Source organism: Nocardia barduliensis (assembly GCF_013315795.1).
GTDB classification, from domain to species: Bacteria; Actinomycetota; Actinomycetes; order Mycobacteriales; family Mycobacteriaceae; genus Nocardia; species Nocardia barduliensis.
Window position 1 is genome coordinate 1 of the sequence record NZ_JABLTE010000005.1, and the last position, 56,613, is coordinate 56,613.

The window sequence follows — 56,613 nt, forward strand, 5'->3', positions numbered from 1 at the left end:
GTTGGTGCTCAGGTCGTTGCGGCCGGCCGAAACCGGGGGCGCGGGCGGAACGGCCTCCGGCGGAAGGGCTCCGGGGTCGGCGGGATCGGCCACCGGGGTGACGCCGACGGCGGGCGTCGGGGCGAACGGAAGCTGAATCGAGATCTCCGGCACCAGCGGGTCGGCGCCGGCGGTCGCGGTGCCGATCACCGACAGCGGTATGGCGCCCGCGACAATCAGAGTGGCGGCGCGGCGTAAGAAGGGATGTTGTGCAGGAGTTTCGGGTACCGCTATGTCCATGGACTTACCCACCTCATTCTGAAGAGGACATATACCTACCTTTCTAGTTCGGTTCAGAAAGCCTTGCGGATGCGCGGAAGTTCGATTTCTTTTCGCAAGGAACGCGCAGGTGGCCAATCGAATCCGCGCGACAATGACGAATCGCCGTGCCGCCGTGCACAACCGAAACTGCGGTGGCGGCACGATTCATCGACGGAAATCACGAAAACCAGCTCGAAACGGGTTTTCGCCCTGCTGCACGGCTGCCGATCCACATCGCGGACAGGCAAATTGCCCCGGGGCCGATCACCCCGGGGCACTGTGCGTCAGGAAGCCGCCGCGAATCCGGCGCGCAGATCGGCGAGGATGTCGTCGATACCTTCGATGCCGACCGCGAGCCGGACCAAGCCGGGCGTGACGCCCGCGGCCAGCTGCTCTTCCGGCGTGAGCTGCGAGTGGGTGGTGGACGCCGGATGGATCACCAGCGAGCGCACGTCACCGATGTTGGCGACGTGACTGTGCAGCCGCAGTGCCTCGACGAACCGCTTGCCCGCGTCCACGCCGCCGGCCAGTTCGAAGCCGATCACCGCGCCGGCGCCCTTCGGGGCGAGGCTGCGGCCCCGCTCGTACCACGGCGAGGACGGCAGGCCCGCGTAGGACACCGAGGTGACCTCGGAACGGGTGGTGAGGAATTCGGCTACCGCCTGCGCGTTCTGCACATGCCGCTCGACCCGCAGGCTCAGCGTCTCCAGGCCCTGGCTGATCAGGAACGCGTTGAACGGCGAGACCGCCGAGCCGAGGTCGCGCAGCAGTTGCACGCGCGCCTTGAGCGCGTAGGCGGGTGCGCCGAGGTCGGCGAACACGGCGCCGTGGTAGCTCGGGTCGGGTTCGGTGAAGCCAGGGAACCGGCCGCCGGTCCAGTCGAACTTGCCGCCGTCGACGATGACGCCGGCGATGGCCGCGCCGTGGCCGCCGAGGTACTTGGTGGCCGAGTGCACGACGATGTCGGCGCCGTGGGCCAGCGGCTGGATCAGGTACGGCGTGGCTACGGTGTTGTCCACGATCAGCGGAACGCCGTTGTCGTGGGCGACGCCCGCGATGCCCGGGATGTCGAGGATGTGGTTCTGCGGGTTGGAGATCGTTTCGCCGTAGAGCGCCTTGGTGTTCGGGCGGATGGCGGCCTTCCACTGCTCGAGGTCGTCGGGATCGTCCACGAAGGAGACCTCGATGCCCAGCTTGGGCAGCGAGTAGTGGAAGAGGTTGTAGGTGCCGCCGTAGAGCCGGGGGCTGGAGACGATGTGGTCGCCCGCTCCGGCGATGTTCAGGATCGCGAAGGTCTCCGCGGCTTGCCCGGAGGCCACCAGCAGCGCGGCGACGCCGCCTTCGAGGGCGGCGATGCGCTGCTCCACCGCGTCCTGGGTGGGGTTCATGATCCGGGTGTAGATGTTGCCGGGCTCGGCCAGACCGAACAGCGCCGCCGCGTGCGCGGTGTCGCGGAAGGTGTAGGAGGTGGTCTGGTAGATCGGCAGCGCGCGGGCGTTGGTCGTGCCGTCCGGAATCTGTCCGACGTGGATCTGCTTCGTCTCGAAGCTCCAGTCCTGGGACAGGTCGGGTTCGGTCATCGGGGTGGTCCTCCTCGGGATGGTCGATCGGGGTGGGGCAGCGGCTAATCGGTGATCAGGGTGGTATCGACCGGAGTGCGTCCGGTGGTGAGATCCAGCACCGGGCAGTGCGCGTCGACGGCCTGCTGGAGTTCGGCGTAGCGCTGCTCGGTATCGGGTCCGCTGATCCGCACGGTCACCCGCACCGCTCGGAAACCGGCGCGGACGTTGTCATCCAAGCCGAAGAATCCGCGCACGTCGAGGTCGCCTTCGGCGCTCACCGCGAGGTCGTCGATCGTGATGCCGAGGCGCTGGGCCCAGAACCGGTAGGTCACCACCTGGCAAGCGATGAGCGACGCCAGATACACCTCGACCGGATTGGGCGCGGTGTCCGCGCCGCCGAGCGCGGGCGGCTCGTCCACCCGCACGGTGTGCTCGCGGAGACTGATCGCACTGCCCACCGTCCCCTCCGGAGTTCCGGCGGCACGGAACACCACCAGCGCGTTCGCCGGGTCGTCCGCCACGGCACGGGCCGTGGCGGAGGCGATGTCGTTGAGCGGGGCGCGCACCTCGGTTGTCATGTCCACTGACGCTAGGAACCGCAGCGGAGGACGGCGATAGTTACATTCGGGCTGAGTGCAACGATGGTCCGGCTTTCGATGCGGTGGGTCAGTCGGCGGTCTCGGTCTCGGTCTCGGTCTCGGTCTCCGGTTCCGGTGGCGCGGTGGTGGCCGCGTCGATCTGCTCGCCGATATAGCGCAGGACGACCGCGACGATCGCGACGACGGGAACGGCCAGGAACGCGCCGACGATCCCGTACAGCGAGCCGCCCGCGGTGACCGCCAGCAGCACGATGACCGCGTGCAGCTGCATGGTGCGGCTCTGCAGCACCGGTTGCAGCACATTGCCCTCCAGCTGCTGCACGGCGACCACGATGCCGAGCACGATCAGGGCGGTGACGAATCCGTTGCCCACCAATGCCACCAGCACCGCGAGCGCACCCGCGACGAACGCGCCGACCATCGGGACGAATCCGCCCAGGAAGGTGACCACCGCCAGGACCAGTGCCAGCGGCACCCCGAGGATGACCAGGCCCGCGCCGATGAGCACCGCGTCGATCAGGCTGACCAGCGCCTGGGTGCGGATGAACCCGCCGAGCACGACCCAGACCCGGCTGAGCACCTCCTCCAGGTGCTTGCCGCTGCGGCTACCGGTGATGCTGTGCACCCAGGGCAGGAAACGCGGTCCGTCCTTGACGAAGAAGAACACCAGCACGAGCACCAGGAACAGGGTGATCAGCACCGAGGTCGCGGTGGTCACGCCAGTGAACACGCCGCTGGCGATCTGCTCCGAACTCGACTGCAGCCGGGAGACGATCGCGTCCACGGCCGAATCCAGTTGCTCGTCACGTATTTTCAGCGGCGGACCTTGTAACCAGTCGCGCACCTGCTCGACGCCCGCGCTCGACTTGTCGGCCAGTTCCGGCGCTTGGTCCACGACCGACGGCACGATCAGCGCGATGACCCCGGCCAGCACCCCGATCAAACCGATCACCCCGATCGAGGCGGCCGCGGCGGGCGGCAGGCCGCGCGCGGTCAGCCAGCGCACCGGCGGCCACAGCACCGTGGCGATCACGATCGCCAGCGCCACCGGCAGGATCACCACCCACAGCCGGGCGACCAGGAAGCCGAGCACCCATGCTCCCGCCGCGATGGCGACGATGCACAGCGCCCACTTGGCCAGCCACAGCACACCCCCACCGATGACGTCACCGCGATCCCGCAGCGTGGGCTTGTCCGGTCCGTGGCTTTTGCTACGTTCGCTCACCGGCCCAGTCTGGCACGAGGTCGCCGGATCGATCAGGGCTCACGGCCGGTCGCGAGCGGCACGCTGTTTGACCCGGCGGCGCCGGGTCATCACCGGAGCAGGTCATCGGAAGGGTGGTTGTCGTGCGATGTGTGGTGTTCGGCGCGACCGGCTACATCGGCGGACGACTGGTACCGGAGTTGCTGGCAGCTGGTCACCGGGTCCGGGTGCTGGCGCGCACGCCGGGCAAGCTCGCCGAGGCGCCCTGGCGCGATCGCGTCGAGGTGCTCGCCGGTGATGTGACCTCCGTCGCAGATGTGCGCGCCGCCCTGTCCGGACAGGACGTGCTGTACTACCTGATCCATTCGCTGACCCGCGCCGACTTCGACACCGTCGACCGGGAGGCGGCCACGCTGGTCGCCGCCGAAGCGGCGCACGCGGGCCTGACCCGGATCGTCTACCTGGGCGGCATCACCCCGGACGCGCAGCGGCTGTCGCGCCACCTGGCCTCCCGCGCCGAGGTCGGCGAAATCCTGCGGGCGGGCGCGGTGCCCGCGCTGGTGCTGCGGGCCGCGGTGATCATCGGTTCCGGCTCGGCCAGTTTCGAGATGTTGCGCTACCTGACCGAGCGGTTGCCGATGATGGTCACCCCGCGCTGGGTGCGCAACCGGATCCAGCCGATCGCGGTGCGTGACGTGCTCTACTACCTGACCGAGGCCGCGACACTGCCCGACGGCGCAGGCGGCGCCTTCGACATCGGCGGTCCGGACGTGCTGACCTATCTGGAGATGATGCGCGGCTACGCCGAAGTGGCGCAGCTGCCGCGCAGGCTGATCGTGCCGGTGCCGGTGCTGACGCCGTGGTTGTCGGCGCAGTGGGTGAACCTGGTGACCCCGGTACCGCGCGCGATCGCCGTGCCGCTGATGGAGTCGCTGATCAACGACGTGGTCTGCCGCGATCACGCGATCGCCGATCTCATCCCGGACCCACCGGAGGGCCTGACCGGTTACCGGCGGGCGTTGACGCTGGCCCTGCGGAAGATTCGCGATCTGGACGTGCCGACCCGGTGGTCGGACGCCCGCTCGCCGGGCGCGCCGTCGGATCCGCTGCCCACCGACCCGGAGTGGTCGGGCGGTTCGCTGTACCGGGATGTGCGCGAGCGCCACACCGACGCCGACCCGGCGACGCTGTGGCGGGTGATCGAGGCGATCGGGGGCGAACACGGCTGGTATTCGTTCCCGCTGGCCTGGTCGCTGCGCGGGTGGATCGACCGGCTCGCGGGCGGCGCCGGTCTCCGCCGCGGTCGCCGCGATCCGCACCGGCTGCACGAAGGCGAGGCACTGGATTGGTGGCGGGTGGAGCGGCTGGAGCGTCCGCGGCTGCTGCGCCTGCGCGCCGAGATGCGGGTTCCGGGCCGGGCCTGGCTGGAACTCGCCGTCGAGCCGGACGGACCTGGCGCCACCTACCGTCAGCGCGCGCTGTTCGAGCCGCACGGGCTGGCCGGGCATCTGTACTGGAAGTCGATCGCGCCCTTCCACGCCGTCATCTTCGGTGGGATGGCGCGGAATATCACGGGCGCCGCGGAATCCTCCCGCGCCCGATGACGTCGTGGCGGGACTCGTCGCTCGTCTGCGGATGCGGTCACGGTGCGCTACGGCGACCGCGAGTTCGTCGGCGCCCGAGCCGGTCCGGCGCGGAGCGAAGACCCGGCATCCTTCCGCTGGTGGACTTACGCTGATCCCGGTGGCGATTTCGCCAGTGACGACGGCTAGGAGTCCCGGTGGGTGCGGCATTGGTCAAAGGACAGAACGGGGCGTTGGACGTGCCCCGCGTGCTGGTGTCGGTGCGCACCGAAGCCGCCGTCGACGTGTCGGCGCTGCTGGTGACCGAAACCGGGCGGGTGCGATCGGACGCCGATTTCGTCTTCTTCAACCAGCCCAGCGCGCCGGGCGTGTCGCTGGAGCGGGGAACGCCTGGAGCGCTGGCGGTTTCGCTCGGCGACCTGCCCCAGGACATCGCGCAGCTGCGCGCGGTGCTCACCCTCGACGATCCGGCGCAGACCTTCGGCCGGTTCGCGCCACCGGTCGCCACGGTCGCCGACGCGGCGGGAAACGTGCTGTACGAGTACCGCATCGAGGGCCTGGGCAGCGAATCCGTGGTGATCGCGCTCGAGCTGTATCGCCGCCACGGCGCGTGGAAGGTGCGCGCGGTGGGGCAGGGCTATGCGGGCGGCTTCGCCGCGTTGGTCACCGATCACGGCGTGAGCGTCGAGGACGAGCCGTCCCAGGGCGAGGTCCCGTCCGCGCAGCCGCAGCCGCAGCCGCAGGCGCAGGCGCAGGCGCAGGCGCAGACCATGGCCGGTCCGGCGGCGGACGTCTTCACCGTTCCCGGCGAGGCGAAGCTCTCGTTCGAGAAGCGCGCGACGCTGGATCTGCGCAAGCGCGCGGTCGCGAAAGTCCTGATCGACAAGGAGGCTTTCGGGATCCGCGCCCGCGTCGTGCTGGTCATCGACAAGACCGGCAGCATGAAACGGCAGTACCACGACCAGGTGGTGCATCGGGTCGTGCAGCGGATGATTCCGGTGGCCACCCAACTCGACGACGACGGCACCCTGGAGGCGTATCTCTACGCCCTCTCCTTCGCCAAGCTGCCCGACATCACGGTCGAGCACGGTGACGAGTGGGCCCGGACCTTCCTGCATCTCACCGGGACCCACGAGGGCATCGACTACGACCGGCTCGGCGGCCGCAACGACGAGTTGCCGATCATGCGCGACATCATCGAGTCGTTGCGCCCCGGCGGCCGCCCCACCCTCGTGTTGTTCTTCACCGACGGCGGTTTCGCCAAGAAGCGCGAGATCGCGGCGCTCATGCGCGATGCCTCGCTGCTGCCTGCCTTCTGGCAGTTCGTCGGTCTCGGCCGCGCCAATTACGGTCTGTTGCGCACTCTGGACGAATTGTCCGACCGGGCGGTGGACAACGCGGGATTCTTCGCCCTGGACGACATCGATCAGGTGGACGACGCGCAGCTCTACGCGCGTCTGCTCGGCGAGTTCCCGGACTGGCTTCGCGCCGCGCGAATCGCGGGCATCCTGCGTTGAACCGCGGAAGTGCGCGTCGGCGCCAGTGCGGCGAACAGCGCGGAGCTGCCCTGCCCACTTGACATTCCCCGCTGGTCATAGCGAAAAGCTATGGCGGGGTGGTTTCGGCGCGGCCCGAATCAGCCGATGACGGCGTTCATGATGGTGCCCGCACTGGTGGCGATCACCCCGCCGATCATGGCTCCCGCCACCATCTTCGGCGACTCGAGCCCGCCGCCGGTCCACTTCTCCCAGGCGAAGCGGCCACCGGCGTAGATGATGCCGCAGATGCCCGACAGAAGCACGAACCACGTCAGGTAGCGGACCAGTTGGAGGAACTTGTCGGAGATCGGCGGTGCTTCTGGTGTGGGGTTGCCGATCTGCGCCAGGGTGTCGTAAGCGGCGGCCAGGATCATCGTCGTTCGCTCATTCTGGATTCGGGACAGGGGCAAGTGATTCGCTGAGAAGATCGTATCCGTTCGCTCGCCGCGATGCAGTCAGGTCCGTGTAGCGCAGGGAAGTTCGCGTTTCCCGCTTCCTTGCCGGGGTAGGCGAAGGTCGGGATCATGGATGACGCGCGGCGGTCGAGACCTTGCCGCCGTGTTTCGCCGGATCCGCCGACGACTGTTCGCGGGCGATCCGGCGTGATCCCCCTGCCGGTTCCGCGGCTGGTCGCGGGCGTTCCGGGCAGAGCACACCGCGGCGCGGTCCGTGCCCGTATCCTGGTGCGTGGCCGAATTCATCGGTGGTCGAACAGCTTTCGCAAAGCGGCTGGTCGGCGGCAGGGTTGTCTTCGAGCGTAGAGGGAGTAGACGGTGAGCATCATTCTGGCGTCGGTCGGCGATTCGTTCACGACGTTGGCGCAGATCGGCAATCCGACCCCGGAGGCGCCGCCTCTGGCGGACAAGCTCTTACAGTTCGTGCGGTATCTCACCTGGTTCGCACTGGCGTCCGGCATCGTCAGCATCATCTACGCGGGCGGCCGATTCGCCTGGGAGAAGTGGAGCGGCGGCGGGCTGCAGTCGCCGAAGATGATCGCGGGGGCGATGCTCGGCGGGGTGGTCGCCACCAGCGCGGGCACCATCATGAACACCGTTCTGGAGTTCTGACCGCGGCCATCGGGCAGGCCCGTCGGCGTCGACGATCATGGCGCGAACGGATCGCCGCGGGCCGCCGGGAGGCTCGGTCACCGGGCCAGGCGAGCCGTCCTCCAGGCCGGGGCGCTGCTCGTCAAGTGGCCGTCCCGGTCCGCCGATTACGGTGCTGACCTGCTATTTCCGCTGCGTAGGGCGGGTAAGATCCGGTGCGGATCTCCCGGTGCCCGATCGGATCGGAGGCGGAGCAGGATCATGGACAGAACCGGCGGGAAGGCCACCGTGTCGCGGCGCGCGGCGTTCGGTATCGCGGCGACCGCGCTCGGGGTGGCGGCATGCGGCGGATCCGACGAGCGGGACGCCGGCCCGGTTCCCGGCGACGCGGTCACGATCGCCAAGGACGCGTACGTGTTCGGCTATCCGCTGGTGCTGATGGACGTCACGCGTGTGACGGCGGAGGCGACCACACCGGTCAACCGATTCCAGCACGCGACGTCGCTGCCCACGCCCGCGCAGCGGGAAGTGGTGCGACTGGACCGGGATACGCTGCGCTCGACCGCTTGGCTGGATCTGACCTCGGAACCGATGGTGCTGCAGGTTCCCGCGATCGGTCGCGGCCGGTTCTGGCTGGCGCAGGTGCTGGACGCGTGGACGAACAATGTGCACAATCCGAGCAGTCGACGGCCGCAGGCGGTGTCGGCCACGCCGCCCTACACCTATGTGGTGACCGGTCCCGGTTGGTCGGGGGTGTTACCGGAAGGGCTCACGCCGTTGCCGGTGCCGACGCCGACGGTGTGGCTGATCGTGCGGATCCAGGTCGACGGCGGGAACGATCTCGAGGCGGCTCGCTCGGTGCAGCAGCAATTGCGGCTGGTTCCGCTGAGCGCGTGGAGGGCGGGCGCCCAGCCGCCCATGCCCGACGCGCCGCCCACGCGGGAGAGCGCGCAATCGCCGCCGGAACGGGTCGCGGAGATGGACCCGCGCGTGTTCTTCGATCGCATGTGCGCGTTGCTGTCGGTCAATCCGGCCGCTCCCGAGGACACGCCCGCCATGCGGCGCTTCGCGACTATCGGCATCCGGCCCGGTGGTGCGGTGGAAGGCATCCCCGATACCGATCTCGTCACCGCGGTGGAGACTGCCCAGCAGCAGATGCCGGTGTATCTGGGTGCGCGGACGGTCAACGAGAACGGCTGGCTGATCGATCCGGACGTCGGCAGGTACGGCGTCAACTACATGCTGCGCGCCGTCATCGCCCGGGTGGCCCTCGGCGCGAGCCTGGCCGAGAACGCCTTCTATCCGACGCTGTTCGCGTCCACGGACGCGGGCAGCGAGTCGGGCCGATTCCGGCTGCACTTCCCGCCCGGTCAACTGCCGCCGGTCGACGCGTTCTGGTCGCTGACCGCCTACGGCGCGGACAGCTATCTGGTGCCCAATCCGGCGGGGATCTACGCGGTGGGCCACCCGGCCCCCGTAGCGCTCAATCCGGACGGGTCCGCCGATATCGCGGTGCAGTACGCCGACCCGGGAGCAGCCGTTCCCGCCGGGAACTGGCTGCCCATCCCGGAAGCCGGTCAATTCTCGCTGACCCTGCGGATGTACGCGCCGAAAGCGGAGGCCGTGCAGGGGCGATGGCGTCCGTCGCCGCTGGTCCCGGTGCGCTGATCGGCGCGTGACCGACCGCGATTCGCGGCGCTGACCAGCGTTTTCTCCGCCGTAGGGCGGGTATGATCCGGTGACCGGGCGGATCGGAGGCGGAGCAGGATCATGGCGGATTGGACCCGCGGTTCCGGGCTGTCGCGGCGCGCCGTGCTCGGCATGGCGGCGACCTCGATGGCCGCCCTCGGCGTGGCGGCGTGCGGCGGATCGGACCAGGACGATGCCGAACGCCCGGCCGTGACCAGCGAGGGCGGCATGATCGCCAAGGACGCCTACGTCTTCGGCTTTCCGTTGGTGCTGATGGACATCACGCGCGCGACGGCCGAGGCGACCACACCCGCCAACCGGTTCCGGCACGCGACATCGCTGCCCACAGCCGCCGTACGCGACAGGGTTCGGCCGGACCCCGACACCCTGCACTCGACCGCTTGGCTGGATCTGACGTCGGAGCCGATGGTGCTGCAGGTTCCCGCGATGGGTGGTGGCCGGTTCTGGCTGGCGCAGGTGCTGGACGCGTGGACGAACAATGTGCACAATCCGAGCAGTCGACGGCCGCAGGCGGCCTCGGCCACGCCGCCCTACACCTATGTGGTGACCGGTCCCGGTTGGTCGGGCGCGTTGCCGGAAGGGCTCACCCCGTTGCCGGTGCCGACGCCGACGGTGTGGCTGATCGTGCGCATCCAGGTCGACGGCGAGGACGATCTCCCGGCGGTGCGCTCGGTGCAGCGGGAGTTGACGCTGACGCCGTTGAGCGCCTGGAAAGCGCGCACCCGTCCGCCCGCGAGCGAGCCGCCAGGCGAGCAATCGAACGCGCAACGCCCGGTCGAGCAGGTCCTGGCGATGGACGCGCACGAGTTCTTCGACCGGATGTGCGCCTTGATGGCGATCAATCCGCCCGCCCCTGGCGACACACCGGCCATGCGGCGCTTCGCGACGATCGGAATCCGGCCGGGCGGCGCGGTCGAAGGCGTCTCCGACGCCGAACTGACCGCCGCGGCCGACACCGTGGAACAACAGCTCCCGGTGACACTCGGAGCGAACACGATCAACGACAACGGCTGGGTCACCGATTTCTCGGCCGGGCGCTACGGCACCGACTATCTCCTTCGCGCCGTCACCGCCTACGGCGCTCTCGGCATTCCCCTGCCCGAGGACGCGCACTACCTCTTCACGGCGGTTCCCGGGGGCTCCGGCCCGTTCCGGCTGCACTTCGCCGCCGACGAGCTGCCGCCGGTGGACGCCTTCTGGTCGTTGTCCGTCTACGATGCCGCGAACTATCTGGCGGCGAATCCGGCCGAGATCTACTCGATAGGTCACCATGTTCCCGTCGTGCTGAATCCGGACGGCTCCCTCGACCTCACGCTCCAGCACGACGATCCAGGTCCCGGCGTCCCGAAGGGGAACTGGATGCCCATCCCGGCATCGGAGATGTTCTCGGCAACCTTGGCCTTGTTCGCCCCGAAAGAGGCCGTTCTGCAGCGCCGCTGGCAGCCGCCGCCGCTGATTCCGCTGCGATGAGCTGGTCGTCGCGGTTCCGGCTACAGCGGGGAACGGCTCGGATCGGACGCGGCTGCGCATCGCTGTTCGCGCGCCGGATCGGGGGAGGGCCGATACGCCTGCGCGGACCACCGAGGAGCGAGAGTGGCGGAGAAAAGTAAACATGTTTTACTAAACGGTGTTCACGAAGCCCGGTTCTGTGGTTGCATCTCCCTTGACCGCGTTCCCGCATCGCCGTGGGTCCGCGCCTGCACCGGAGGAGATTAGCCGTGACCGTGACCACGCCCTCGATCCCGACGGGATTCGATTTCACCGACCCCGACCTGCTCGCCGCCCGCCTGCCCATCGCGGAGTTCGCCGAACTGCGCCGCACCGCCCCGGTGTGGTGGTGCGCGCAGACCGATCGGGCCAGCGGCTTCGACGACGGCGGGTACTGGGTCGTGTCCAAGCTCGCGCACATCAAGGAGATCTCGAAGAATCCCGAGGTGTTCTCCTCCCACCAGAACACCGCGATCATCCGGTTCAACGAAGAGACCACCCGTGAGCAGATCGACATGCTCGGCGACATGCTGCTGCTCAACCTCGACCCGCCCAAGCACACCAAGACCCGCCGCATCATCTCCAAGGGCTTCACCCCGCGAGCGGTGGAGAGCCTGCGCGCCGCGCTCACCGAACGCGCGGCGCGGATCGTGCACGAGGCCAAGAAGTCCGGTAGCGGCGACTTCGTCGAACAGGTGGCGTGTGAGCTGCCGTTGCAGGCCATCGCCGAGCTGCTGGGCATCCCGCAGGAGGACCGCAAGAAGATCTTCGACTGGTCCAACCAGATGATCTCCTACGACGACCCGGAGTTCGACGGCGACCATCACGCCGCGACCGCCGAGGTGATGGGCTACGCCTGGAACATGGCCGAGCAGCGGCGCGCCTGCCCCGCCGAGGACATCGTCACCCAGCTGGTCAACGCCGACATCGACGGCGAGCACCTCGGTTCGGACGAGTTCGCGTTCTTCGTCATCCTGCTGTCGGTGGCGGGCAACGAGACCACCCGCAACTCGATCACCCACGGCATGAAGGCGTTCGTGGACCACCCCGAGCAGTGGGAGATCTACCGGCAGCAGCGCCCGCGCACCGCGCCCGACGAGATCGTCCGGTGGGCCACCCCGGTGACCGCGTTCCAGCGCACCGCGACCCAGGACACCGTGCTGGGCGGCCAGGAGATCAGGCAGGGCCAGCGGCTCGGATTGTTCTACAGCTCGGCCAATTTCGACGAGGAGGCCTTCGCGGATCCGTTCACCTTCGACGTGCTGCGCGACCCGAACCCGCACGTGGGTTTCGGCGGCACCGGCACGCACTACTGCGTCGGCGCGAACCTGGCCCGGTTGCAGATCGATCTGATGTTCAACGCCATCGCCGACGTGATGCCCGGCCTGCGGCAGGTGTCCGATCCGGTGCGGCTGCGGTCGGGCTGGCTGAACGGGATCAAGCGCTGGGAAGTCGAATACGCTTGAATCGAACGGTGCAACAGTCCAAACCGCGAGGCCGTGCGCCGGTGGTGAGTGACACCGATATCCGGCGGGTCGCCAGCGCGCTGCTGGTCGAACGCGGGCCCGACGCGGTCACCCTGCGCGCCATCGCCCGGGAACTCGGTGTCACCGCGCCCGCGCTGTACCGGTATTACAACTCGCTGGAAGACCTGCTGGAACGGCTGCGGCTGGACTTCTGCGCCGACCTGGCGGCCGAACTGACCGCCGAGATCGCCACGCTGCCCGACGACGGCGCCGTGCAGTTCTTCGCCATCTGCCGTGGCTTCCGGCGCTGGGCGCTGACGCACACCAGGGAGTTCACCCTGGTGTTCGCCTCGCCCGGCGTCGGAAAGGCCCGCGCGCTGCGCCGCTTCGACGAGCCCTTCGGCCGGGTCTTCCTGGCCGCCGCGGGCAGGCTGCTGGCGAACTACGACATCGTCACGCCGTCCACCGATGTCATCCCGCCGGAACTGCGTGAGGATCTGGTGCACTTCCAGACCGAACTGCTGGGCGCGCTGTCGGAGTCGAGCCAGAAATTCCCCGCCGAGAAGCTGGATCTCGGGGTGACGTACCTGATGATCCAGATCTGGGCGCGGCTCTACGGGCATGTCACCCTCGAGGTGTTCGGGAACTACCCGATCCCGCTGGACAAGCCGGAGATCCTCTTCGACGCGATGCTGGCCGACCTGGGTCGTACCGCGGGCCTGCTCGCCGACTGAATCCGGCGCGCGCTAGATGCGCGCGCCCTTCGCGCGGTTGCACGCGCGGCACAGGATCTGGAGGTTTGCGGCGCTGGTCGCACCGCCGCGGCTGAGCGGGATGATGTGGTCGAACTCCAGGTAGTGCCCGTCGCCGCATTCGACGCACCGGCCGCCGTCGCGCTGCCACACCTGCGCCTTCACCTCCTGCGGGATGCTGCGGGTGTCGCGCTGGCCGGGCGTGAGGACGAGACGCTTGGCCACGCGCAGCGCGCCTTCCAGCGCGGCCGAGACGTAGTCGGGATCGTCGACGGCGAACGTGGCGCCCCCGCGCGCGGAGGTGGCCGCGACCACCACCGCCCCTCGTTCGGTGTGCACGGACACGACGCGCGACCACGGCATCTCGATGCCGGTGTCGGCGCCGACGAAACGCAGCTTCTTGTTGCTGCCGATCAACCTGCCCTCGGTGAGCCGCGGGCCGCGGGCGAGTTGTCGCACGTGCGTGGCGGGCAGGTCGAGGTGCACCGTTTCCTCGGGGTCCAGGTGCAGGCCGGGCGTGCGGACGACCGGCAGATCCCCGGTGCGCAGCCGGTAGAGGGTGTGCCCGCGATGCATCCGCCTGCGCAGGTCATCGATCAGTGGTCCGCCGAGCGCGAGTTCGGCGACCGCCTGCTCGAACAGTTCCAGTTCCGCGTGCCGGACTTCGGCGTCGGCGAAGGCGAAGGTGACCAGCCGCTCCACATAGCTCTGGCCGACCTCGCGCAAGGCCGTGCGCCCCGCTTCGGCGACGATGCGCTGGTAGCGCAACGAGGCCCACAACGCGGCCCACTCGGGGCCACGCGGGCCGTGGGCGGTGAGCACCCGCCACGCCCGGGTATGCCAATGAGTGAGGTACTCCTCGATCTCCTGCGCACACCGCTGGCAGGGAGCGAGCCCACCGAAGAGCTTGCGGCGCAATTGGTTTCCGCAGCGATCGCAGTGGCGACCCCCAGTGGGGTGGCGCAGGTACCTGTCCTCGGTCCATTCGGCGCCGTCCCACCATCGCATGCGCCCGGGGTCGTCCGGATCCGGGTGCCAGTCCGCGTGCTCGGGGTTCGGGGGTGGCGGCGTGAACGGTGCGGTGTCCGGGGTGTACCGGTGGAGGTCGACCGGACGGCGAGTGCGCGGCAAGGGAGCGGTGTCCACGCGGTCGAGCACTTCGGTGCGTGGCCGTGCGGGTGTGTCCGGGAGCGGGGCGTCTGGCCACGCGGGTGAGTTCTCGGCCTGGTGGTGATGCTCGCCGATGCGCTGCACCGGAACGGGTTCGGCGGCGCTGTTCAGTGCGTCCGTTCGCTCGGCCGGCGGGAATTCCCCGTTCCTGCGCGACTGGCCGGAGGAGAACGACCCGTGCGGGAGGCGCCGGATCTGGGCCGGGTCGTGCCGGTCCACCCGTTCGCCCGCGTCGAGGGCGGGCTCGGCCCCGCCCGTGGATCGGGGCGGAAGTCGTTGCGCAGGCGTGCTCGCGGCCGATCGGTGCACGCGGAACGGGTTGGTGGGATGCGTGGTGCGGGCCGGCGCCGACGGATCGTCGACCTGGACGCCGAACTCGCTGACCAACCCGGCCAGTCCGCCGGCCCAACCCTGGCCGATGGCGCGGAACCGCCACTGCCCGTCGCGGCGGTAGAACTCGCCGAACATCAGCGCGGGCACCGCCTCCACGTCGGCGATCTCGAATGTCACGACCGGCCCGTCGACGGAGTGCACGGCGATCGTCAGGTCGTGGATGTCGCCGAAGCTGCCCGCGTCCACCGAGCCGGAGACGACGATGCGATCGACGTCCGCTTCGGTGCGGGGCAGCGAGACGCTCAGCCGCGCGGTGCCCGGCGCGGGTTCCTGATCGAGGGTGACCGCCTGGGAGACGTGCCGCGGCGCGTTGTAGAACACCAGGTCCCGGTCGGAGCGAACCGTGCCCGCCGCGTCCAGCAGCAAGGCGTGCGCGTCCACCGTGTGCTCCGATCGCCATGAAACAACCACGGCTAGAAGAGATGTCGGTACCGCTGCGTTCGCGCCCTTGCTGAGTTTCATTGTGCTCGAACTATGCCACGACCCTCCGACACGCCGAACTCGCGAGGGGAGGTCCTTCGGCGGGGCGTGCGGCACAGTGTTCTCATGACGAACCCGAAACGCCCGGGTCGTAAGCCCCCGGCCCCGAAGCTGCCCGGCGGGCGGGTGCCCGGCCCCGCCGACGTGCTGGCCGCCGCGCAGGCCGCGGTCGAAGCGGCGCAGACGGCCGCGGGGCAAGCGCTGGAAGCCGCCCAGTTGACCGCGACGTCGGCGTTCGACGCGGCGGTGCGGCTGCCGCCCGCGTCGGCCCAGCTGGCCGCGCAACTGCCGGATCTGGTCGACAACCTGGCGACGGCGATCGAGCGGCTCAACTCCACCATCGATCGGCTCGATCGCACCCTTGCCCTCGCCGATCCGGCGTTCGCGGCCTACGACCGGCTGCTGCCCAGGCTGGAAGCGATGATCTCGCTCGGCGAGGACGTGCTCGGACGGCTGGCGAAGCTGCCCGGCGTCGCCTTGCTCGGCAAGTTGACCGGTTTGAGCGCGCCGGAACCACCCGCCGCCGAACCACCGCGACGGAAGTCCGCCAAGCGGCGCACCTAGTCGGGTCGATCAGCGGTGCGCGTGATCGGCGGCGGCGCGCAGCGTGGCGGCGGCCTTGAGCAGGACCTCGTGGTATTCCTCGGCCGGATCGGAGTCGAGCACGATGGCGCCGCCCGCCCCGATCCGCCAGCGTCCGCCGTAGCGGACGGCGGTGCGGATGACGATGTTGAGGTCGGCGGTGCCGCCGAGCCCGAGATAGCCGATCGTGCCCGAATAGACGCCGCGCGCCTCGGTTTCCAGCGCATCGATGATCTCCATGGTGCGCAGCTTCGGCGCACCGGTCATCGAGCCGCCGGGGAAACACGCGCGCAGGCAATCGACCACGCCGACCTCCGGCCGCAGCCTGCCGCGCACCGTCGACACCAGCTGGTGCACCGTCGCGTACTGCTCGGTGGCCATCAGCTTCGGGACGTACACGCTGCCGATCTCGCAGACCCGGCCGAGATCGTTGCGCAGCAGGTCGACGATCATCAGGTTTTCCGCCCTGGTCTTCGGGCTGTCCGCCAGTTCGCGCCGCAGCCGCTCGTCCTGCTCGGGTGTCGCGCCGCGCGGTGCGGTGCCCTTGATCGGTTTGCTCTCCACGACGCGTCGGCGATCGATCTTGAGGAACCGCTCCGGCGACGAGCAGGCGATGTCGAGGTCGTCGAAGCGCAGATAGGCGGCGTACGGCGCGGGATTGCACCGGCGCAGGGTGCGGTAGAAGTCGAGGCCGTCGGCCGCGGCGGCGGGGATCGTGGCGCTGTCGGTCAGGCAGATCTCGTAGGACTCGCCCGCGTGCAACTGCTCCTGGCAGACCGCGATGTCGGCGAGATAGCGTTTCCGGCCTCGGGTGAGCAGCGGCGCGACGGCGTCGCTGTCCTGCGGTACCTCGAGCGTCGGCGGATTCGACCAGGTCGGTAGGGCTTCCAGGATTTCGCGGGTGTCCCGCAGCCAGTCCGCGCCGGATCGCGCGGTGGCCACGTCGTCGCTCAGCGCGAGCAGGTGCGTCTGCCCGCCGACGTGGTCGACCACCACCAGCCGGTCGGCGAAGATCCACTGCGCGTCCGGCGTGGGCGCGCGGTGCACCGCGTTCCCGCCGCAGTCGGCTTTGATCTCGTAACCGAGGTAGCCGACGTAGCCACCGGCGAAATCGAAGGGCAGGTCGGGCAGTTCGAGTCTGCGCGTACGCAGTTCGGCGGACAGGAACTCCAGGATGCCGCCCGGTGCGGTGCGCCTGCGCCCGTCGGCGGACTCCACGGTCACCTCGCCGTCGCCCACGCGGTAGCGCAGCACCTCGGCCAGGGGGCCGCTGGCGTCCCCGAGAAAGGAGAACCGGTCCGCCCCCGGTTCGACATGCTCGCTGTCGAGCCAGAAAGCGGTGGGAGAGTTGCCGTACAACTGCCCGAACGCGCTCTCGGTATCGATCGGCCGTTCGATGACGGCCCGCTGGAGCCGGAAGGTCCGCGGCACCGGGGGGTCGGTGCGCACCGGATCGGTGCGCGCGGCCGACGATTCCGCGGGGCGCTCGAGCTCGACCGCCGCGGCGGGGAACTGCTCGGGTGCGAGCGGCACGTGGGTACCGGTCGGCGCTTCGGTACGTGCCATGGGAAGCGGGAAGCCGGTGGCGACGGGCATCGCGGCGGCGCCGCGCTCGATACCCACCGATCGGCTGTGGGGGAGACGGGCACGCCGGCTTCCGTGCGTGGCGGTGAGCTTCGCGAAGTTGCGCAGCAATGCCGCGCCGAAATCGCCCGCGATCGATTCCGGGTGGAACTGCACGCCCCACTGTGGTCGCGTGCGGTGCCGCACGCCCATGACCACGCCGTCGCCGGACAGCGCCGTGACCTCCAGCTCGTCCGGCAGCGGCCGCAGCGCGCACAGCGAGTGGTAGCGCACGGCGGTGAAGCCCTGCGGGATTCCGGCGAACAGGTCCCGCCCGTCGTGCTCGATCCGATCGAGGTACCCGTGCCTGGCGGTGGGCGACCCGGCCACCACGCCGCCGGCCGCGACCACGATGCCCTGATGGCCCAGGCACACCCCGAGCAGCGGCAGGTCGCATTCGCGGATCACCGCCGTGGAGATCCCCATGTCGCGCGCCACGTCCGGCCGCCCGGGGCCGGGCGAGACGACCACGTTGTCGAAGCGCCACGGATCGAGTTCGGCGACCGTCCTCGCCTCGTCGTTGCGCACGACCGTCGGCTCGACGCCGTTCACCTCGCTGATCAGCTGATACAGGTTGTAGGTGAACGAGTCGTAATTGTCGATCAACAGCGTGTGCATGGTTCTGGAAACCCTACGCCGCGCCGGTCGGAGCTAACTGTTGTCGTCTGCCTTCAGTTCGGCTCGGCCGGTGGTGCACAATGTGGGGCATGTCTGTTGCGCAACCGGTCGATGTGGATCCCGCGGTCGTCGACTTCGCCGTCGTCGGAAAGTGGATGGACGAGCAGGGTCTGCCCGCGGGCGAGTTCGAGGACGTGACCGCGCTCGGCGGCGGAACGCAGAACATCATGCTCCGCTTCGCGCGGGGCGGCCGGACCTACGTGCTGCGCCGGGGGCCGAAGCATCTGCGCGCGAAGAGCAACGACGTGATCCGGCGCGAGGCCAGGCTGCTCGGCGCGCTGGGCGGCGCCGAGGTCCGCGCGCCCCGGGTGATCGCGGCCTGCACCGACGAGTCGGTGCTCGGCGCGGTCTTCTACCTGATGGAGCCGATCCACGGGTTCAATCCGCAGAACGAACTGCCCGAGCCGCACGCGAGCGACCCGGAGATGCGCAGGCAGATGGGCCTTTCCGCGGTCGAGGCCATCGCGCGGCTCGGCGCGCTGGACTATCAGGCGCTCGGCCTGGCCGACTACGGCAAGCCGGAGGGTTTCCTGGAGCGTCAGGTGCCGCGCTGGCTCGGTGAGCTCGAGTCCTATTCGGCCAACGAGGGCTACCCCGGCCCGGAGATCCCCGGTGTGGGGGCGGTCGGGGAGTGGCTGGACCGCAACCGCCCCGCCGAGTGGACCCCGGGCATCCTGCACGGTGACTGTCATCTGGCGAACATGATGTTCTCCTTCGACGGGCCGCAGGTGGCGGCGATGGTCGACTGGGAGATGTCCACCATCGGCGACCCGCTGCTGGACCTCGGCTGGCAGATCGCCACCCGCCCGGAGCCGGGCACCACCGGTGCGGCGCTGGTCGGAAAACTCGGCGCGGTCGGCGGCCTGCCGACGGCCGAGGAGATGATCGCCCACTACGGGCAGTTCTCCGAGCGTGATCTGAGCGCCATGTCCTGGTACACCGTGCTGGCCTGCTTCAAGCTCGGCATCGTGCTGGAGGGCACCCACGCCCGCGCGTTCGCGGGCAAGGCTCCCAAGCAGGTCGGCGACTTCCTGCACGCGATCACACTGGAACTCTTCGAGCGGGCGCAGCGGCTGATGGAGTGACTGTCGGGATGTTGCCGACAGGTGACCGGATATCGGTGGAAGGTGTCATCCGGTCGCGCCTAGGTTGAGCGCATGCCGATCGTTCCCGATGTCAAAGACTGGACCTGGGTGCTCGAGCGCCCCTGTCCGCAGTGTGGCTTCGACGCCGCCGCAACCGCCTACGAAGCCGTGCCCGCGCTCACCCGGGAGGCGGCCGTCCGCTTCGCCGCCGTGCTCGAACGCACTGATGTGCGCGAGCGGCCCGACGAATCGACTTGGTCGGCCTTGGAATACGGGGCTCACGTGCGCGACGTGTGCCGCCTGTTCGACACTCGCCTCGCCATGATGCTGGCCGGTACCCCCGAGGGCGAGCCACCGCGTTTCCCGAATTGGGACCAGGACGCCACCGCGGTCGGCGATCGCTACAACGAGCAGGACCCGGCTCGGGTGGCCGCGGAGCTGGACGAGGCCGCCGAGCGGATGGCGCGCTCCTTCGAATCGGTGCCGCCCGAGCGGCGTGGCCTGCGTGGCGCGCGCAGCGACGGCGCGCTGTTCACGGTGGAGTCGTTCGCGCGGTATTTCGTGCACGACCTGGTGCATCACGTGCACGACGTCCGGGGTGGAGGTGTCGCGAAACTGTAACGCGTTCGGGGAGAAGGTCACGCTATACCGACGAATTTTCCGAGCGGTACTAGAACGCGTTACATTTTTCTCGTACTGTGGGTGTAGTCACATATAAGCACGTGCATGCGAGAGGGTCGACAGGAATGAAGACGAAGGGCGCGATCCTGTGGGGGATCGACCAGCCGTGGTCGGTGGAGGAGATCGAGGTCGGCGACCCGGTCGCGGGCGAGGTGCAGATCCGGATGGAAACCGCGGGTATGTGCCACTCCGACCATCACATCGTGACCGGCGCGACCCCGATGCCGTCCTTCCCCGTCATGGGCGGGCACGAGGGCGCGGGCGTGATCACCAAACTCGGCCCGAACTGCCCGGCCGACTTGCAAGTCGGCGACCACGTGATCCTGTCGTTCATCCCCGCCTGCGGCCGCTGTCCGGCGTGCGTGGCAGGCCACATGGCGCTGTGCGACCTGGGCGCTGGCCTGCTGATGGGGCAGGCGATCAGCGACGGCACCTACCGCATCCAGGCCCGCGGCGAGAACGTCATCCCGATGTGCCTGCTGGGCACCTTCGCGCCGTACATGACGGTGCACCACACCTCGGTGGTGAAGATCGACCCGAGCATTCCGTTCGAGGTGGCCTGCCTGGTCGGCTGCGGCGTCCCCACCGGCTTCGGCTCCTCCACCCACGTCGCCCAGGTGTCTCCTGGCGAAACCGTGGTGATCGCGGGCATCGGCGGTGTCGGCATGAGCGCGCTGCAGGGCGCGGTGCTCTCCGGTGCCTCGAAGGTGGTGGCCATCGACCCGAATCCGTGGAAGCGCGAGCAGGCGCAGAAGTTCGGCGCCACGCACACCTACGAGAGCATGGCCGCCGCGATCATGCCGCTGATGGAGGCCACCGAGGGCCGGATGGCCGAGAAGGTCATCCTGACCATGGGCGAGATGCACGGCGAGTACATCGAGGAGGGCCTGATCCTCACCTCGAAGGCGGGCACCCTGGTGGTCACCTCGATGGGCCGGATGGACGAGAACGACGTCAAACTGAACAGCTTCCTGCTGTCGATGCTGCAGAAGACGGTGAAGGGCTGCATCTTCGGCGGCGGCAACGCCCGCCAGGACGCGCCGCGCCTGCTCGCGCTGTACAAGGCCGGTCAGCTGAACCTGGACGACATGGTCACCCGCAGCTACTCCCTGGAGGAGATCAACCAGGGCTACCAGGACATGCTGGACGGCAAGAACATCCGCGGCATCATCAAGTACACCGAGGCGGACTGGTAGACCGCCTCAGCGTCGCTCGGCGAGCGCGGTGGCGATTCGTGCGATCAACTCGTACGGCACCGGTTCGCCGAGCCGGAACCGCAGCGTTCCCTTGCCCGCCCGGTACGGCTCGAGTTCGCGTTCCAGCGCCGGATCGCCGTCCGGGATCGGGTAGAGGCTGACATGCCGCTGCCACCCCGCGAAGTGCACGACATTGCGGCCGTGCAGCTTGAAGGTGGGGATGTCGTAGCTGATCGCCTCGGTGGCGTCGGGCAGCGCCCGCCGGATGGCGGCGCGGATCCCGCTCAGTATCTCGCGCACGTCGTCCGGGAATCCGGCCAGATACGCGTCGATGTTCGCGGGATGCTCCGCCACCAGGGCCTCCTCGATTCCGGGATCGGCTACCGCTGCTCGAGCGTGGTCAGTCTACGGAACGAAGGCGCTCAGATCTTGCAGCGCGGCAGGGCTTCGCGCAGGTCGCGGCTGCGGACGTCGTCGGCGCTCGAAGTCGCGGCGGAAGGCGTCGGCGGCCGGTTCGAAACCGGACGCGACGTCACCGTGAACAGTGGGCCTTTCACTCATGGTGAGTCGATGGCAGTCACGCGGTTCTCGTAGGCTCGTAGGGTGCGTTCACTCGAACAGATTCGGGACTGGCCGGTTCGGCATGCGGCGTCCGCGGTCGTCACCGCTGACGGCGCCATCGCGAGCGAAGGCTCCGCCGAGCGGGTGTTCCCGCTCGCGTCGGTGACCAAGCCGCTGGTGGCCTACGCCGTGCTGGTCGCGGTGGAGGAGGGCGCGGTCGAACTCGACCAGCCCGCGGGGCCGCCCGGCGCCACCGTGCGTCATCTGCTGGCGCACGCCTCGGGGCTCGCCTTCGACACCACCGACGTGCAGGCGCCGCCCGGTAGCAAGCGGATCTACTCCAGCGCGGGCTTCGAGGTGCTCGCCGCGTTCGTCACCGAGCAGACCGGCATCGCGTTCGACGAGTACCTGCGCGACGCGGTGTTCCGGCCGCTCGGCATGACGGATTCGGTGCTGGCCGGGCCTGCCGGGCACGCCGGACGCTCCAGCGCGGCGGATCTCGCGCGCTTCGCCGCCGAATTGCTGAATCCGCGGTTGATCTCGGCGCAAACCCACGCGGAGGCCACCTCGGTCCAGTTCCCGGGCCTCAACGGCGTGCTGCCCGGCTTCGGTTCGCAGCGCCCCAACGACTGGGGGCTGGGCTTCGAGATCCGCGACGGCAAGGCGCCGCACTGGACCGGTGGCACGAATTCGCCACAAACCTATGGACATTTCGGCCAATCCGGGACATTTTTATGGGTTGACCCGGAAACGGGGTTGGCGTGTCTCGCCTTGAGCGACGAGAATTTCGGCGACTGGGCGCGCGCGGCCTGGCCACCACTGAGCGATGCCGTCATCGCGGAGGTGACCGCCACGCGCGACACGGTTGCGAAGTAACACGCGTAACTTCGGGCACTCCAGTACACTCGGGCAACGCCAGTTCGACGAATCGTTGGGGAAGACGTTCCTCGTCGAAGCTGGAGGTGTTGGTGGTGCGCGCATCGAGTCAGTTCGCGGACGCGACGGCGGGTGTGGTCTACATCCACTCGTCGCCTGCCGCGCTGTGCCCGCATGTCGAATGGGCACTCACCTCGGCCCTCGGCGCCCCGGCGAAGCTGCGCTGGACCGCCCAACCGGCCGATGGTCAACTGCGCGCCACCAGTGAGTGGATCGGCCCCGTCGGCACCGCCTCCAAGATCGCCCAATCGTTGCGCTCCTGGCCGGTTCTGCGCTTCGAGGTGACCGAGGACCCCAGCGACGGCGTGGACGGTGAGCGCTACAGCTTCGTTCCCGGCCTCGGTCTGTGGCACGGCTCCACGAGCGCCAACGGCGATGTCATGATCGGCGAGATGCGCCTGCGCGCCATGCTGCAAGCCACCCGTGAACTCGGCAAGTACTCCGCCTACGACCTGGCCGCCGAAATCGACCGCGCCCTCGGCACCCCCTGGGACGAGGACCTCGAAATCTACCGCTACGGAACGGAAACCGGCGCCGAGGTCACCTGGCTGCGCCGAGACGTGGGGTAGGGCATCGCCTGCTGCACTACACTTCCCCCCGGTCGGGGAATCGGGGCGTCTAGCAGGTTTGAGGGGTGGCAGTGCCGAACGGCGACATTCTGGGCGATATCTCCGGCGTCCGGTATTCGGTCGCCCGGACGGAGCGGCCATGGGAGGAACTGGCCATCGATTCGATCGTGGTGTCGGTGGGCGGCAGCCTCGGTTCGCTGGGGCGGGCGGTGTCGCGGCAGCATCCGCGAGCGCCATGGGATGCTGTGCCGTTCGACCGGATCCGCGCCGACCAGCCTTTCGTGCTGGATCTGCCACCGAGTCCCGAATCTTCGCTGCGACAGGCCATCCTGGTGACGCCGCGTGACCAGGCGAACGACCTCGGAGACGTCACAGAGGCTTCCCTGCGCGCCGCGGCGCGAAGCTCGGTCGAGGCAGCTGCCGCGAACGGAGCGCGGTCGCTCGGGCTTCCGCTGCTCGGTACCGGAGTACTGGCCGAGCCCGCGCAGCGTGTCGCCGCTGTCCTGGTGCCCGCCGTCGTCGAGGCGCTCCAAGCGCAGGGCGCCGCACGGCCGGAGCAACTCGTCTTCCTGTGCCGGACAGCGGAGCTCGAAGAAACGATCAGGCAGGAGTTCCAAAGGCTGACGCAGGCCGGGGTCTTCGAGCTGGCCGGTGGCGTGGCCCGTGACCTGGTGAACCCCAATGTCGGGATACCGCTCAGCGAGGATCGGCTCGGCTTCGGGCCCTACGTCTCCATGCTGGCCACCGTCATGGCCGACCGGACGACGCCGCTCCCGCTCTCCATCGGGCTTTTCGGCGAATGGGGCTCTGGCAAAAGTTACTTCATGGCCATGCTCCGCGAGCGGGTTCGCGTGCTGGCGGCATCGGGCGACGATCGATACTGCGCCGAGATCGTGCAGATCGGTTTCAACGCTTGGCATTACGCGGACACCAACCTGTGGGCGAGCCTCGGGGACGAGATCTTCCGGCAACTCGCCGGTAGCGGGCCCTCCGCACAGCAACGCGCGGAACAGATTCGCGCCGAACTCGCCGACCGTCTGGAACAACGCCACCAATTGCAGACGGCCACTCGCGAGGCGCGGGCGGTCGCCGCCAGCTTGCAGGCCGAAGTCGACCGGGCGGTCGCGGAACGCGAAGCCTCCGCACGGGACCTGCTGACCGCGCTGCGGAACTCGGGCGTATTCCAGGCCAAGGTCGACAGCCTGTGGCGCAAGCTCGGCATCGCCGACGAGATCGAGCAGGCGAAGCTGCTGTCCGACCAGATGCACGGCACACTGACCGAAGCGGGGGCATTGCGCCGGGCGGCCTCCGAGCGCAACGGCCGGATCGCGTTGACGGTGGCGGCCGGTCTGCTGGTACTGGGCGTGTCGGCTGCGTTCCTGGCGCCCGCGATACGGGAAGTGCTGGTCGCCGTGGTCGGCGTCGTCACCGTCTGCACCGGCGGCCTGGGGTTGGCCTTCCTGAAGCGCGCCCGCGACGGGCTGCAGGATCTGCGGGAAGTGACCGAGGACGTGCGCTCCGAGATGAGCCGGGCCGCGGTGGCCACCGTCCATGAGGACATGGCGGAGACCCTCAACAGGCTGCGCGCCGCCGAGGCCGACCAGCGGGTCGCGCAAGCCCAGCTCGAGGACGTGGTGGCGCATGTCGGTGAACTCGGCAGACAGCTGGCCGAGCTGACCCCGGGCCGCAGGCTCTACACGTTTCTCGCCGAGCGTGCCGACAGCGCCTCCTACACCGGAAGCCTCGGTCTCGTCTCGACCATCCGGAAGGACTTCGAGCAGCTGATCGAGCTGATGGCCGACTGGCAGGCTCGGCCCGAAGAGTGGGAGACCCGCCGTCCGGTCGATCGCATCGTGCTCTACATCGACGATCTCGACCGCTGCCGGCCCGACCAGGTCGTCGACGTGCTCCAGGCGGTGCATCTGCTGCTGGCCTTCGAGTTGTTCATCGTGGTCGTCGGGGTCGATCCGCAGTGGCTGCTGCGCTCGCTGCACAGCCGGTACGCCGAACTGCTGGGCGACGGCGCCTTCGGCGACCCGGCGGACACCCGGCACACGCCGGAGGACTATCTGGAGAAGATCCTGAACATCCCCTTGGTGCTGCCGGGTATGCCGTCGGGGAGTTTGGAGCGCTTCCTGCGTGCCATCGACGAGGAAGACGGCTCTCCGCCGATCCGCGCGACGTATCCGCGCGTCGGCGTGGCGCCGCTGCGCCTGCCCGATCCGGTGGACGGCGGCTCCGTCGATCCCGCCGCGATCACCGTCGAGCGCGGATCCGAAGTCGACCGGCAGCGGTCGTGGGCCGTGCCGGTCGACCGGCTCTGGACGCTCACCGAATCGGAGATCCAGGTTCTGGCCGCGCTGGATCTGCTGATCGATACACCCCGCGAAGCCAAACGGCTCATCAACCTCTACCGCATGGTGCGGGCGACCCGCGATCTGTCCGACGCGTCCCGTTTCCTGGGCGTCGACGGCAGCCCGGGGGAGTACCAGGCCGTCGTGGTCCTGCTCGGACTGCTCACCGCCCACGCCCGGCTGCTCGACAGCGTCCTGTACGCGCGACCGGATCGGGACGGCGGCATCGGCGGCGGCCTGGCGCACCGCCCGTCCGAGCAGCTTTGGTCGAGCTTCGTCGACGACGTCGAACCGCGGCGATCGGCCGACGGCTGGACCAACCGGATCATCGGCCCATTGCCGGAAAGCCGCCTGCCGCAGTGGAACCGGCTGCACAGCGGGCTCGTCGGGATCTCCGCGGTGGCCGACCTGCGCGACCTGTCGGATCTGCACACCTGGCTGCCCCGAATCCGCCGCTTCTCCTACACCCTGTCCGCCACCAGAAGCGTGGAAAACCGAACCGGTTGAAAGCCGTTGGTCACTGGATCGCGTTCACCGGAGTCGCTGCCGACAAGGGTTGTGGTGTTCCCGTCTCAGTGTGGCGCGACGCCGACTCGCTCGCACAGAGCTCGAACGTCGTTGCGCATTCCCGAGGGCGGTCGTTTCAGCAGCGCGTTCAGCATGTCGCGCGCGTATCCGTTGTATCGAATCGTCTCCCGTGCCGTACGTTCCGACTTGTCGAGCATCGCCAGCGCGGCTGCGAATTCGTCACGCTGGTAGTGGGCGCGCGCCACTTCGATGAAATGGCGGCTGCGGCGTGGAACGGACGTGATCCGGTCGGCATCCATCGCGCGAGCCGCGCGTAGTCCTTCACCTGTTCGACGCAGCTCCACTCCGAGTGTCGTAGCGTGTGCCTGCATCACCGGGATCGAGAACGATGTCTGAACGTGCCGGTAGGTAGGTCCGAGTCGCTGGGCGATCCGGTGGGCCGATTCCCAGTACGCCCACGCTTCGCCGTAGCGGCCGCGACGGGCATGCACATAGGCGATCTCGGCCTGGAGAGCCCCCGCGATCCCGTGCCAGTCGTTGGACGTGTCATCTCGGTCCAGGTAAGGCTCTAGTTGAGTGATTGCAGTGCGCGCCAGCGCGATTCCTTCATCCCAGCGGCCGGAGTCCCGCAGGGCCTGCACCATCGACCAGGCACCGCTCGCGATCAGATAGGGGTCGTCTGCCTCGTACCCCTCGTTCAGGGCACGGTCGGCGACGAGCCAGACGAGTTCCGGCGCGGGTTGGTATGCCACGAAGAAGTCCGCGAGCTGGTACACCCCGGCCAGCACACGCCGGGCGGCCCGCTGATCATCGCCGCGAAGGCGTACGGCGTTCTGCGCGTCCCTGATCAATCCGGGCAGTAGCGAGCCGAGCTGGGTACGGTGATCCGGGCTCGCGTGGCGCACGTGCCATGCCTGTCGCAGTCGCAGAGCCAGGTGCTCGGTGCCAGCGGATTCGTCCGGGGCCGCCACGCGGTAGTCCGTCAGCGCCGACTGCACGTCGGTCAGGGCCGCATGGCGTTCGCCGGCGAAGACCGCGATCGGAACTGCGTGCCCATCTCCGGTCAACTCGGCCAGATCGTCCAATTCCAGGGCGCGGGCGATTCGCACCAGCATCGGTAGGCGCGGGCTCCGAAGACGGCCGTTCTCCACGGCCTTCAACCACTCGGCGGATCGGCCGACCAAGCCCGCTAGGACGGGGCGTGACATACCGGCCCGTTCCCGATGCCGTCGAATCCGCGCGCCTATCGAGACATCCTCATCAGAGCTGTACACGGCTGAACCCCTCTCGCCGCTGTTCCGGTGAGTCAAGCGTAGCCGGATGGCCTCGGCCGCAGAGAGACGAATCGAGCGTTCACCGGCTGTGCCAGGTACGAAGCGTACCCAGCGGCACTTCGACAACGGCCTAGCGTGCTGCGCAGTCCAGTCAGGTCGATGCTGTGCGCTTCGTGCGCACACGGCGGCTGGCGCCCACCGACGGGTCGAGCAGGGGAGTTGCAGGGGATGGATCGGGAGATCAGCTGTGTGCCGGATGCGCTGGGGCCGAATGCGTTGGGATTCGTTCGGCGGGCGGTGTCCGGCGAGAGCGGGGAGCAGGACGAATGCGTCATCCGTGAAATAGCCGCTGTCCGCGGGTATTTCGTGGCGGAGGTAGTCGTCTGCGATACGGCGGTCAGGACGGCGGCCTTACTGGCGATCGAGCATATCCGGGTAGTCGAGGCGGTAGCGGTGATCGTGCCGGGGTTGGCGCATGTCGAGCCGTTTGCCCGTGCGGTGACCGAACTATGCGATTTGATCACGCCGGAGCAGACCTATCCGCGCAAGTATCGGTGGCCGTCCCTGCTTCCCGCCGACCATCCGTACCGGAGGTTGCCGTGACCGGGTGGCAATTGTCGGCGCTCGTGTTGGGGGCGGTCCTGCTGGTCTTGGTGCTCGGCACGGCGGTGTGGCTGCGGCCGGTCCGGGTGCCGGAGGGTCGCAGCGTGGACGAGATCACCCGGCGAGTGCACAGCGAGCGCACCGACTCGAATCCGGCGGCTCGGCCGATGGGTTCCCCGCATGCCGCGCCGGACTACGCGATGGGTGTGCGGGAGGCGCAGACGGTCATGCAGCGGCACCGTTCCTGTCGCGTGGGTGAGTGCCCTCGGAAGACGGTCGCTTGGCGGACGTTGGTCGAGGCGGGGCGCATCCGGCCGGATGCGGTACGGCAACGATGAGAGCGCACCGGCTCCCAGCTCGGATTCTCAGCACTGTGGCGCAGCTCGACCGGTCTTTGTCGCCGGTCGGCGCAGCGTTCTCATTCGGCGTGCGGCCCCAGATGTCCCAGGACGGCGAACATGGTGACCGAGAGGTGGTAGTCGCCTCGGGCGATCCCGTCTTCCATGGCGGCAGCGAGGTCTCGACGTTCCTGGTCGGTGATCACGCCGTCGGTGTGGGCGCGTTCGGTCATCTGGGCGAAGAGGGGGCGGATGGTCTCCGGATCCCAGATCACCGCCTCCGAACCCACGTCGTCGATGGCGAATCCGGCAGCGGTGAGCAGGCCGCGCAGGCTTCGGCCCGACTTCGGGTTCGGGGTGGTGGTGAGCATCGCCTCGGACAGGCGGGCGAGCACGTCTTCATCGCCCGGATGGACGATGGCGGTTTGCCAGTCGCTGTCGATGAGCAGCACGCGCCCACCCGGCCGCAGTACCCGCGCGATCTCGGCGGTGGCGGCGGCCGGGTCGTCGAGGTGCTGGTAGACGCGTTCGCAACGGACCGCGTCGAAGGAATCGTCCGGGAAGGGCAGGCGGTAGGCGGTGCCCTCGACGAAACGGGCGCGCACCCCCGCGGCCTCGGCTCGCGCACCGGCGACGGCGAGCATCGCGGGATTGGGATCGACACCGACGGCCTCGCCGTCCGGTCCGACACGCTCGGCGAATTCGAGTACCTCGGAACCCGTGCCCGCACCGATGTCCAGGGCTCGCTCACCCGGCCCGACCGCGAGGGCGTCGTGCCCCCATCGCCGCATCCGCCGAATGCCGGGCAGCGCCGCCTGAAGATCGAGGATCTCGACCAGCAGGGCCATCGGGTCGTCGGCCGCCTCGCCGGGCCGATCGGCGGATATCGCGTCCGTATGGAAGGAAGGTGCGGGACGGGGCGTCGCGTGTTCGGTCGACATGGCCCCGACAGTAGTCGCGGCGCCTGGCGTCGACGCGCGATCCGATCATCGCAGCTCCGCTCCGTCTGCGTCCCACCAGAACTGGCGGCTGTCCCGCGCTCGTCGGTGGACGTAGGGTCGTCATACGGTCGGGGCCGAAAGCTAGGAGTCGACCATGAAGCATGCCGCTCTGCGCGTCGTCGCGGCCACCGCGATCGCACTGACTGTCGCGACAGCTGCCCCTGCTACCGCGACGGCCGAGATCACCGCCGAGCCGGTCGCCTCGGTGGTGGATCTGCCCCCGGGTGTTGTCGACTCGGTACGTGGCGCGATCGCCAGCGTGTTGTTCTTCGGCATCGTCGGTTTGTGCTTGGTCCGCGTTCTGCCGCCGGACCAGTGTCATTTCTTCTGAACGCGCAGTGCGCGGAGTTCCCCAGAACCGACAGTTCAGGTGCGAGCCGAGAACCGTCCGGGGCCGCGATGATCGACCGGACGGGCGGTTCTGATCACTGGCGTTCCTGGTAGGAGGAGTATTCGCCGCCGCCGAGCACTCCCGCGTAGTCGGCGGGCACGGAGGCAGCCCGCCGGCCGAGTCGCAGCGCCTGATCCAGATTGATGTACACGCCGGCGCCTTGTCGTCCTGTGCTGATCAGTCCCGGGCCGAACCGGGCCAGATCGGCGTCGAGTTCGTCGAGCAGGTCGCGGGTGGCTTCGAAGTTCGCGTACGCGTTGGGCAAGATGTCGAAGCCGAGCAACTCGTACTCGCCGCCGTAGATGATCGACAGGTCACGGTGTACCTCGTCGGTGTAGTCGGGGGCGTGGCCCGCCGGAATCGTGTACTCCAAGCCGATGAGTCCGGGCGGGCACGCCAATCCCCGCCAGGCGCTGTAGTTCTGGAACCGATTGGCGCGAACGCCGACATCATGGGTGTACAACCACTGGTAGTTCTCCCACATGCGCGGCAGCGACGACAGCCGCACGAGCGCGACGATCAGATCCCGCCGGATCGCGCGGCGCGCGAGTCGCGCACCGAGCGATGGCAGGCCGATGCAGGAAGCGAGGTCTTCCGGCGGCGCCGTGGAGATGACCCTGCGGGCGGTGATGGTGGTCGAGCCACCCGGACCGCGGACAGCTACCGACAGTTCGCCGGAATCCGCTCTCCCGATAGCGGTGGGGTGGGAGTCGAACAGCAGCTTCGCTCCCTCGAGGGATTCGGCGAAGCGAGACCAAAGCCGCCCGAGACCCCCGTCCGGATACAGGAAATGATCGCTTTCCGTCGAGACATGGTGGCAGTGCGGTAACCGAGGTAGCGCGGCTTTCAGCACTTCACGCAGCGGCGGCACCGCGATTCGCTGCGCTGCCCACGCCGCCGGGATGTCTGTCGGCTCGACACCGAACACCTTGCGCGCGTGGAAATCCATCAATGTCTTGGTGAGATAGTCGCCGTAGCGATTGGTCACCCAGGCCGACAGCGAGTCCTCGTCGGGCAGTGGCCGAACCCGGCGGCGCACCATGGAGGCCGCTGCCCTCAGCCGAGTTCCCCACGGCGTCACCTGGGCGAACTGTGGCCATTCGACCGGGTAGGCGAGCACCCGCCCGCGCCGGAGTATGCCGCTGCGGCGACCGACCGTATGCAGTGGCAACCGGCCCAGCTCGTCAGCCAGTTCCGACCAGGCGCGACGTTGTCGCACTGTGGTCGCGAGCAAGCGATGCCCGCCGGGATCGACCTCGAAGCCCGCGATCTCGGCCGACCGTGCCAGGCCGCCGACCGTCGCGGCCCGCTCCACGATCGTGACGCCGAGGCCCGCGCGGACACAGCCCGCAGCAGCGGCCAGACCGGTCGGCCCGGCGCCGATCACGAGCACATCGGTCGTGCGGGCGCTCACGCGTCGACCCGGGGCTGCGCGACCGGATCGCCGCCGAAGCGCCGATCCCGAGACGCGAATTCGTCGAGGACGACTTCCAGATGAATGTCGGAGAATTCGGGCCAGTACTCGTCGACGAACGCCAATTCGCTGAAAGCGACCTGGGGTGGAATGAAGCCGCTGAGGCGGCGCTCGCCTCCGGTCCGGACAACGAGATCCACCGGCGGAATATGACCGAGGCAGTGAGTGCGCGCCGCCTTCGTGTGCCCTGATTCGCCGCCGTAGTTGACGAAGAAAGCGACGTTGTTCGCATTCTCGGCGGCGGTGCGCCCGCACAGGTTCAACAGCCCTCGAGCCTCGGCTCGCAGCGCCGACGGCAGCTCGCCGGAGCCGATTTCCCCGACGAGGTGGGGGGTGGCGTCAGTGGCCGTAGTCCACTCACGGAAGAAACTCGTCAGCAGGTGGACGAGATGCTCGACTTCCGCGCCGCTGCGCCGCATATTGGCCGACGAAAGCAGGTAATACGACCGCCAGGCGATTTCCCGTTGCCGGCACGCCGCGTCGATGGTGAGCACATTGCGGTAGCCTGCCTCGTGCCCGGTCGATGGAAGAAGATCGCGGTCTCGAGCCCATCGCCGATTGCCATCGATGATGAATGCGATATGCCGAGGGCTCCTGGAGGTCGATTTCACGGACGGCCTAACTATTGAAGTTCGAATACGATTTCGATACTCGCAAAGGTTCGGCTCGGCGGACAGATCGAAAATCGTCCGGAAAGTTCGGGCAGCGAGCAAGATCTTGCGTGCTACGCCGTCCATAGGATGGGGAATGCGTTGACCTCTTGCGCGGGTACGCCCGTTTGTGGTGACCTCTGCCGGGTAACCATCGGGTCGGCGCGCAGTTCGAGTATCGGTAGCTATCTTCGGCAGCATCACCGGCCCCGACTACAGAGGGAGCGTCAGATGACCGAATCGGGTTCTGCGGATCTCAAGAAGCGGCATCGCGCGATGTGGGCGCTGGGCGACTACCCCGCCATCGCCACGGAGGTCATCCCGGGGCTGGGCCGGCATCTGGTCGAAGTCTGCCGTATCGGCCCTGGGCAACGGGTGCTGGACATCGCGGCCGGATCCGGGAACGCCGCGATCCCGGCCGCGGAGACCGGCGCGGATGTCGTGGCCAGCGACCTGACGCCGGAGTTGTTCGAGGCGGGTCGGCGTATCGCCGCGGCCAGGGGCGTTGAGCTGCAATGGCAGGAAGCCGACGCCGAGGCGTTGCCCTACTCCGATGCCGAGTTCGATGTCGTGATGTCCTGCGTAGGCGTCATGTTCGCGCCGTTCCACCAGGCGGCCGCCGACGAAGTGGTGCGCGTGGTCAAACCGGGCGGCACCATCGGGCTGATCAACTGGACGCCCACCGGATTCATCGGGCAGATGTTCGCCACGATGAAACCGTTCGCGCCGCCGCCCCCGCCCGGCGCGCTGCCGCCCCCGCGGTGGGGCGACGAGGAGCACGTCCGGGAACTGTTCGGCGATCGCGTCACCGACCTGGAGTTACGGCGCGAGAACGCGGTCATCGACCGTTTCGCCGACGGCGCCGAGTTCCGCGACTTCTTCAAGTCCTATTACGGACCGACGGTCGCGGTGTACAAGGCCATCGCCGGCGAACCCGACCGGATCGCGGAGTTGGACCGGTCACTAGCGGAACTCGCCACCCGCCACGACCTGGGCAACGGACGCATGGAGTGGGAGTACCTCTTGGTCACCGCCCGCCGATCGGCCTGACCCGGCGGCGCACGGAACACCGCTGCTCGCTATCGGACGTGGGCACCGGGCCTGTACCCCGCACCGACCGACCTGGCCGGGAAATGCCGCAGCGCCAAGTAGTGGCCGCTGGCGGCTGCCAGCAAGTTGAGGATCGAATACCGGATTGCCCTGCCGAGTCATCGCCGCCGTGTGGCCGAGGTTTCCCCACCCAGGGGCTTTACCTGCCGGCCGCAGCGGTCGGGCCGCCGGACGCGCCGGTGGCGATCCAGTAACGCCGTGCCGGGCCGAGGTCGGTGTCCACGATGCTCTCGAGGACACCGCCCTGGCGCTCGATGGTCTTCGCCGAGGCGATGTTGTCGGCCGCGCAGACGATCAGCACCCGGTCCATGCCGAGGTTTTCCGCTTCGTCGAGCATCCGGCCCAGCGCCCAGGTGGCCAGGCCGCGTCGGCGCGCGGATGGTCGGATGCCATAGCCGATGTGGCCGGCCCTTTGCACGAAGTCGTCCATCCCGTGCCGCAGAGCGATCCCGCCGAGCACCCGCTCGCCCTCGGCGATCCACCGGTAGGTGCACTGCGCCCGGCCGCCCTCGACCGCCTGACCTGGTTCGTCAGCCAGCCGGGCCACCCACGCCGCGAACCCGGTCGGCGAATCCACCTCGTCGTACAGCCGCAGCCCGAAGCCGTCCTCGTGCGGCCCGGGCCCCCACTCACGGTGCGCCTCGAGCCAAGCGGCATGCAGACGTGTAGTAGGAGCGATCAGGGCGGGCATATCGCGACGATACCGATTCGGGCGGCGTTACCTGCCACCCGTTCGCCGATCCAGTGCGGCGGTGATCAGCGCGCGGGCCGCGTTCCCGTAGACGGCGTGGTGGTGCAGCCCATCCCAGAGTCGTTCGTACAGCTCCAGTTCGGTGCGCGCGGTAATACTGAGTTCGGCGCTGGCGGTTTCGATCAGGGCCTTCCGACGATCGAACAGGTGGAAGCTGCCGGAGAGGTAGACGAACTCCGCTCGTAGCGGCACGACTCCGAAGGACAGGCGGGGATTGCCGAACGCGACACTGAGCAGGTGCCGGAGTTGCCCGGCGGTCACCTCATCGTCGCCGAGCGTGGTGTGTAGTCCCGCTTCGTGGATCAGCACGGCCACCCGCGTGCCGCCGGTGCGCAAAATGTCCTGTCGTGCCATCCGAGCCGCAACTGCCGTGTCCAGATCATCGAGGGTGCCGAGAAACCGGATGCACTGCGCGAGTACGGCGTGGGCGTACTGCTCCGTCTGGAGCAGGCCGGGCACGATCGTCGGGTTGTAGATGCGGAGCTGCCGGGTCTCGGCTTCGAGGTCCCGGCCGCGCTGCTGGCGGCGGGTGTGTCCGGTCGCAGTGATGCGCTTCCACTCCGTCCACTGGGCTTGGACATTGCGCAGCGCGGCGATCAGATCGGGCAGCGCCAGCGGAGCATCACACACGCGGCACCACACCGCCAGGTCGGATTCGCTCGGCATCTGCTTGCCCAGCTCGATCCTGGAGGTTTTCGACCAGTGCCATGCAGCGGCGGTGGACAGTTGCCGACCGTCGAGCCCGGCGTCTTTGCGCAGCTCTCGGAGCCGCGCCCCGAGAGCCACCCGTGCCCGCGCTGCCCCGTTCACCGGTCCGTGTACTCGTCGAACGGGATCGCCGCCGACCACACCCGATCACGGATCGCGACCGCGTGCGCAACGATCACGGGTTCCTCGGTAAGCGCCGCCCCGGCCCAGTAGCCGCGTGCGTCGAACAGGGAGAACGCTACCGCTCGCTCATCGAACAGCCAGAAATCTTCGGTGGTCGTGTCCGACGGATCGGCATCATGCCTGGCCAGATAGCGGATGTCCTCACCGGCGGCGATGTTGTGACGACTCAGTGCGAGCAGATAGCGCGTGTAGAGCGTGTGTGGTTCGGAGACGATCCGGGCGCGGCGCACCGACACCCCGCGTGCCACCGTGGCGGCAACGTGGTTCGTCCAGCCCGAGAACCATTCCCCGCCGGGGTCGATGGTCTCGTCGGCACGGAACGCGGTCAGCGACGCGGATTCGGATTCGGCCGTGTAGTCGTCGTGGGTTTCCAGGTGAAACGCGAGGCGCCGAATGGTGGCGAAGACCGGACGCAGCTCATCAGCGCCGTGGAGTAGGCGCATCGGGGCGTACCTCCCGTCCGATCGGCACAAGCACGGCGGTCTCGTGGGCCGGAATTCGCATGATCGCAAGCGCTTCCGGGTCGGTCAGCGGCACGCCGTCGAGGTGGAACGAGCCGTGCCCGGTGTCGCGCAGTGTGGATATGCAAGTGCCCGGCTCAGTGAACCACAGCAACTTGTGCGGGATTTCAACGGTGCCGGGGTTGTCGGTCTTCCAGCCCTGCACCGCATAACGCGGCGGATCGGTCTCGGTGACATACAACCTGGGCGACCCGTCGCCGCCGGATTCACCGCCGATGAATCGAACCTTCATTGGAGTTCCCCTCGTGGTGTGAGTGCGGGCCAGAGTGCGCACCCTGCCTCGATTGTTGCCGCATTGCACGATAAGCGGCAAGCATTGCGCACTCAGGCGCACTTTTCTGGAGAGCTTGAACATCGCACGCCTAGCGTGTTTTCAGCCCCGTCGCCGGGTTGATGCGAAGTCTTCGGCGGCGGGGTTGCCAACGCCAAGGAGGGCAGGGGAATGGACGCACTCGGAGTTGTCGACCTGGGTTCGACATCCGACCTCGGCGCGGCGCGGCGTGCGCTGCGCCGGATAGCTACTGGGCAGGGGCTCGACCTCACCGACGTGATGATGTTCCGTTCGGCCGAATCGGGCTGGATATTCCGACTGCTCACGGCCGTGCACATCCTCGGCACGCACGCGGTGATCGTGCGCGAACTCGGCGAACTACATGGGTTCGAAGCCGCCATAACCGGCGTCGCGGACCTGCACACGCACTGGATGACTCGGCGGTATGTCGGCTACGGACCGGGGCACACGCGGCCTTCACGAGTGCATCTGGCTGGTGCGGGATGACCGGTGATCTGTGGGTGTGGCTCGGATTCGTTGCGGCCGCGGGCATCCCGGCGGTTGTGTTCGTGGTGGCCGTGCTGTGGCCCGAGCGTGTTCCGCCGGACCGCACGGTAGAGGCGATCCGGCAGCGGATCGAGGACGAAGGTGACCCGCCGCCCGCACTCTGACCTATCTCCGCGAAGCGGGTGATCGCGCAGTCGGTCGCCAGCCCGAGGGAGAGCTGACCGCACGCGCATAACAATTCATCAGTTTCTGAATACAGATTCGCATGTACTATCAGTGGTGTGGAGACCTTGTTGCACGGTGATGCGCTGGCCCGCTTCGGGCACGCGCTGTCGGATCCGACCCGCACGCAGATTCTGTTGCACTTGCGCACGGGCTCGGCGTATCCGTCGGATCTGGCCGAGCGGATCGGGGTGTCGCGGCAGACCTTGTCCAACCATCTGGCGTGCCTGCGCGGGTGCGGACTGGTGGTCGCGGTGCCGGAGGGCCGACGCAGTCGCTACGAGCTGGCCGATGCCCGCATCGGACGGGCGTTGGAGGATCTGCTCGGGCTGGTGCTCGCGGTGGATCCGGCGTGCTGCCCGGCCGCCGATACGGAGGCGTGCTGCTGATGGCATCGCTAGGGATGCCCCTTTCGCCGGTGACCGCGGCGAGCGTGGCGCGGCGCGCGGTGCTGTCACGTCGGATCCGCTGGCTGGTCGCGGGCACGATTTCCTACAACGTGATCGAGGCCGTCGTCGCGCTGACCGAGGGCGCGCGGGTGTCCTCGACGGCGTTGATCGGATTCGGTCTGGATTCGGTGATCGAGGTGTCCTCCGCCGCGGCGGTCGCGTGGCAGTTCGCCGGACGTGATCCCGAGGCGCGGGAGAAGGTCGCGCTGCGGATCATCGCGTTCTCGTTCTTCGCGCTGGCGCTGTATGTCACCGTCGACTCGATCCGCGCTCTGGCCGGTGTCGGGGAGGCACGGCATTCGCCGATCGGGATCGGGTTGGCGGCAGCCAGTCTGGTCATCATGCCGGTGCTGTCGGCTGCCCAGCGCCGCGCCGGACGCGAACTCGGATCGGCTTCGGCGGTCGCGGATTCCAAGCAGACCCTGCTGTGCACGTATCTGTCGGCGGTGCTACTGGTCGGCTTGCTGCTCAACAGCCTGTTCGGGTGGTCGTGGGCCGACCCGCTAGCCGCCTTGGTGATCGCGGTGATCGCGGTCAGGGAAGGCACGAATGCCTGGCGCGGCGACACCTGCTGCCCGGCGTCCGCCCTGGGCGCGGCCGACGCGGTGGGGCACGACTGCGACTGCTGCGACAACCCTGCTCGGCAGAACTCCTGATGCCCCGCCTACCCGACCCGGCCTGCGCCCGCTACCACGAGGAGATGCGCGCGGCGAAAACCGCCTTCGGCGCGGAGCAGCGGTGGACCCACCTGGAACGCGCGCACATCCCCACCGCGGCTTGACCGGGGCGCTACGCGCGATGCCCTTCCGGCTGCCCGTTATGACCGCACCGAGCGCAGTAGTCACGACCACTTCGGCTGGATTGTGCTCCTAGGGACTCACACGGGCGATGCTGGCTCTGACCTTCCGACCTGCATCTTCTTCTGTGGGCGCAGAGGGGATCGAACCCCCGACCGCTGGTGTGTAAAACCAGTGCTCTACCGCTGAGCTATACGCCCGTGCCGTTACCGGCGGCTTATGAATCTAGCGCGGCGAGCGCTTTCTCCCAAGCCGCCTGGTCACGGGCTTCGCCGGGGCCGTTCATCTCGGCGAAGCGGATGTAACCCTCGCGGTCGACGACGAACGTGCCGCGGTTGGGGTAGCCGGACTTGGCGTTGAAGACGCCGTAGGCCTGGGCCACCGCGCCGTGCGGCCAGAAATCCGACAGCAGCGGGAAGGTGTAGCCCTGTTCGGCGGCCCAGATCTTGTGCGTGGGCGGCGGGCCGACCGAGATCGCGAGGATCTCCGCGTCGTCGTTCTGGAACTTGGGCAGCTCGTCGCGGACCTTGCACAACTCACCCTGGCAGATCCCGGTGAAGGCGAGCGGGTAGAACACGATGAGGACGTTCTTCTTCCCACGGAAGTCGGACAGGGTCACTTCCTGGTTGTTCTGGTCCTTCAGCGTGAAATCCGGCGCGAGAGTGCCAACCTCGAGCGGCATAGCGAATCCTCCATCGTGTCGGGTTTCCACCGGGCGGTCCTGCACGACCAACCCTGGTGGAAACCATAGCGCGGTGGCTCAGCGCTGCTTCGAAGGCGCCTTGGGCTGAACCAGCCTGCTACCCGTCCACGAACCGAGACTGATCGCCGAGGTCTGAGTCAGACCGGCGGTCGGCGCGGATTCTGCGATTTCGCTCGGCTCTACATGGCCGGGCTGTCCGGTCTTGGGGGTGAGCACCCAGACGAAACCGTCATCGGCCAGCGGGCCGATCGCGTCCATCAGTGCGTCCACCAGGTCACCGTCGCCGTCGCGCCACCACAGCAGCACGACGTCGATCACCTCGTCGGAGTCCTCGTCGACGAGTTCGCCGCCGATCGTTTCCTCGACGTCGGCCCTCAGGTCGTCGTCGACGTCCTCGTCCCAGCCCAATTCCTGGACAACCAAGCCGTGTGTAATGCCAAGCTTCTGAGCGTAGTTCTGCGCGTCCGCCGCGGCGACCACGGTGGTGTCCTCCTCAACTCCCGACAGTAGGTAGTTGCAAGCGAACATGGTTATGGGCTTCAGCGCAAGCCGATCCGGCGAAATAGCTACCGAATGTCGCGTTGGGATGGTGTGTCAAGGGCTTTCTCAGCGTTTCGGGCACGAGTCGCGGACGACGTTGCGCGCGTCGTTGACCCGCCTGCTGGCGTCGTTGAGCGCCGCGACCGGCGCGGTGTAGGTCATCCCGCGGGTCTCGCGTGCGAGCGCGCGGGCCGCGTTCACGTACTCGGTCAACTTGGCCGCCAGGTCGGCGGGCAGCGCGTCCCTGGCGGAGTTCACGCCGCTTTCCACCTTGTTCGCGGCGTCCTCCAGGGTCTGCGCCGCCGTGTCGCGCTTGGCGACGTAATCGGGCGCGTTCGAATCGTGCGCGTCGACGAAGTCGTTGTATCGGCTCACGCCGGCGCCGGTGGTGCCCGGGAACTGGCCGCAGTTGTCGGCGATCGCCTTGGCCTCGGCCGCCGCGCGCCGGGAGGAGGTCGCGGCCGCCGACGAGGACGCCGCCTCGGTCTTGTACGCCGCCAGATCGCTCGCGTTCGGACCCGCCACGCCGTCCACCCGGTTGGCGCATCCCGCGACGACCAAACCGATGGCGACGGCTCCGATGGCGCACACCATTCCGAACCCGCGTGGGTTCAGCAGCTTCATCGTCCTCCCGCTCCTCAGGGCTGCCACGCTCATTGCTCACCTTGCCTGTCGAACGGTACTGGATTTACGGCTGACATGATGATTTGGGACGCGCCATCGGCAAGGATGGATGGTGCGCCCGAACCTTTCGTAAACGGGCGGTCCGCCAACCAGCGAAACCGCCCGGGGATACCGACGCCATCAGCATGTCCACCCCTGTACGAGGAGCAGATTTGACCGACCTGATCCACTCTTCCGCGCCGGCGAAATCCGCCGGTTCCAGCTCCGCCCCCGCGCCCGCCGCGAGCCGCGATCCGAACGGGTCGCACCCGCCGCAGCCGGGCGGGCGGGTGCGGGTCATCCGCGAAGGGGTGGCGTCCTACCTACCGGACATCGACCCGGAGGAAACCAGCGAATGGCTCGAGTCGTTCGATGAAATGCTCGACCGGGAAGGTCCCGGCCGTGCGCGTTACCTCATGCTCCGACTGCTGGAGCGGGCCGGTGAACGTCGTGTCGCCATCCCGTCCTTGACCTCCACCGACTACGTGAACACCATTCCCACCGAGAACGAGCCGTGGTTCCCCGGCGACGAGGAGGTGGAGCGGCGCTTCCGCGCCTGGATCCGCTGGAACGCCGCGATCATGGTGCATCGCGCCCAGCGGCCCGGGATCGGCGTCGGCGGTCACATCTCGACCTACGCCTCCTCGGCGGCGCTCTACGAAGTCGGCTTCAACCACTTCTTCCGCGGCAAGGATCACTCCGGCGGCGGCGACTCGATCTTCATCCAGGGTCACGCCTCGCCGGGCATCTACGCCCGCGCGTTCCTGGAGGGCAGGCTGTCGGCCGATCAGCTCGACGGGTTCCGCCAGGAGTACAGCCACGGCGGCCCCGGCCACGGGCTGCCGTCCTATCCGCATCCGCGGTTGCTGAACAACTTCTGGGAGTTCCCCACGGTGTCCATGGGCTTGGGCCCGATGAACGCCATCTACCAGGCGCGGTTCAACCACTACCTGCACGACCGCGGCATCAAGGACACCTCCGACCAGCACGTGTGGGCGTTCCTCGGCGACGGCGAGATGGACGAGCCGGAGTCGCGCGGTCTCGCGCACGTGGCGGCCATGGAGGGGCTGGACAACCTGACCTTCGTGGTCAACTGCAACCTGCAGCGCCTGGACGGCCCGGTGCGCGGCAACGGCAAGATCATCCAGGAACTCGAGTCGTTCTTCCGCGGCGCGGGCTGGAACGTCATCAAGGTGATCTGGGGTCGCGAGTGGGACGCGCTGCTGGGCGCCGACCGCGACGGGGCGCTGGTGAACCTGATGAACAGCACCCCCGACGGCGACTACCAGACCTACAAGGCCAACGACGGCGCGTACGTGCGCGACCACTTCTTCGGCCGCGACCCGCGCACCAAGGCGCTGGTGCAGGACCTGTCCGACCAGGAGATCTGGAACCTCAAGCGCGGTGGCCACGACTACCGCAAGGTGTACGCCGCCTACGCGGCCGCGATGGCGCACAAGGGCCAGCCCACGGTGATCCTGGCCAAGACCATCAAGGGCTACACCCTCGGCAAGCACTTCGAGGGCCGCAACGCCACGCACCAGATGAAGAAGCTGACCTTGCAGGACCTCAAGGACTTCCGCGACCTGCAGCGCATCCCGATCAGCGACGCCGAGCTGGAGAAGGATCCGTACCTGCCGCCGTACTACCACCCCGGTATGGAGGCCCGCGAGGTGCAGTACATGCTCGACCGGCGCAAGGCGCTCGGCGGGTTCCTGCCCGAGCGGCGCGCGGCGGCCAAGCCGCTGAAGCTGCCCGGCGACGAGGCCTACCGCTCGGTCCGCAAGGGCTCGGGCAAGCAGAACGTCGCGACCACGATGGCCCTGGTACGGCTGATGAAGGAGCTGCTGCGGGACAAGGAGATCGGCAAGCGGATCGTCCCGATCATCCCCGACGAGGCCAGGACCTTCGGTATGGACTCGTGGTTCCCTTCGTTGAAGATCTACAACCGCAACGGCCAGTTGTACACATCGGTCGACGCCGAGTTGATGCTTGCCTACAAAGAGAGCGCCGTCGGGCAGATCCTGCACGAGGGCATCAACGAGGCCGGTTCGACGGCGTCGTTCACCGCGGCGGGCACCTCGTACGCCACGCACGGCGAGCCGATGATTCCGCTGTACATCTTCTACTCGATGTTCGGTTTCCAGCGCACCGGTGACGGACTGTGGGCAGCGGCCGACCAGCTCGCTCGCGGGTTCGTGCTCGGAGCGACGGCCGGGCGCACCACCCTGACCGGTGAGGGCCTCCAGCACAACGACGGGCACTCGCTGCTGCTCGCCTCGACCAACCCGGCCGTGGTGACCTACGACCCGGCGTTCGCGTTCGAGATCGCGCACATCGTGCGGGACGGCCTGCGCCGGATGTACGGCGGCGGCACCCCGCCGCGGGGCTCGGCGCCGCTGCCGGGGACCCATCCGCACGGCAGCGCGGGCGAGTTCGGCGGCGAGGACGTCTTCTACTACATCACCCTGTACAACGAGCCGTACCCGCAGCCGGCGGAGCCGGAGGAACTCGACGTCGCGGGTCTGCTCAAGGGCATCTACCTGTACAAGCGCGGGGGTGAGGGCGCGGTGCGCGCCCAGATCTTGGTCTCCGGCGTCACCGTGCCGGACGGCCTGCGCGCCCAGGCGATGCTCGCGCAGGAGTGGGGTGTGCAGGCGGACGTGTGGTCGGTGACCTCGTGGGGCGAACTGCGCAAGGAGGCACTGGACAAGGAGATCGCCGCACTGCGCAACCCGGGCGCCGATCCCGGCGTCCCGTACATCACCGAGGCGCTGTCGCGGGTCGAAGGCCCGTACGTCGCGGCGACCGACTGGATGCGCGCGGTGCCCGACCAGGTGCGCAAGTGGGTGCCCGGCGATTTCACCACGCTCGGCACGGACGGTTTCGGCTTCTCCGACACCCGCCCGGCCGCGCGACGGGTGTTCAACGTCGACGCGCAGTCCATCGTGGTCGCCGCGCTGGCCGGTCTGGGCCGGACGGGCGGGATCGATCCCGCCAAGGCGGTCGAGGCCGCGGCGAAGTACCGGATCGATGACGTCGACGCCGCGCCGAAGCCCGCGGCAAGCGCCGAAGAAGAACTCGCGTAGCGGAATATTGGATGGTGGAACGTAAACCGCCGCGGCCGCGACGGATCTCCGAGGGCTCTTCCGAGCACGAGGTGTATCTGCCGACGGGCGCGCTCTCCCCGAACCGGCAAACTCGCGACCCCCTTCCGGACACACTGCTCAAACGGGTGAAGCAGTTCTCCGGCCGCCTCTCCACCGAGGCGGTGGGGTCGATGCAGGATCGGTTGCCGTTCTTCGCCGATCTGGACGCCGCGCAGCGGGCGGGCGTGCAGATGCTGGTGCAGACCGCGGTGGTGAACTTCCTGGAATGGCTGCAGGACCCCGACAGCGACATCCGGTTCAGCCTGGACGCCTTCCAGGTGATCCCGCAGGACCTGGCGCGGCGGCTGACCCTGCGCCAGACCGTCGACATGGTCCGCGTGGCCATGGAGTTCTTCGAGCAGTGGCTGCCCGCGCTCGCGCGCAACGACCGGCAGCTGGTCGCCCTCACCGAGGCGGTGCTGCGTTACGGGCGTGAGCTCGGGTTCGCCGCCGCCTCGGTGTACGCCAGCGCCGCGGAGTCGCGCGGCGCGTGGGACACCCGGCTGGAGGCGCTCGTCGTCGACGCCGTGGTGCGCGGCGACACCGGCCCGGACATGTTGTCGCGGGCGGCGACGCTGAACTGGGATGCCACCGCCCCGGCCACGGTGCTGGTGGGCACCCCGCCCGGCGAGCAGGGCGTCTCGTCGGTGGGGGCGGTGCATTCCATCGCCGCGCGGCACGGTCGCGCCGCCCTGGCGGTGGTGCAGGGGACCAGGCTGGTGATGGTCGTCTCCGGACATCTGGGCGAAGCCTCGCATGTGTCCCCGTTCCTGGCCGACCTGCTCGGCGAAGTGTTCTCGGACGGTCCGGTGGTGATCGGCCCGACCACCCGCACCTTGGGCGCGGCCCACGCCAGCGCGGTGGAAGCGCTGGCCGGAATGGAGGCCGTGGTGGGCTGGCGCGGGGCGCCGCGGCCGGTGCACGCGGCGGAATTGCTGCCGGAACGCGCTTTGTTGGGTGATCGAGCTGCGATCGACGCGTTGAACGAGTACCTTGTCCTACCGTTGGCCGCGGCGGGGTCGTCGCTGGCGGACACTCTCGACGCATACCTGGATTGCGGTGGAGCTGTCGAGACGTGTGCGCGTCAGCTGTACGTCCATCCAAATACGGTTCGGTATCGGCTCAAGCGCATCGCCGAGATCACGGGCCGTGATCCGATGAATCCCCGGGATGCGTATGTGCTCCGGATTGCCGCCACAGTAGGTCGTTTGACACGAACCCGTAACGAATCGTCAACTCCAGCCCCAGAGGACGCTCGGGTCGCGCTCGGTCACGAGGGGCTGTAACGCATCGGTCGAATCGGTCGATTCGGACAGCCCACGTGGACTTTTGTGGGACCCCCACAAAAGCGCTTCCGAACCTTCATCCGCGTCGACATCTCGGACGGCCCGCCTCACAGTGTTTTCTTAGAGGCGTGATCGCGTTGTTCGCCCCTGGACAGGGGTCCCAGACACCCGGCATGCTCGCGCCCTGGCTCGACCTTCCCGGCGCGGCTGAGCGTCTCACGCTCTGGTCGAAGGCTTCCGGCCTCGACCTGGTCCGTCTCGGTACCACCGCGACGGCCGAAGAGATCACCGACACCGCTGTCACACAGCCGCTGGTGGTCGCCGCCGCGCTGCTCGCCTTCGCGGAGGTCTCGCAGGAAGCGCTTCCGGCCGCTACCATCGTCGCCGGGCACTCGGTCGGTGAACTCGCCGCCGCCGCGGTCGCCGGAGTGATCTCCGCCGACGACGCGGTCCGGCTGGCCGCCATCCGCGGAGCGGAGATGGCCAAGGCGTGCGCACTGGAGCCGACCGGTATGTCCGCGGTGCTCGGTGGCGATGAGGCCGCCGTGCTGGAACGGCTCACCGAACTCGACCTCGTGCCTGCCAACCGCAACGCGGTGGGCCAGATCGTGGCCGCGGGTCGGTTGGACGCTCTCGCCGAGCTCGCCGCGAATCCTCCGGAGAAGGCCCGGGTTCGCGCGCTGCCCGTCGCGGGCGCCTTCCATACGGCGTTCATGGCCCCGGCGCAGGAAGCTGTGACCGATGCCATAACGAAGATCACGCCGAACGAGCCGACCAGGACCCTGCTGTCGAACTTCGACGGCAAGCCGGTCACGTCAGGACAGGACGCGATCGACAAGCTCGCCGCGCAGGTCACCCGGCCCGTTCGCTGGGATCTGTGCACCGAAACCGTCCGGCGAGCCGGCGTTTCGGCAGTGGCGGAACTGCCGCCGGCGGGCACCCTCGTCGGTATCGCGAAGCGGGAGCTGAAGGGTACGCCAACGCTGGCCCTGAAGACCCCGCAAGACCTCCCCGCGTTGGCTGAGCTGACCGTCTCCGGCTAGCTTTCCTCCGCGACCGTGCATCCAGATGCGAGGTCGTGACCGAGAAGCGGTAACCATTTCCGCGCTCGATCCGAAAAAAACCAGTAGAGCCCTACAAAGTATCAAGAAGGGAGCCACGAAGTGGCCGCTCTGACCCAGGAACAAATCGTCGAGGAACTCGGCAAGATCATCGAAGAGGTGACCGGCATCGAGCCCTCCGAGGTGACGATCGAGAAGTCCTTCGTCGATGACCTGGACATCGACTCGCTGTCCATGGTCGAGATCGCGGTTCAGACCGAGGACAAGTACGGCGTCAAGATCCCCGACGAGGATCTGGCCAGCCTGAAGACGGTCGGCGACGCCGTCGCGTACATCCAGAAGCTCGAGGCCGAGAACGCGGACGCGGCGGCCGAGCTCAAGGCCAAGTTCGACGCCGAGTAGGGCCGAAACAGTGACCACTCCTTCCACCTTGAACGGGAATTTCCCCAACGTCGTCGTAACCAGCCTTGCGGCGACCACGTCGATCGCGGGTGACGTCGATGCGACGTGGAAGGGACTCCTCAACGGCGAGAGCGGCATCGACGTTCTCGAGGATTCCTTCGTCGAGGAATACGACCTTCCGGTCCGCATCGGCGGTCACCTGAAGGTCCGGCCCGACACCCTGCTGTCCCGTGTCGAATGCCGGCGCATGGCCTACGTCGAGCAGCTCGCGACCGTGCTCGGTCGCGAAGTGTGGCGGAACGCGGGCAGCCCGGAAGTCGACCCGGAACGGCTCGGTGTGGCCATCGGCACCGGATTGGGAGGCGGCGACGCCCTCATCGATTCCGTGGACAAGCTGAAGAACGGCGGATATCGCAAGATCTCGCCGTTGGCTGTGCAGATGGTCATGCCGAACGGCCCTTCGGCCGTTGTCGGTCTCGAATTGAAGGCCAGGGCAGGAGTGGTCACTCCGGTCTCGGCATGCTCGTCCGGCTCCGAGGCCATCGCCAATGCCTGGCGCATGATCGTCATGGGTGACGCCGACATCGTCGTCACCGGTGGCGTCGAAGGCTTCATCGACGCGGTGCCGATCGCGGCGTTCACCATGATGCGCGCCATGAGCACACGCAACGAGGACCCGAAGGGCGCCTCGCGTCCCTTCGACAAGGATCGCGACGGCTTCGTCTTCGGCGAGGCGGGCGCGCTGATGGTCATCGAGACCGAAGAGCACGCGAAGGCCCGTGGCGCGACCATCCACGCGCGACTGCTCGGCGCAGGCATCACCTCCGACGGCTTCCACCTCGTCGCCCCCGATCCCACGGGTGACGGCGCCGCGCGGGCGATGACCAGGGCGATGCAGTCCGCGGGTCTGACCAAGAAGGACATCACGCACATCAACGCGCACGCGACCGCGACGCCGATCGGCGACACCGCCGAGGCGAACGCGATCAACAAGGCCGTGGGCAGCCATGCCTCGGTGTACGCGCCCAAGTCGGCCCTCGGTCACTCGATCGGCGCCGTCGGCGCGCTGGAGTCCGTGCTGACCGTGATGAGCATCCGCGACGGCATCGTGCCGCCGACGCTGAACCTGGAGAACCAGGACCCGCAGATCGACCTCGATGTGGTGAAGGGCGAAGCCCGCCGCCAGGAGATCGAATACGCGATCAACAACTCCTTCGGATTCGGTGGGCACAATGTGGCGCTCGCCTTCGGTCGGGCATAGCCGCGCGATCGACTGCACAACGGTCCCGGCGGGGTCGGCCACTGAACTGGCTCGACCCCGCCGTGGTTCGACATACGCAGCCGCAGCAGCGGCACACACTCAGTGAGTGAGGAGACCACGCGATGACGATCATCGCTCCCGCGTTGCATCAAGAGACATCGACCGACCCGCGCGATCCGCTCGGTCGACTCCAGCGCTTCTTCGATCCCGGCACGATTCTTCCGCTACATCCGCGTGACAAGTCCGGCGTGCTCGCCGCCATCGGCGAGGTGGACGGCGTCCGTACCGTGGCCTACTGCTCCGACGCCACCGTCATGGGCGGCGCGATGGGCGTGGAGGGCTGCAAGCACATCGTCGACGCCATCGACACCGCTATCGACTCCGGCGTTCCCGTGGTCGGCCTGTGGCACTCCGGCGGCGCTCGGCTGGCCGAGGGCGTCGAGGCGCTGCACGCGGTCGGCCAGGTCTTCGAGGCCATGGTCCGCGCGTCCGGCCTGGTGCCGCAGATCTCCGTGGTGCTCGGCTTCGCCGCCGGTGGCGCCGCCTACGGCCCGGCGCTGACCGACATCGTGATCATGGCTCCGGAAGGCCGCGTCTTCGTGACCGGTCCGGACGTGGTGCGCAGCGTGACCGGCGAGCAGGTGGACATGGCCACCCTCGGCGGGCCGGAGACGCACGGCAAGAAGTCCGGCGTCACCCACATCGTCGCCAACGACGAGGCCGACGCGCTGCACCGCGCGCGCCGGCTGGTGTCGATGTTCGCCGAACAGGGCGAATTCGACCTGGTCGCGGCCGAGCACGGCGACGTGGACCTGAAGGCCATGCTGCCGGAATCGGCCAAGCGCGCCTACGACGTCAAGCCGATCATCCACGAACTGCTCGACAACGTGGACGGCGAGTCGTCGTTCGAGGAGTTGCAGGGCCTGTACGCCCGCAGCATCGTCACCGGTCTGGGTCGTCTCGGCGGCCGCACTGTCGGCGTGCTGGCGAACAACCCGATCCGGCTCGGTGGCTGCCTGAACTCCGAGAGCGCGGAGAAGGCGGCGCGTTTCGTGCGGCTGTGCGACGCGTTCGGCATTCCGCTGATCGTGGTCACCGACGTGCCCGGCTACCTGCCCGGCGTCGGCCAGGAGTGGGAAGGCGTCGTGCGGCGTGGCGCGAAGCTGCTGCACGCGTTCGCCGAGGCGCGCGTTCCGCGGGTCACGCTGGTCACCCGCAAGATCTACGGTGGCGCCTACATCGCGATGAACGCCCGCTCGCTCGGTGCGACGGCGGTCTACGCGTGGCCCGGTTCCGAGGTGGCCGTGATGGGCGCCAAGGCCGCGGTCGGCATCCTGCACAAGAAGGCCCTCGCGGCCGCGCCGGAGGAGGAGCGCGAGGCGCTGCACGAGCGGCTCACCGCCGAACACGAGCGCATCGCGGGCGGCGTGGAGCGCGCCATCGCGATCGGCGTCGTCGACCAGGTCATCGACCCGGCGAAGACCCGCAGCACCATCGCCGCGGCGCTCGCCGCGGCCCCGGCCCGCGCCAGCCACCACAAGAACATCCCGCTCTGACTCACCACCGAAGCGGGCTCCGGCACTCCCGGAGCCCGCTTCGGCGTTTCCGGGATCTGCCGGACAGCGTCGCCTTCCGCCGATCGTGATCGCGGTGTGCGGCGTCGGTGCGGTGGGGTGTCCTCGTTCGGGTGGCCCGGGATCGTGAGGTTTCACGGGGCGGGAGCGGGGGAGTGGTCGGTAGCATCGGGAGGTGCGCTACGAAGAACTGGCCGACGTGCCGTGCTCGATCACGCGCCCCCTCGTGATCTTCGGTGATCGCTGGACTTTGCTGATCCTGAAGTCTTGCTTCTCCGGCATCCGGCGGTTCAACGCTTTCCAGAGCACATTGGGCATCTCCCGCAGCAGATTGCAGGATCGCCTGGACCGGCTGATCGACAACGGCATCCTCGTCAAACAGAAGGCCGCCGTGGGTGCGCACGAGGAATACCGTCTCACCCCCAAGGGCCACGACATCTACCCGATCTTGCTGGCCATCCGGGATTGGGGCGATGCTCATATGGCACCCGATGGACCGCCGGTGCGCTACGGTCACCGCGATTGCGCGGGCGAGGCGCACGTACGTCTCGAATGCGACCTGTGCGGAGCGGAACTGACCGCTCGCGACGTCACCCCCGAACCGGGTCCGGGTCTGTTCGACGCCACCGCTGCGAAGCCCGCGGGCAGCACGCGCTGAGCGATGTTCTCGGCGCCGGTTGTGGCGATCCGCTTGTCGCACAGCGACCGCCGGTGGGTGGTACAGATTGGTCCTCCCCGGCCGGATCGGCGGATGACAGCCTCGTGGTGTGACGACAACAGCACTGATCACCGGTGCCAACAAGGGCATCGGATTCGAAACCGCTCGACAACTCGCCGCCCGGGGCGCCACCGTGCTGGTCGGGGCGAGGGACACCACCCTCGGCGCCGCGGCCGCGGACAAGCTGAACGCCGAAGGGGCAGACGCACGCTTCGTGCAACTCGACGTCACCGACGCTGATTCGATCGCGCGCGCGGCGGCGTGGATCGAGGAGGAGTTCGGCGAGCTCGACGTCCTGGTGAACAACGCGGGCATCGCGGGGCGGCTCGACGGGGACGGAAAGCCCTCGTCCACCGCACTGTCCACCTTGCGAGAGGTCTACGAAACCAACGTATTCGGCGTCGTCGCCGTGACGAATGCGATGCTGCCGTTGCTGCGCCGCGCCGAGGCCGGTCGAATCGTCAACGTGTCGAGCGAGGTCGGCTCACTGTCCTTGATGATGGATCCCGACGGGCCCATGTGGCCGATGGCTTCGATCGCGTACCCGTCCTCGAAGACCGCCCTCACCATGGTGACCGCGATGTATGCCAAGGAATTGTGGGACACGCCGATCAAGGTGAATGCCGCGAACCCCGGTTACTGCGCGACCGATCTCAACGGCAACACCGGTTTTCGCACGGCGGCGCAGGGCGCGGAGGTGGCCGTACACCTCGCGACCCTGCCCGAGGGCGGGCCCAGCGGACAGCTGTGGGGATACCGCTGGGGTGCGCCCGCGGACGACGCATACGGCGTGCTGCCCTGGTGACGCGAACGCCGAGGTAGGCGTGCCAGGCCGCCGATCCGGTTCGGGTGCTGCGTCGTGGGTTGCCCTGCGGTGGAGACGGCGGGTTCGGACGTCACTCGGTGAACCAGGTGGCGACCTCGTCCGGCTCGGCGCGAGCGGTGCGGAAACCGTTGACTGGGTGGTCGGTGTCCGGATAGCCGAAGGAGACGCCGCAGACCACCTTGCGGTGCTCCGGAATGCCGAAGTAGTCCCGGATGAACGGGGAGTAGGACGCCAGCGCGGCCTGCGGCGCCGCGCCGAGGCCGAGGCTCTGCGCGCCCAAGAGGAAACTGCCGATGTACAGGCCGCAGTCGACCGCCCCGTAGACGCCCAGATCCGCTTCGCTGGTCACGATCGCCACATGCGGCGCGTCGAAGAACTCGAAGTTCCGTACGGCCTGCCGCATGGTCTTCTCGTGGTCGCCTTTGGCGATGCCGACGCTTTCGTACAGCTGCTTCCCGCATTCGCGCCTGCGGTCCCGGTACACCCCGGCGTAGTGCGCGGGGAACTCGAAATCGGGTGCGGGTGTGGCGGTCGCGATGTGTTCGAGCAGTTCCTTCCGGAAGCGATCGGTGCCCGCACCCTCCGTCACCACGACCTGCCACGGCTGGGTGTTGCACCACGACGGCGTGCGCTGGGCCAGCCGCAACAGGGCATGGATGGTGTCGCGCTGCACGGGCTGCGAGTGAAACTGCCTGCAGGTCCATCGCTGGTCGAGCACTCGAGTCAGCGCCGTGAAGTCCTCTGTCGTCACTGTCATTCCCCCGCCTCCTTTGGCAGTCTTATTTCGAGACTGAACGCTAGCATCGAACCCCCCGGCGCGAAAGCCGAGCGGTCCTACGCGCGCCGAGGACGGGCGCGTCGGGCGCGACGCGCGCAGTCGGCGATCCGGTTGTCCGCGTTGCGGCAATCGGCGCGGCGGGACGAGGCAGAATCCCGTTATGGCGTCCGAAGTCCCCGCCGGGGACCGCAAACGGCACGGCAGGCATTACACGCCCCCGGCGCTGGCCCGGTTCCTCGCCCAGCGGCTGCTACGCCATGTCGAGCCCTCGGACGCCGGGGTCCTGCGCGTGCTCGATCCGGCCTGTGGGGACGGCGAGTTGCTGCTCGCGGTGCATCACGAGGTCGCGGCCCGGTTCCCGGGTATCCGGCTGATGCTGACCGGCTACGACCTGGACGCCGCAGCGCTCGCGGTCGCCCGCGAACGCGCCGGTGCGCACGGGGTCGCCGCGCGCTGGCACAAGGCCGACTTCCTCGCCGTCGCGTCCCGGCTGGCGGACGGTTCCTTCGACGCCGTGATCACGAACCCGCCGTATGTGCGCACCCAGCAGTTGGGCGGATCGACCGCGCAGCTGCTGAGCAAGCGCTTCGGCCTGCGCGGGCGGATCGACCTGACCCATCCGTTCGTCGCGACGCTGCCTCGACTGCTGGCCGACGGGGGCGTACTCGGGTTGTTGTGCGCCAACCGATTCCTGACCACCAAGGCGGGCGCGAACGTCCGGCGGCTGCTGCTGACCGACCTGTCGCCGGTGGAGCTGTACGACCTGGGGGACACCAAACTCTTCACCGCCGCGGTCCTGCCCGCGATCACCATCGCCCGGCGCGCGGGCCACCGCGACGGCTGCCGGTACGTCTCCGCCTACCAGGTCAGCGATGAAACGGCGGGTGGGAAAACCCTTTTCGAAGCGCTTGCCGCTCCGAACGGCTCGATCGTCGAGTTCAACGGCCGGACCTTCGCGGTCGAGGTCGGCGAGTTGGTGACGGCGCGTGACGATTCCGGAGTGGGGCACGGCGGCGCGAACTCGACCGGCCGCGCGACGACCCGCGAGGGGCAGGCGGAGGGAAGCGATCGCCGCCACGCGAGCGACGAACCGGAGGTCGCGTGGCGGATGTCGCACGACTCGGTCGATGCCTGGTTGACCCAGGTAGCGGCGGCGACCTGGCGCAGTTTCGGTGAGCTGGCCCGCATCCGGGTCGGCATCAAGACCACCGCCGACCACGTGTTCATCTCCGACCGCTGGGCCGAGGCCGACCCGTGCCCCGAACCGGAATTGCTGCTCGACTTGATCACCCACCACGACCTCGCGCCGTGGCGGACTGCCCGCGCCCGCGACGTGCGTGTGCTGTATCCCTACGACCTGGGCCGTTCGCGCCGGACGCCGATAGATCTGGCCGAGTTCCCCCGGGCCGCCGCGTATCTGCTGTCGCATCGGGAGACACTGGCCGGGCGCCGCTACGTCGTCGCGAGCGGACGCCCCTGGTACGAGATCTGGGTTCCGCAGCGCCCGCACCTGTGGCGCGAGCCGAAACTGGTCTTCCCGGACATCAGCGATCGTCCGCGTTTCGCGCTGGACAGTTCGGGCGCGGTGGTCAACGGCGACTGCTACTGGATCTCGCTGCCCGATCTGGCCGGGGTGCCCGCCGAGGCGACGCGCTTGGCGTATCTGCTGATGGGCGTGGCCAATTCCGCGCTGGGGCTGCGGTTCTACGACGCGGTGTGCGGTAACCGGTTGTACTCGGGCAGGCGGCGCTGGATCACCCAGTACGTGTCGCGACTGCCGGTGCCCGATCCGGCGACCGCCCGGTCTGCGGAGGTGATCGACCTGGTGCGCGAGTTCGCGCAGGGGCGAGCGCCGGACCCGGCGGCGCGGGCCGAACTGGACGAGCGGGTGGCCGCCGCGTTCGGCGTCCGGTTACGCGCTGAACTGGACCCCGACCATCGGCAGCAGGGTGCGGCGGGCGAACTCGCGCGCGGCTCCTTGGTCGCTGACCGGGATCAGGCCGTCGGGGGTGAGGGCCAGCGAGAGCGCGAGGCGGGCCATGATCTCGGCGACCAGATCGGCGTCGAAGTCGTGCGTGCCACCGGCATCCCGTAAACCGCGCAGTTTCTCGGCCAGATAGTCGCGGCCGACGGCGAGTATCGGGCCGGCTTCGGTGGTGAGGCGGGGCAGGATCAGGTCGGGCTCGGTCCGCAGCAGCCTGCGCAGCAATTCGTTGCCCGCGATCGCGCTGATGAACGCGACGAAGATCTCGACCAGTTGGTCGTCGGTGCCGGAGACGGCGTGCACCTGCTTGTCGATGGCGGAGACGAAGCGCTGCGCCTCCCGCACGCTGACCGCCTCGACGAGGTCGTTCTTCGATTCGTAGCGCCGGTACAGCGTGGCCGGGCTGATTCCCGCGCGACGGGCGATCTCGCCCATGCTGGTTCGCTTGATGCCGAAGTCGAGGAATGCCGAGAGCGCGCTTTCCAGCAGCTTTTCCCCGTCGGCGACCGGCTTCTCCAGAATGCGCTGCAGTATGGGCGAGACGGTAGGCATCGGATCTCCAGTGGTGTCGGCGCGGTGGCCGGGCCGTGGCCGGTAGGCGCGGCATCGCGACGGGTGTGGACGGGACGTCCATTATTTCATTGGATCGGCGCAGCGTGATCGGGCAGCGCCCAACCATGCCGTCCTCCGACAATAGGTCGCGCGTCCAGATTCGACTGGCTAGCCTGTGGATGGCGTCCGGCCGCACTCTCGGCCGGGACGGAAAGGGGTTGGGCCGTGGGGTATTTCGCGGATCGCGTGGTGGCGGTCACCGGAGCGGGCTCGGGTATCGGCCGGGAATTGGCCGTGGCATTGGCCGGTGCGGGGGCATGGCAGGCGCTGTCGGACAAGTCGGCGGAAGCCGTCGCCGAGACGGGCGCGTTGTGCGCCGCCGCGGGCCGCGCGCCTTTGGTGTGCACCGTGGACGTCACCGACCGCGCGGCCGTGTTCGAGTTCGCGGAGCGCACCCTCGCGCGGTTCGGGCGCGTCGAGGCGCTGTTCAACAACGCGGGCATCCTGCATGTCGGCAGCGTGCTGGAGTCGCCGTTCAGCGACTTCGAGCAGGTGATGGCCGTCGATTTCTGGGGTGTGGTCAACGGGACCAAGGCGTTCCTGCCGCATCTGCTGGCCGCCGAGCGCGCGCACGTCGTCAACATGTCCTCGGCCTTCGGCCTGGTGGCGGTGGCGCGGCACGCGCCGTACAACGCGGCGAAGTTCGCCGTGCGCGGCTTCACCGACTCGCTGCGTCAGGACATGCGCGCGGCGGGCGGCAGCGTGCGGGTCACCGGGGTGTATCCCGGCGGCGTGCTCACCGGGATCGCCCGCTCGGCGAGCGTCGCGCCGGGTGTGGACGCGGCGCGGGTGGTGCGCCGATTCGAAGGGCACGTGGCGCGGACCAGCCCGGCCGCGGCGGCCAGGACCATTCTGCGCGGTGCGGCGCGCGGCGAGGCGAAGGTTCTGGTCGGACTGGACGCGGTCGTTGTGGACCTGGTCACAAGAATCGCCGGGTCGTACCACGAGAAGGTGCTGGACATGGTATTCCGTTCCTGACCGCGCGCAGGGTACGCGGTCCGGGATGGGATGGCGTAATGAGAACGGACAGAACGTATTTCACGTTATGGTGGAGCGTCGCCGGGCCGCGTCGCGGCGGCGCGTCGGGGCACGAGCGGTGACGAAATGGATTCTCGTCGAGTGTTTCTCGGGTCCACCGGGGCGCGTGATCGCGGTCGGGTCCACGCCGAAGTCTTTCGTGCCGCTGACCAACATCGTGCGCAATCCGCTGTCGCTGGACGACGCGCAGGCGGCGCTGCGGCAGACCTGCGCCACCGGTGCGCCGGTCACGCGGGTCTCCGGCGACGGGCGGCGCACGGTGCGGGCCGAGCCGCTGCTCATCGCGCCGCGGCGGGCGCATGCCGTCCGGCTGTGGGTCGGCCCGGTGCGGGAACCGGTGGCCGCCGCGGACCCGATGGGCGCGTGGTATTTCGATCTCACGACCAACCGCTCGGTGCGCAGTGACGACCTGCTGGACCTGTACGGCGTCGCACCGCGGGACCGTGCTGCCGAGCTGGCCATCGCAGGCGCGTTCACCCGGCTGGTCACCAACCGGGACGAGAGCGAGGCACTGGCCAAGATCGTCAACTCGGCGCCGGGCACCGAACACCAGGCGGTCTGGACCATCCGGCGCGACGACGACGCCCTGCGGGCCGGCCATTTCGCTTGCCGGATCATCGCCGAGCCGGACGACTCGGGCGTGCGGCACGTGCTGCTGCGCGGCGTGACCCAGGACATCGGCGCGGCCACCGCGGTCTCCGCCGCCCCGCCGCCGACGATCCTGGAGTACGCCGTTCTGGAAGCCGCCACCGAGCCGGGCGAATACCGCGCGATCGTCAATCTGCGGTCGCTGCGGCTGATCCGGTGGATCGGCGCGCCCATGCCGGACATCGCCTGGGAGGATCTCCCCGGGCAGCCCGGACCGCAGATCCATCCGGACGATCTGGGCACCGCGCGGACCATGTCGCGCGACCTGGCGCGGCATCGCACCGAGGGCACGCTGCGGCTGCGCCGCCTCGACGGTGGTTGGCAACGGGTACGGGTGCGGGCCGCGTTGATGGCGCTGGATCAGCACACCACGGCCGGACTCGCCACGGTCACCGCGGCATCGTGAACCGCGGTGACCGTGGCGTCGAAGTCATTGGCGCGGCAGATCCAGCTCGGCCATTTCCTTCTCGATCGCGTTCGCGGCGAAATCCACACCGCGAGAACGTAATTCATGAACCCGACGCTGGAGTGCCTCGACTCCGCCGGGTTGGGCCGCGATGTCGGCGACGCTGATCCGGCCCATTGGCCGATGCACGCCCGACTGCACGTACGACACCGTGATACCTCCTGCCTGCACGCTCACCCACCCACCGACCCGGGTGGGTTCCCCACTGCGCTACAAGTCGCACGACGACCGTGTCGACAGGAGAGCCCGGGTCGCCGGGCACGCTGGCTGAATGCTATCAGCGATTTCTGCTGGACACTTGATCAATGTGTCCTGTCTCACACCGCATTTCCCGTGCGATGTTGAGCTGTATTTGCTAGATAGACAGTCGCATTCAGGCGAATGCGATCTTGTTCCTCGGCGCGGAGCTCGCGGCGCACCTTGCCGGGCACGCCGGCCACGAGCGAACCGGGCGGGATCTGCGCGCCTTCGGGGATCAGCGCGTTGGCCGCGATCAAGCTGCCCGATCCGACGACCGCCCCGTTGAGGATGGTGGCGCCCATGCCGACCAGCACGTCGTCGCCGATCGTGCACCCGTGCAGGATCGCGTTGTGGCCCACCGAGACCCCGGCGCCGACGGTGAGCGGGAAGCCCGGATCGGCGTGCAGCACGCAGCCGTCCTGGATATTGCTGCGCGCGCCGACCTCGATCGTCTCCAGGTCGCCGCGCAGGACCGCGCTGTACCAGACGCTGACCTCCGCGCCGAGCCGCACCCGGCCGATCACGGTGGCATTCGGCGCGATCCACGCGCTCTCATCGATCTCCGGCGCATGTTCGCCCAGCTGAATCCGCATGCTCATGAACATAACGGGCGCGGCCGGGTGGGTGACCGGAGCCCGGCCGGGGCGGAGGACATGCCGAGCCGCGACCCGGGTAGCGGCGCGAATGAGCACCCGAGGAGGACGCTCAGCCGCGCCCCTGGAAGCTGGTGCGATGGGCGGCGGGGGTGGTGCCGAGGATGCGGTGGAAGTGGTGGCGCAGGCTCGCCGCCGTGCCGAAGCCGGTGTCGGCGGCGATGCGTTCCACGCTGTCGGCGGTGGATTCCAGCAGCAGTCGCGCCCGGTCGGTGCGCTGCACCAGCAACCACTGCTGCGGACTGCTGCCGGTGCGGTCGCGGAAGCGACGGGTGAAGGTGCGCCGCGACATGAGCGCGACCCGGGCCCAGCCGTCCAGGTCGATCGGGTCACCGAGATGGGCCCGCGCCCAGACCATGGCCCGCTCGATCGGATCGTCCTCGGCGGCGTCGGGGACGGCGACCGGGATGTACTGCGCCTGTGAGCCGCTGCGGTGCGGCGCGGTGACCAGCGCCCTGGCCAGTTCGGTGGCCGCTTTGCTGCCCAGATCGCCGCGTACCAGGTGCAGGCAGCAGTCCAGGGCCGCGGCCACGCCTGCCGAGGTCACCACGTCGCCCAGGTCCGACCACAGGGTGTCGGCGCGGACGCGGACGGCGGGAAACGCGCGGGCCAGTTCGGCGGCGGCGGCCCAGTGCGTGGTGACCTCGCGTCCGTCGGCCAGCCCGCTGGCGGCCACC

At 68.7% G+C, this 56,613-nt stretch carries 56 protein-coding genes, 1 tRNA gene and 2 pseudogenes (1 of these 59 only partly in view); 34 read left to right on the forward strand and 25 right to left on the reverse strand.

The genetic code is table 11. The features are described from left to right. From HOV91_RS03630 to HOV91_RS03645, 4 genes and pseudogenes are all read right to left on the reverse strand, one after another. Window positions 1-279 (reverse strand): annotated as a pseudogene (locus tag HOV91_RS03630) (hypothetical protein); the annotation flags it as partial. A 305-nt stretch (window positions 280-584) separates the two neighbouring features. Beyond that, the gene (locus tag HOV91_RS03635; RefSeq protein WP_174183999.1) at window positions 585-1,880 is read right to left on the reverse strand and encodes a bifunctional o-acetylhomoserine/o-acetylserine sulfhydrylase; all 1,296 of its coding nucleotides are present in this window, start codon (window positions 1,878-1,880) and stop codon (window positions 585-587) included. Between the two features lie 44 nt (window positions 1,881-1,924). Then, window positions 1,925-2,440 carry an OsmC family protein gene (locus HOV91_RS03640; protein WP_174184000.1) on the reverse strand — a complete coding sequence of 172 codons (516 nt, stop codon included), beginning with the start codon at window positions 2,438-2,440 and terminating at the stop codon, window positions 1,925-1,927. A gap of 88 nt (window positions 2,441-2,528) precedes the next feature. Continuing rightward, window positions 2,529-3,686, reverse strand: coding sequence for an AI-2E family transporter (locus HOV91_RS03645; protein ID WP_174184001.1), 1,158 nt, complete (start codon window positions 3,684-3,686; stop codon window positions 2,529-2,531). Window positions 3,687-3,808: 122 nt separating this feature from the next. Between HOV91_RS03645 and HOV91_RS03650 the strand changes: the two genes are divergently transcribed. Together HOV91_RS03650 and HOV91_RS03655 are read left to right on the forward strand one after the other, a co-directional pair. Then, window positions 3,809-5,269, forward strand: coding sequence for an SDR family oxidoreductase (locus HOV91_RS03650; protein WP_174184002.1), 1,461 nt, complete (start codon window positions 3,809-3,811; stop codon window positions 5,267-5,269). Between the two features lie 176 nt (window positions 5,270-5,445). After that, entirely contained in the window at window positions 5,446-6,765 is a 1,320-nt protein-coding gene (locus tag HOV91_RS03655) for a vWA domain-containing protein (protein ID WP_174184003.1), read from the forward strand. A 119-nt stretch (window positions 6,766-6,884) separates the two neighbouring features. Here HOV91_RS03655 and HOV91_RS03660 read toward each other — a convergent pair whose 3' ends face one another. After that, on the reverse strand, window positions 6,885-7,160 hold the full coding sequence (locus HOV91_RS03660) for a hypothetical protein (RefSeq protein ID WP_039796837.1): 276 nt from the start codon (window positions 7,158-7,160) through the stop codon (window positions 6,885-6,887). Between the two features lie 399 nt (window positions 7,161-7,559). On the opposite strand from HOV91_RS03660, the gene HOV91_RS03665 reads away from it, so the two are divergent. The 5 genes from HOV91_RS03665 (at window position 7,560) to HOV91_RS03685 (ending at window position 13,230) form a co-directional block, all read left to right on the forward strand. Further along, a complete protein-coding gene (locus tag HOV91_RS03665) occupies window positions 7,560-7,853 on the forward strand; it encodes a hypothetical protein (RefSeq protein WP_040865713.1) in 294 nt (97 codons plus the stop codon). Window positions 7,854-8,093: 240 nt separating this feature from the next. Further along, complete coding sequence (locus HOV91_RS03670; RefSeq protein WP_174184004.1) at window positions 8,094-9,500, forward strand: DUF1254 domain-containing protein; 1,407 nt, start codon at window positions 8,094-8,096, stop codon at window positions 9,498-9,500. A 102-nt stretch (window positions 9,501-9,602) separates the two neighbouring features. Next, on the forward strand, window positions 9,603-11,012 hold the full coding sequence (locus tag HOV91_RS03675) for a DUF1254 domain-containing protein (protein ID WP_174184005.1): 1,410 nt from the start codon (window positions 9,603-9,605) through the stop codon (window positions 11,010-11,012). Window positions 11,013-11,266: 254 nt separating this feature from the next. Next, on the forward strand, window positions 11,267-12,496 hold the full coding sequence (locus tag HOV91_RS03680; RefSeq protein ID WP_174184110.1) for a cytochrome P450: 1,230 nt from the start codon (window positions 11,267-11,269) through the stop codon (window positions 12,494-12,496). A gap of 8 nt (window positions 12,497-12,504) precedes the next feature. Then, window positions 12,505-13,230, forward strand: coding sequence for a TetR/AcrR family transcriptional regulator (locus HOV91_RS03685; protein WP_312884453.1), 726 nt, complete (start codon window positions 12,505-12,507; stop codon window positions 13,228-13,230). Between the two features lie 12 nt (window positions 13,231-13,242). Here HOV91_RS03685 and HOV91_RS03690 read toward each other — a convergent pair whose 3' ends face one another. Continuing rightward, complete coding sequence (locus HOV91_RS03690; RefSeq protein ID WP_174184006.1) at window positions 13,243-15,273, reverse strand: TerD family protein; 2,031 nt, start codon at window positions 15,271-15,273, stop codon at window positions 13,243-13,245. Between the two features lie 84 nt (window positions 15,274-15,357). On the opposite strand from HOV91_RS03690, the gene HOV91_RS03695 reads away from it, so the two are divergent. Next, the gene (locus HOV91_RS03695) at window positions 15,358-15,855 is read left to right on the forward strand and encodes a hypothetical protein (RefSeq protein ID WP_174184007.1); all 498 of its coding nucleotides are present in this window, start codon (window positions 15,358-15,360) and stop codon (window positions 15,853-15,855) included. Between the two features lie 9 nt (window positions 15,856-15,864). Here HOV91_RS03695 and pabB read toward each other — a convergent pair whose 3' ends face one another. Next, the gene (pabB, locus tag HOV91_RS03700) at window positions 15,865-18,114 is read right to left on the reverse strand and encodes an aminodeoxychorismate synthase component I (RefSeq protein ID WP_174184008.1); all 2,250 of its coding nucleotides are present in this window, start codon (window positions 18,112-18,114) and stop codon (window positions 15,865-15,867) included. Between the two features lie 89 nt (window positions 18,115-18,203). On the opposite strand from pabB, the gene HOV91_RS03705 reads away from it, so the two are divergent. The 3 genes from HOV91_RS03705 (at window position 18,204) to HOV91_RS03715 (ending at window position 21,136) form a co-directional block, all read left to right on the forward strand. Further along, entirely contained in the window at window positions 18,204-19,259 is a 1,056-nt protein-coding gene (locus HOV91_RS03705) for a phosphotransferase family protein (protein ID WP_438822626.1), read from the forward strand. Window positions 19,260-19,331: 72 nt separating this feature from the next. Next, window positions 19,332-19,880: a DinB family protein gene (locus HOV91_RS03710; protein ID WP_174184010.1), complete on the forward strand. Its 549-nt coding sequence runs from the start codon at window positions 19,332-19,334 to the stop codon at window positions 19,878-19,880. A gap of 125 nt (window positions 19,881-20,005) precedes the next feature. After that, window positions 20,006-21,136: an NDMA-dependent alcohol dehydrogenase gene (locus tag HOV91_RS03715; protein ID WP_174184011.1), complete on the forward strand. Its 1,131-nt coding sequence runs from the start codon at window positions 20,006-20,008 to the stop codon at window positions 21,134-21,136. A gap of 6 nt (window positions 21,137-21,142) precedes the next feature. Here HOV91_RS03715 and HOV91_RS03720 read toward each other — a convergent pair whose 3' ends face one another. Then, on the reverse strand, window positions 21,143-21,490 hold the full coding sequence (locus tag HOV91_RS03720; protein WP_174184012.1) for an iron chaperone: 348 nt from the start codon (window positions 21,488-21,490) through the stop codon (window positions 21,143-21,145). 249 nt (window positions 21,491-21,739) lie between these two features. Between HOV91_RS03720 and HOV91_RS03725 the strand changes: the two genes are divergently transcribed. From HOV91_RS03725 to HOV91_RS03735, 3 genes are all read left to right on the forward strand, one after another. Then, a complete protein-coding gene (locus tag HOV91_RS03725; RefSeq protein ID WP_174184013.1) occupies window positions 21,740-22,573 on the forward strand; it encodes a serine hydrolase domain-containing protein in 834 nt (277 codons plus the stop codon). A 95-nt stretch (window positions 22,574-22,668) separates the two neighbouring features. Next, window positions 22,669-23,202, forward strand: a complete 534-nt coding sequence (locus HOV91_RS03730) for a DUF3145 domain-containing protein (protein ID WP_043722247.1) — start codon at window positions 22,669-22,671, stop codon at window positions 23,200-23,202. Between the two features lie 65 nt (window positions 23,203-23,267). Then, entirely contained in the window at window positions 23,268-26,063 is a 2,796-nt protein-coding gene (locus tag HOV91_RS03735) for a P-loop NTPase fold protein (protein ID WP_174184014.1), read from the forward strand. Between the two features lie 65 nt (window positions 26,064-26,128). Here HOV91_RS03735 and HOV91_RS03740 read toward each other — a convergent pair whose 3' ends face one another. Further along, on the reverse strand, window positions 26,129-27,358 hold the full coding sequence (locus tag HOV91_RS03740; protein ID WP_312884454.1) for a helix-turn-helix domain-containing protein: 1,230 nt from the start codon (window positions 27,356-27,358) through the stop codon (window positions 26,129-26,131). A 228-nt stretch (window positions 27,359-27,586) separates the two neighbouring features. Here HOV91_RS03740 and HOV91_RS03745 point away from each other — a divergent pair, with 228 nt between their 5' ends. Beyond that, complete coding sequence (locus HOV91_RS03745) at window positions 27,587-27,961, forward strand: hypothetical protein (protein WP_174184016.1); 375 nt, start codon at window positions 27,587-27,589, stop codon at window positions 27,959-27,961. Beyond that, a complete protein-coding gene (locus HOV91_RS03750) occupies window positions 27,958-28,299 on the forward strand; it encodes a hypothetical protein (RefSeq protein WP_174184017.1) in 342 nt (113 codons plus the stop codon). The genes HOV91_RS03745 and HOV91_RS03750 overlap by 4 nt, the downstream gene beginning before the upstream one ends. A gap of 80 nt (window positions 28,300-28,379) precedes the next feature. Here the strand turns inward: HOV91_RS03750 and HOV91_RS03755 are convergent, their stop codons facing one another. Beyond that, window positions 28,380-29,240, reverse strand: a complete 861-nt coding sequence (locus HOV91_RS03755; RefSeq protein WP_246349797.1) for a methyltransferase domain-containing protein — start codon at window positions 29,238-29,240, stop codon at window positions 28,380-28,382. Window positions 29,241-29,394: 154 nt separating this feature from the next. Between HOV91_RS03755 and HOV91_RS03760 the strand changes: the two genes are divergently transcribed. Further along, on the forward strand, window positions 29,395-29,631 hold the full coding sequence (locus HOV91_RS03760; protein WP_174184018.1) for a hypothetical protein: 237 nt from the start codon (window positions 29,395-29,397) through the stop codon (window positions 29,629-29,631). A gap of 94 nt (window positions 29,632-29,725) precedes the next feature. Here the strand turns inward: HOV91_RS03760 and HOV91_RS03765 are convergent, their stop codons facing one another. Continuing rightward, window positions 29,726-31,105: a protoporphyrinogen/coproporphyrinogen oxidase gene (locus HOV91_RS03765; protein ID WP_174184019.1), complete on the reverse strand. Its 1,380-nt coding sequence runs from the start codon at window positions 31,103-31,105 to the stop codon at window positions 29,726-29,728. After that, window positions 31,102-31,902, reverse strand: coding sequence for an undecaprenyl diphosphate synthase family protein (locus HOV91_RS03770; RefSeq protein ID WP_174184020.1), 801 nt, complete (start codon window positions 31,900-31,902; stop codon window positions 31,102-31,104). Before HOV91_RS03770 ends, HOV91_RS03765 begins: the two co-directional genes overlap by 4 nt. Window positions 31,903-32,046: 144 nt before the next feature. Between HOV91_RS03770 and HOV91_RS03775 the strand changes: the two genes are divergently transcribed. Continuing rightward, window positions 32,047-32,865: a class I SAM-dependent methyltransferase gene (locus tag HOV91_RS03775; RefSeq protein WP_174184021.1), complete on the forward strand. Its 819-nt coding sequence runs from the start codon at window positions 32,047-32,049 to the stop codon at window positions 32,863-32,865. A 199-nt stretch (window positions 32,866-33,064) separates the two neighbouring features. On the opposite strand, the gene HOV91_RS03780 is transcribed toward HOV91_RS03775, so the two are convergent. The 4 genes from HOV91_RS03780 to HOV91_RS03795 are packed head-to-tail and all read right to left on the reverse strand — an operon-like array spanning window position 33,065 to window position 35,443. Further along, on the reverse strand, window positions 33,065-33,616 hold the full coding sequence (locus HOV91_RS03780; protein ID WP_174184022.1) for a GNAT family N-acetyltransferase: 552 nt from the start codon (window positions 33,614-33,616) through the stop codon (window positions 33,065-33,067). A 27-nt stretch (window positions 33,617-33,643) separates the two neighbouring features. Beyond that, window positions 33,644-34,486, reverse strand: a complete 843-nt coding sequence (locus HOV91_RS03785; protein ID WP_174184023.1) for a helix-turn-helix domain-containing protein — start codon at window positions 34,484-34,486, stop codon at window positions 33,644-33,646. After that, complete coding sequence (locus HOV91_RS03790; protein WP_174184024.1) at window positions 34,483-35,010, reverse strand: DUF6879 family protein; 528 nt, start codon at window positions 35,008-35,010, stop codon at window positions 34,483-34,485. The genes HOV91_RS03785 and HOV91_RS03790 overlap by 4 nt, the downstream gene beginning before the upstream one ends. After that, window positions 34,988-35,443 (reverse strand): hypothetical protein, encoded by a 456-nt coding sequence (locus tag HOV91_RS03795; RefSeq protein WP_246349798.1) that lies wholly within the window; start codon window positions 35,441-35,443, stop codon window positions 34,988-34,990. The genes HOV91_RS03790 and HOV91_RS03795 overlap by 23 nt, the downstream gene beginning before the upstream one ends. A gap of 87 nt (window positions 35,444-35,530) precedes the next feature. On the opposite strand from HOV91_RS03795, the gene HOV91_RS03800 reads away from it, so the two are divergent. The 5 genes from HOV91_RS03800 (at window position 35,531) to HOV91_RS39405 (ending at window position 37,318) form a co-directional block, all read left to right on the forward strand. Further along, window positions 35,531-35,866 (forward strand): hypothetical protein, encoded by a 336-nt coding sequence (locus HOV91_RS03800; protein ID WP_174184025.1) that lies wholly within the window; start codon window positions 35,531-35,533, stop codon window positions 35,864-35,866. Continuing rightward, a complete protein-coding gene (locus tag HOV91_RS03805) occupies window positions 35,863-36,030 on the forward strand; it encodes a hypothetical protein (protein WP_174184026.1) in 168 nt (55 codons plus the stop codon). Before HOV91_RS03800 ends, HOV91_RS03805 begins: the two co-directional genes overlap by 4 nt. A gap of 117 nt (window positions 36,031-36,147) precedes the next feature. Further along, window positions 36,148-36,477, forward strand: coding sequence for an ArsR/SmtB family transcription factor (locus HOV91_RS03810; RefSeq protein ID WP_174184027.1), 330 nt, complete (start codon window positions 36,148-36,150; stop codon window positions 36,475-36,477). Beyond that, complete coding sequence (locus HOV91_RS03815) at window positions 36,474-37,193, forward strand: cation efflux transmembrane domain-containing protein (protein ID WP_438822629.1); 720 nt, start codon at window positions 36,474-36,476, stop codon at window positions 37,191-37,193. Before HOV91_RS03810 ends, HOV91_RS03815 begins: the two co-directional genes overlap by 4 nt. Then, window positions 37,193-37,318, forward strand: a complete 126-nt coding sequence (locus tag HOV91_RS39405) for a DUF3703 domain-containing protein (RefSeq protein ID WP_217439430.1) — start codon at window positions 37,193-37,195, stop codon at window positions 37,316-37,318. The genes HOV91_RS03815 and HOV91_RS39405 overlap by 1 nt, the downstream gene beginning before the upstream one ends. 144 nt (window positions 37,319-37,462) lie before the next feature. Here the strand turns inward: HOV91_RS39405 and HOV91_RS03820 are convergent. From HOV91_RS03820 to HOV91_RS03835, 4 genes are all read right to left on the reverse strand, one after another. After that, window positions 37,463-37,534: transfer RNA gene (locus HOV91_RS03820), tRNA-Val, on the reverse strand. Window positions 37,535-37,551: 17 nt separating this feature from the next. Then, a complete protein-coding gene (locus HOV91_RS03825; RefSeq protein WP_174184028.1) occupies window positions 37,552-38,016 on the reverse strand; it encodes a peroxiredoxin in 465 nt (154 codons plus the stop codon). A gap of 78 nt (window positions 38,017-38,094) precedes the next feature. Next, entirely contained in the window at window positions 38,095-38,517 is a 423-nt protein-coding gene (locus tag HOV91_RS03830) for a DUF3052 domain-containing protein (RefSeq protein WP_174184115.1), read from the reverse strand. A gap of 126 nt (window positions 38,518-38,643) precedes the next feature. Next, a complete protein-coding gene (locus tag HOV91_RS03835) occupies window positions 38,644-39,201 on the reverse strand; it encodes an Rv2240c family protein (protein ID WP_174184029.1) in 558 nt (185 codons plus the stop codon). 212 nt (window positions 39,202-39,413) lie between these two features. On the opposite strand from HOV91_RS03835, the gene aceE reads away from it, so the two are divergent. From aceE to HOV91_RS03875, 8 genes are all read left to right on the forward strand, one after another. Beyond that, the gene (gene aceE, locus HOV91_RS03840) at window positions 39,414-42,329 is read left to right on the forward strand and encodes a pyruvate dehydrogenase (acetyl-transferring), homodimeric type (protein WP_174184030.1); all 2,916 of its coding nucleotides are present in this window, start codon (window positions 39,414-39,416) and stop codon (window positions 42,327-42,329) included. An 11-nt stretch (window positions 42,330-42,340) separates the two neighbouring features. Further along, window positions 42,341-43,675 carry a PucR family transcriptional regulator gene (locus HOV91_RS03845; RefSeq protein WP_246349800.1) on the forward strand — a complete coding sequence of 445 codons (1,335 nt, stop codon included), beginning with the start codon at window positions 42,341-42,343 and terminating at the stop codon, window positions 43,673-43,675. A 128-nt stretch (window positions 43,676-43,803) separates the two neighbouring features. Continuing rightward, window positions 43,804-44,718: an ACP S-malonyltransferase gene (locus HOV91_RS03850; protein ID WP_174184031.1), complete on the forward strand. Its 915-nt coding sequence runs from the start codon at window positions 43,804-43,806 to the stop codon at window positions 44,716-44,718. Between the two features lie 120 nt (window positions 44,719-44,838). Further along, window positions 44,839-45,138, forward strand: coding sequence for a meromycolate extension acyl carrier protein AcpM (gene acpM, locus HOV91_RS03855; protein WP_014982996.1), 300 nt, complete (start codon window positions 44,839-44,841; stop codon window positions 45,136-45,138). 10 nt (window positions 45,139-45,148) lie between these two features. Next, on the forward strand, window positions 45,149-46,399 hold the full coding sequence (locus tag HOV91_RS03860; protein ID WP_174184032.1) for a KasA/KasB family beta-ketoacyl-ACP synthase: 1,251 nt from the start codon (window positions 45,149-45,151) through the stop codon (window positions 46,397-46,399). Between the two features lie 122 nt (window positions 46,400-46,521). Then, complete coding sequence (locus HOV91_RS03865) at window positions 46,522-47,955, forward strand: acyl-CoA carboxylase subunit beta (RefSeq protein ID WP_174184033.1); 1,434 nt, start codon at window positions 46,522-46,524, stop codon at window positions 47,953-47,955. Window positions 47,956-48,148: 193 nt separating this feature from the next. Then, window positions 48,149-48,631 (forward strand): winged helix-turn-helix transcriptional regulator, encoded by a 483-nt coding sequence (locus HOV91_RS03870; RefSeq protein WP_174184034.1) that lies wholly within the window; start codon window positions 48,149-48,151, stop codon window positions 48,629-48,631. A gap of 109 nt (window positions 48,632-48,740) precedes the next feature. Beyond that, the gene (locus tag HOV91_RS03875; RefSeq protein WP_174184035.1) at window positions 48,741-49,496 is read left to right on the forward strand and encodes an SDR family oxidoreductase; all 756 of its coding nucleotides are present in this window, start codon (window positions 48,741-48,743) and stop codon (window positions 49,494-49,496) included. Between the two features lie 91 nt (window positions 49,497-49,587). On the opposite strand, the gene HOV91_RS03880 is transcribed toward HOV91_RS03875, so the two are convergent. Continuing rightward, the gene (locus tag HOV91_RS03880) at window positions 49,588-50,274 is read right to left on the reverse strand and encodes a nitroreductase (protein ID WP_174184036.1); all 687 of its coding nucleotides are present in this window, start codon (window positions 50,272-50,274) and stop codon (window positions 49,588-49,590) included. A 181-nt stretch (window positions 50,275-50,455) separates the two neighbouring features. Here HOV91_RS03880 and HOV91_RS41215 point away from each other — a divergent pair, with 181 nt between their 5' ends. Continuing rightward, window positions 50,456-52,390: an Eco57I restriction-modification methylase domain-containing protein gene (locus HOV91_RS41215; protein WP_438822627.1), complete on the forward strand. Its 1,935-nt coding sequence runs from the start codon at window positions 50,456-50,458 to the stop codon at window positions 52,388-52,390. On the opposite strand, the pseudogene HOV91_RS03885 reads toward HOV91_RS41215, so the two are convergent. Beyond that, window positions 52,358-52,831 (reverse strand): annotated as a pseudogene (locus tag HOV91_RS03885) (TetR/AcrR family transcriptional regulator); the annotation flags it as partial. The gene HOV91_RS41215 and the pseudogene HOV91_RS03885 overlap by 33 nt on opposite strands. 225 nt (window positions 52,832-53,056) lie before the next feature. Between HOV91_RS03885 and HOV91_RS03890 the strand changes: the two are divergent. Continuing rightward, the gene (locus HOV91_RS03890; RefSeq protein WP_174184038.1) at window positions 53,057-53,869 is read left to right on the forward strand and encodes an SDR family NAD(P)-dependent oxidoreductase; all 813 of its coding nucleotides are present in this window, start codon (window positions 53,057-53,059) and stop codon (window positions 53,867-53,869) included. A 67-nt stretch (window positions 53,870-53,936) separates the two neighbouring features. Beyond that, complete coding sequence (locus HOV91_RS03895; protein ID WP_174184039.1) at window positions 53,937-54,983, forward strand: GAF domain-containing protein; 1,047 nt, start codon at window positions 53,937-53,939, stop codon at window positions 54,981-54,983. Between the two features lie 24 nt (window positions 54,984-55,007). On the opposite strand, the gene HOV91_RS03900 is transcribed toward HOV91_RS03895, so the two are convergent. From HOV91_RS03900 to HOV91_RS03910, 3 genes are all read right to left on the reverse strand, one after another. After that, a complete protein-coding gene (locus tag HOV91_RS03900) occupies window positions 55,008-55,220 on the reverse strand; it encodes a hypothetical protein (RefSeq protein ID WP_217439506.1) in 213 nt (70 codons plus the stop codon). 140 nt (window positions 55,221-55,360) lie between these two features. Further along, the gene (locus HOV91_RS03905; protein WP_174184040.1) at window positions 55,361-55,876 is read right to left on the reverse strand and encodes a gamma carbonic anhydrase family protein; all 516 of its coding nucleotides are present in this window, start codon (window positions 55,874-55,876) and stop codon (window positions 55,361-55,363) included. 112 nt (window positions 55,877-55,988) lie between these two features. Then, window positions 55,989-56,613: the 3' portion of a GlxA family transcriptional regulator gene (locus HOV91_RS03910; RefSeq protein WP_174184041.1), read on the reverse strand. The gene runs 323 nt beyond the window's last position; only the last 625 of its 948 coding nucleotides appear in the window; its start codon lies off the right edge, out of view; it ends in the stop codon at window positions 55,989-55,991.

Coding starts and splice junctions, on each gene's coding strand:
- HOV91_RS03895 (WP_174184039.1), top strand. CDS start 53,937: ATGGTGGAGCGTCGCCGGGCCGCGTCGCGGCGGCGCGTCGGGGCACGA.
- HOV91_RS03805 (WP_174184026.1), top strand. CDS start 35,863: ATGACCGGTGATCTGTGGGTGTGGCTCGGATTCGTTGCGGCCGCGGGC.
- HOV91_RS03710 (WP_174184010.1), top strand. CDS start 19,332: ATGCCGATCGTTCCCGATGTCAAAGACTGGACCTGGGTGCTCGAGCGC.
- HOV91_RS03670 (WP_174184004.1), top strand. CDS start 8,094: ATGGACAGAACCGGCGGGAAGGCCACCGTGTCGCGGCGCGCGGCGTTC.
- HOV91_RS03660 (WP_039796837.1), bottom strand. CDS start 7,160: ATGATCCTGGCCGCCGCTTACGACACCCTGGCGCAGATCGGCAACCCC.
- HOV91_RS03825 (WP_174184028.1), bottom strand. CDS start 38,016: ATGCCGCTCGAGGTTGGCACTCTCGCGCCGGATTTCACGCTGAAGGAC.
- HOV91_RS03755 (WP_246349797.1), bottom strand. CDS start 29,240: ATGTCGACCGAACACGCGACGCCCCGTCCCGCACCTTCCTTCCATACG.
- HOV91_RS03690 (WP_174184006.1), bottom strand. CDS start 15,273: ATGAAACTCAGCAAGGGCGCGAACGCAGCGGTACCGACATCTCTTCTA.
- pabB (WP_174184008.1), bottom strand. CDS start 18,114: ATGCACACGCTGTTGATCGACAATTACGACTCGTTCACCTACAACCTG.
- HOV91_RS03905 (WP_174184040.1), bottom strand. CDS start 55,876: ATGCGGATTCAGCTGGGCGAACATGCGCCGGAGATCGATGAGAGCGCG.
- HOV91_RS03770 (WP_174184020.1), bottom strand. CDS start 31,902: ATGGACGGCGTAGCACGCAAGATCTTGCTCGCTGCCCGAACTTTCCGG.
- HOV91_RS03695 (WP_174184007.1), top strand. CDS start 15,358: ATGACGAACCCGAAACGCCCGGGTCGTAAGCCCCCGGCCCCGAAGCTG.
- HOV91_RS03800 (WP_174184025.1), top strand. CDS start 35,531: ATGGACGCACTCGGAGTTGTCGACCTGGGTTCGACATCCGACCTCGGC.
- HOV91_RS03845 (WP_246349800.1), top strand. CDS start 42,341: ATGGTGGAACGTAAACCGCCGCGGCCGCGACGGATCTCCGAGGGCTCT.
- HOV91_RS03865 (WP_174184033.1), top strand. CDS start 46,522: ATGACGATCATCGCTCCCGCGTTGCATCAAGAGACATCGACCGACCCG.
- HOV91_RS03795 (WP_246349798.1), bottom strand. CDS start 35,443: ATGTTCAAGCTCTCCAGAAAAGTGCGCCTGAGTGCGCAATGCTTGCCG.
- HOV91_RS41215 (WP_438822627.1), top strand. CDS start 50,456: ATGGCGTCCGAAGTCCCCGCCGGGGACCGCAAACGGCACGGCAGGCAT.
- HOV91_RS03760 (WP_174184018.1), top strand. CDS start 29,395: ATGAAGCATGCCGCTCTGCGCGTCGTCGCGGCCACCGCGATCGCACTG.
- HOV91_RS03705 (WP_438822626.1), top strand. CDS start 18,204: ATGTCTGTTGCGCAACCGGTCGATGTGGATCCCGCGGTCGTCGACTTC.
- HOV91_RS03675 (WP_174184005.1), top strand. CDS start 9,603: ATGGCGGATTGGACCCGCGGTTCCGGGCTGTCGCGGCGCGCCGTGCTC.
- HOV91_RS03790 (WP_174184024.1), bottom strand. CDS start 35,010: ATGCGCCTACTCCACGGCGCTGATGAGCTGCGTCCGGTCTTCGCCACC.
- HOV91_RS03835 (WP_174184029.1), bottom strand. CDS start 39,201: ATGAAGCTGCTGAACCCACGCGGGTTCGGAATGGTGTGCGCCATCGGA.
- HOV91_RS03780 (WP_174184022.1), bottom strand. CDS start 33,616: ATGCCCGCCCTGATCGCTCCTACTACACGTCTGCATGCCGCTTGGCTC.
- HOV91_RS03880 (WP_174184036.1), bottom strand. CDS start 50,274: ATGACAGTGACGACAGAGGACTTCACGGCGCTGACTCGAGTGCTCGAC.
- HOV91_RS03635 (WP_174183999.1), bottom strand. CDS start 1,880: ATGACCGAACCCGACCTGTCCCAGGACTGGAGCTTCGAGACGAAGCAG.
- HOV91_RS03775 (WP_174184021.1), top strand. CDS start 32,047: ATGACCGAATCGGGTTCTGCGGATCTCAAGAAGCGGCATCGCGCGATG.
- HOV91_RS03640 (WP_174184000.1), bottom strand. CDS start 2,440: ATGACAACCGAGGTGCGCGCCCCGCTCAACGACATCGCCTCCGCCACG.
- HOV91_RS03715 (WP_174184011.1), top strand. CDS start 20,006: ATGAAGACGAAGGGCGCGATCCTGTGGGGGATCGACCAGCCGTGGTCG.
- HOV91_RS39405 (WP_217439430.1), top strand. CDS start 37,193: ATGCCCCGCCTACCCGACCCGGCCTGCGCCCGCTACCACGAGGAGATG.
- HOV91_RS03745 (WP_174184016.1), top strand. CDS start 27,587: ATGGATCGGGAGATCAGCTGTGTGCCGGATGCGCTGGGGCCGAATGCG.